Source organism: Mesorhizobium sp. WSM4845 (assembly GCF_055811455.1).
Genome location: NZ_JBVVQA010000027.1, coordinates 1 through 57,283 on the forward strand (window position 1 = coordinate 1; position 57,283 = coordinate 57,283).

Consider the following 57,283-nt stretch of genomic DNA (forward strand, 5'->3'; position numbering starts at 1 on the left):
CGGTCCTCCCGGCGAAGGAGAAAACTGTCACCCATGCAATCAGTCCATTCTGTTACCTATCTATCCGGTTCGGACACCGGGCACTTCTCCCCGTATAGTGACGGGGAGAAGGGGCTGGCCGCACGCTCGGCGCTTTTTTTGCAGCGCTGGATATTGGCGAAATCCTTTGCGAAGGCGTCCTTCTCCCCGTCACTATACGGGGAGAAGATGGCGGCAGCCAGATGAGGGGCGGCGCCAACCTGCGCGATTGCCTCGACCCTATTCGGCCGCCAGGGGCAGTTCCGGCTGGTCATCGTTTTCCGCCAGTTTCGGCTCGGCGGCCGGCTCGGCGGCCGGCTCGGCGGCCGGCGCCGCGTCCTCGACCTTCTTGCGCTCCCGGCCGAAGAACAAGGCATAGCCTGCCGGAAGGACGAGGATGGTCAGCACCGTGGCAACGAGGATGCCGCCCATCATGGCATAGGCGAGCGGCCCCCAGAAGACGCCGCGCGAGATCGGGATCAGCGCCAGGACCGCCGTCAGCGCCGTCAGCATGATCGGCCGGAAACGGCGGACTGCCGAGCCGATGATGGCCTCCGAGCGTTCCATGCCGGCTGCGATGTCCTGGTCGATCTGGTCGACCAGGATGATCGAGTTGCGCATGATGATGCCAAGCAGCGCGATGACGCCGAGAATGGCGACGAAGCCGAACGGCGCGCCACTGATCAAAAGTGCCGCCGCAGCACCGATGATGCCGAGCGGACCGGTCGCCAGCACCAGCATCGCCTTGCCGAAGTGCTGCAGCTGGATCATCAGCAGCACGACGATGACGGCCAGCATGATTGGAGCTTTCGCTGCAATCGAGGCCTGGCTTTCGGCCGAATCCTCGGCGCCGCCCTGGATCTCGATGTTGTAGCCGGGCGCCAGACCGTCGCGCAGGCCCTGCATCTCGCTGTACATCTTCATGACGACATCGTTCGACTGCACGCCGTCCGGCAGCGTGGCGCGCACGCTGATGGTCGGCAGGCGGTCGCGCCGCCATTCGACGCCTTGCTCCAGCACCGGGACGACCTTGGCGACCTGCGACAGCGGCACGAAGCCACCGAAATCCGTCGGGACAGAGATCGAGTCGACCGCCGACAGCAGGTGGCGACTTGCCTCCGGCTCGCGGGCGACGATCGAAACCGTCTCCTCGCCGTCGCGGAAATCATCGAGCGGCGCTCCCGACATGGTCGCCTGCAGCATCTGGCGGATGCGCTGCGAGGTGACGCCGAGCGCACGGGCGCGATCCTGGTCGATCACCAGCTTCATCTCCGGCACCGGCTCCAGCCAGTCGTCGTGGACGGCGCCGAGCAGCGGATTTGCCTGGAACTTCGCCTTCACATCGTCGGCGATGCGGCGCACCTCCTGGCGATCCGGGCCCATGACGCGCATCTGCACTGGCCAGCCGGTGGGCGGCCCAAGGAACAGGCGGTCGACCTTGGCACGGACCGACGGGAAATCCTCGGCCAGAATGGTGCGCAGCTTGACGATCAGCCGCTCGCGGGCCGGTTCGTCATTGGCCATCACCAGAAGCTGGGCAAAGTTCGGATTGCGAAGCTGCTGGTCGAGCGGCAGGAAGAAGCGCGGCGCGCCCTCGCCGATATAGGTGGCTATGAAGCGCTTGTCCTTGTCGTCCATCATCCTGTTTTCGAGCGCCTTGGCCTGCGTCTCGACTTCCTTGATGCTGATGCCTTCTGGCAGCCAGAGGTCGACAAGGATTTCCGGACGCGACGACTGCGGGAAGAAATTCTGCGGGATGAACTGGAACGCCCACAGGCTGGTGACGAAGGTCACCAGCGTCATGACCAGCACGATGATGCGGTGGCGCACGGACCAGCTGACGGTGGCGCGAAGCCGGCGATAAAAGCGCGTGTCGAAGACATCGTGATGGCTGCCGGCGTGTTTTCGCTGCTTGAGAATCATATGACCAAGCCACGGCGTGAAGTAGACCGCCACGAACCAGGAGACGACCAGCGCGATGCCGACGACGTAGAACAGCGTGCGCACATATTCACCGGCTGTCGAGGCTGCGAAGCCGACCGGGATGAAGCCGGCGGTGGTGATCAGCGTGCCGGTCAGCATCGGGAAGGCCGTCGAGGTGTAAGCGAAGCTCGCCGCCTCGATCTTGACCATCCCTTCCTCGAGCTTGCGTTCCATCATTTCGACGACGATCATCGCATCGTCGACAAGCAGGCCGAGCGCGATGATCAGCGCGCCAAGCGAAATGCGCTGCAGATCGATGCCGATCTCGTACATGATGGCGAAGGTCGCGGCCAGAACGAGCGGAATGGTGACCGCGATCACCAGGCCCGAACGCCAGCCGATCGTCAGGAACGAAACGACAAGCACGATCAGCAGCGCCTCGCCGAGCGCCGTCATGAACTCGCCCACCGCGTCCCGCACGACTTCCGGCTGGTCGGCGATCTGATCGACCGAAACCCCGTAAGGCAAGGCCTCTTCGAAGCGGTGATAGGTAGCCTCGACCTCCTTGCCGACATCGGTGACGTTAAAACCCTTGGCCATGACGACGCCGACCTGGACGCTGTCGTGGCCGTTGAAGCGGTATTTGCGCTGATAGGGATCCTCGAGACCTTGGCTCACGGTTGCGATGTCGCCGAGGCGCGTCACCTGATTGCCGGCGCGCAGGCGAAGCTCGCGGATGTCGGCCGCCTCGGTCACGCTGCCCTCGACCGAGATGCGCACCGAGCGCTGGCCGGTATCGACCGAGCCTGCCGGATCGACATTGTTCTGGCCCTTGATCGCGTTCTGCAGATCGGTGAATGTCAGGCCGCGCTCGGCAAGCACCTTGGACGAAACGTCGATATAGAGCTTTTCCGGCTGGTCGCCGATGATCACCGCCTTCTCGACGCCGGGCGTCGTCAGCAGCATGTCACGCGCCTGGATGGCCAGTTTCTTCAGTTCGGGATAGCTGTAGCCATCGCCGCTGATCGAATGCAGAGTGATGAAAGTGTCGCCGAATTCGTCGTTGAAGTAAGGCCCAAGCAGCCCCTGGGGCAGCTCATTGGCGATATCGCCGACCTTCTTGCGCACCTGGTAAAAGGCATCCGCGACCTCAGTCGGATTGGTGTCGCCTTCCACCTGCAGGGTGATGATGGCGCTGCCGGCGCGCGTGTAGGAGCGGACGAAATCGAGATGCGGCGTTTCCTGCAGCTTGCGCTCGATCTTGTTGACGACCTGGTCCTCCATCTCCTGGATCGAGGCACCGGGCCAGACCGCCTGGACAACCATGACGCGGAAGGTGAAATCCGGGTCTTCCTTCTGGCCCATGCGCATCAGGCCGAGCGCGCCGGCAACGATGATCAGGCCGAACAGGAACCGCGCAATGCTCGGGTGCCCGATCGCCCAGCGCGAAAGATTGAAGGGCCTTTTTTCCTGGGTGTCGGTGGTGTCGGTGGTCATAGCGCCAGTCCATCTGTCTGATCGTCAGCGCACGCACATGGCATGCCCACGGAGCTTCTAATGCTGGCTTCCGGGCGGCGAGGCTTCCCGAGCGGAGAGACACTCATCGCGGTGGGGCGCCAGGACCGATGTCGGGGGGGTACATCGACCTGACGTCTCGACAATCAGGCACCTGCCGCCCGGAAACCGTGAATCGCTTGACCTCGCGGCTTGCGCCGATGCGAGGAAAAGCCGTTTTATGCCTGGCCGTCAGCGCACGCGCTTCATGGCCCCGCCATCATCGTCCGCCGATGCGGACTGCTGCACCGCATCGCCGGCCAGCTTGACCTTCAGATTTTCGGTCATGAATTGCGTGCCCGCCGCAACGACGACATCGCCGGGTTTTAACCCTTCGGCAACATGCACGCCGTCGGCGGTGAACTCGGCGACCTTGATCGGACGCGCATGGACGGTCTCGCCGCTGCGGTCCACGGTCCAGACGATCTGCTGGCCGTGCTTTTGCGCCAGCGCGCTCAACGGGATCGATACGCTTTGCAGGCTGTTGTTGGCGGCCGAAGCCTCGATATTCGCGGTCATGCCGAGAAGCACGCGCGGATCGTTGGGCAGGCTGACGCGAACGGCAAAGGTACGCGACTGCTGATCGGCGCTGCCGGCGACTTCACGGACCTTGCCGTCGAGCGTCAGCGCTTCGTCGGCCCAGAAGCTTGCCTTGACGTCCTTGCCCGGCTTGAACTGGGCGATATCGGTTTCGGGCACGGCGATCAGCACTTCCTTTTCGCCGTCGACGGCAACGGTCACAACCGGCGTGCCTGAGCCGACCACCTGACCGACATCGGCGGTGACTGAGGTGACGATGCCGCTCCTGTCCGCCTTGAGGTCGGTGTAGCGGACCTGGTTCTTCGCCTGGTCAAGCGCTGAGCGGGCGGAATTGCGGGTGGCGACCGCCTGATCATGGCTGAGCGTCGCCTGTTCGAGCTGCGATTTCGAGGCGAACTTCTTGGCAAACAGCTGTTCGGCACGACGGCGGGCAAGGCCCGTCGTCTCGACCTGCCGCTCGGCGGCCTCGAGGCTGGCCTCGGCGCTCTTGACCGAAAGGTCGTAGTCGGCGGGATCGATGCGGGCCAGAACGTCGCCCGGCTTGACGCGCTGGCCGATGTCGACCAGGCGCTCGGTGATCTTGCCGTTGATGCGGAACCCGAGATTCATCTCGGTGCGGGCGCGCACCGATCCGGAGTAGGAGAGCTCACGGGTATCGTTCGCCTTGGCGATCTCGACGACCTTGACCGGCCGGACGATGTCCTTGACTTCCACTTTTTCTTGCGAGCAACCGGCGAGCCCAAGTGCAGCGACGACGACCAGAGCCGGACCAATGGCCGGCAGCCTGTTCATGATGGATTTGGACAAAGACACTTGCGTACTCCCGAAATGGAGATGGATTGTCGACGCCCGGCGGACGCCGCCGGTCATTTCTTCAAAGCCCTGAGGGCAAACTCGATAAGCTCGTCCGGCATCGCCCGGTTGTTCTTGGCAAGGCACTGGGCGACCATCTGAGGGTGACAAAGGGTGATGATAGCGGCGCCGAAACACCGCGAAGCGACTTCCGCGTCCTGGTCGGCAAACTCGCCGGCGGCAATTCCCTCGCGGATCACCTCCTCGACCAAGCCGCGGATCCTGTCGATATGCTTCTCGATGACATGCCAATCGCGCTCGATGGCGACGACGACCATTTCGTGCACCTTCTCCTGGTCGAGCATGGTGTCGCGGGTCCACTGATAATGCGTTTGCACGTAGCGGCGCAGCCTTTCGCTGGCCGTTCCGGAACTATGGCAGGCGTCGTAGGTCAGTTGATAGCAGGTAGCGAGCATGCGGCCGCAAACGGCCTGGTGGATTTCGACCTTGGAGGCGAAGAAACGGTAGATGTTGGCCGTCGACATGCCGAGTTCACGGGCTATGTCGGCGACATTGGTCTTGCCGTAGCCGTAGTGGCGGAACAGTCGCTCTGCGCAATCGAGGACGCGCGCGACATTCTCCTGCCGGACCAGGTCAGCCGTCGTGTCGAGGTTGTCATGCATCATGTATCATTAGCTCATTACGAGTGACGAATTTTGAATTTCGTCACTCGTAATTCGAAATCGCCCGCCTGTCAACAGGTGATGTTACCTTTCTGGAGGACCGGTGACATCCGTTGATACAACCTGGGCGTGAACATCGTTAACGAAGCCTGCTGCCGGTCCCCGCAGCGCAGCAATGCGTTATCATCGAAGCTATGGAGATACGCCAAGCTGTGAAGGAGACATGGAATGACCGTGCTGCGCATCGTCTCGAATATCGCAACAGACAGCATTCCGGATGTTCGGAAGTTCTATACCGACTTGTTCGGGCTCGATGCCGTCATGGATCACGGCTGGCTCGTCACGCTGGCCTCCAGCGAAACCACTTTCCCCCAGATCAGCATCGCCAGCGAGGGCGGCTCAGGCACCCCGGTGCCAGATCTGTCGATCGAGGTCGACAATGTCGACGCGGTTTATCTTCGCGCAAACGAGATCGGTTGCAGAGTGGTCTATGATTTGACCGACGAACCGTGGGGCGTAAGACGCTTCTTCATTGCCGACCCGACCGGCAAGCTGGTCAACGTGCTCTCGCATCTTCGGTAGAGATTGTTCTGCAAACTGAACGGGCCCAATTGCGGTTCTCGGAGGAAAAACCATGAGCAGAACAATTCCATTTCATTTCGTCGATGTCTTCGCGGTAGAGCCGCTGGCCGGCAATTCCCTTGCGGTGGTCGATTGCGATGCCGAGTTGGCGCTCGAGCTGATGCAGAACATTGCCCGTGAGTTCAACCAGTCCGAGACCACTTTTGTCCTACCGGCGACCCGGGCGGACGCCGATTGGAAATTGCGCTCATTCACGCCGAAAGGCGTGGAGGTTTTCGGCGCAGGCGGCCACAACACCTTAGGGGCCTGGTGGTGGCTCGCTGCAGCGGGGCGGCTCGAGTTGGGCGATGGCCCGACATGGTTTCACCAACAGATCGGCGACTTGGTATATCCATTGGCCATCTGGCAAAGCCAGGGAAAACTCGAAAAGATCATTATTCAACAGGAAGCCCCAGTGGCCGGCGGGCAGATCTCAATCCTGGCGCTCTTGCCGCGGCGCTTGGCCTAAATACTGAAGAAATAACGGACGTCGTGCCTTGCCAGGTGGTCTCGACCGGCGCTGCCCATCTCCTGGTGCCAATCCGCGATCGCCAAGCCGTCGACCGGATTTCGCCTGACGCCAAACAGCTTTTCGACCTGCTCAACGAGGTCGGCGGGGAAGGCTGCTACGTCTTCTCACTTGATCCGCTACAGCGGGGAACCACAGCGTATGCACGTTTTTTCAACCCGACCGTCGGCATTGCCGAGGATCCGGCGACCGGTACGGCGGCTGGTCCGCTCGCCGCACATCTGGTTGCACACGGTGTTGCGCAGCGCGGCGTAATCAAGGTCGAACAAGGCACGGCGCTCGGACGTACCAGCATCATCGAGGTCGATGTCGATGCCGGCTCGGTGAGCGTGTGTGGACGTGGCATCGTGGTGGCGAGCGGGGCGTTTTCGATATAGTCGAAGGTGAGTCAGATGGCGCGCAGGCACCGAACTTATGCCCGTCCCACAAGTTCGCAGCAGGTGGAGCCCCGCCTTTGGCGCGGATAGGCGGGATGACGTGGTTCTGCCACTCGCTTCGACTTGGATCCGCTTAGGTAGCCGATTTGTTTAATCTGTTCAGGCTTTCGCCCAGTATGACAAGCGCGATGCCGAGCAGCGCAATCTCCTTGATCAGGAACTGGCCGGCGGGACCGAGCGCGGGAAAGCCCAGCGTTGGCTCCCAGATCGGCAGGGCAACCATGATCGAACAGGTGACCAGGAAAATCAGGGCGGCCAAGCCCCGCCGGCGACACCGGCCCGCGCCGACCAAGGGCAGGCAATCAGGAGAAGCCCGGTCGCGATCTCGACGACACCAGCGCATAAGAGGCACCGGCTTCACCAAATACCGGATACATCCAGGCGAGCCAAGGCGTGCCGCCGATCAGCGGCCTCAACGCCTCGATCTCAACTGCCGTGAATTTCATCCCGCCGATCATGAGAAGCGGCAGTATGACCCCAGTCAGGGCGACGATCGACCCGGCTTTGCCGACCGCGGCGGCCTTTCGCGCCCATGGCCGAGAAAGGGTCTCGTCTTGACCTCCAGGCGATAGTCCGAAAATCGGCATGTGTCTCCTCCTCATGTTCCGTGTCGTGCTTATCCCTCAGGGGTCGGTTGGTGTCGCAGCTTTTGCTGGCTGCTGCCCAGCCTCAGACCTGTCCCCGTACTTTTTGCAACAGGACCCCCGCAAGGATGGCCGCAGCCAGCGCCACCAACTCGCAGATACCGGCCGTCATCTGGAACGCCTGAGTGAACGCCTCCCGCGCTTTGCCGAGTAGATCGGAACCGAGCGTCTCCGGTAAGGCGATTGCAACTGCGACGGCGCCTCCAAGCGTGTCCTTGGCAACTCTGATTTCTTGTGCGGACACCCCATCCGCGACCATCCCGGTCACGCCGCTGCGATAGATGGCGGTGACGATGCTGCCAAGGATCGCGATGCCGAGCGCGCCGCCCAACTCACTGCTGGTTTCCGCGAGGCCCGAGGCCGCACCGGCTTGCCCGGGTTCAACGGTGCCCACGATGAGGTCGGTGGCCAAAGTGAACACCGGTGCAAGGCCCAGGGAGAAGACGCTGTAGCCTGTGACGATCACCGCGAGATCGGCTCGGCCGCCACTGCGGGTGAGAATAAGGAATCCCACTGCCGCGAGCGCAAGGCCGGCAGCCATCACATAGCCCGGGCGAGCCTTACCGACCGCGATCGGCGTCAGCATCGAACCGGCGATGAAAGCGATGGCGGAAGGCACCGTCCACAGGCCCGCTACAAAGGGTCCCATCCCGAGCACCAGCTGCAGATATTGCGCGATGAAGAGAAACGAGCCGAACGCGACGAAGAAGCCGAGAACGTTGACCGCCAATGAAGCGCTGAAGGCGCGCGAGCGAAAGAGCCGCAGATCGACCAAGGGATTTTTCAGCCGTGGTTGACGCAAGACGAAAACCGCGCCGACAGCCGCGCCGAAGACAATGGCGAAGGCCGGCTCCAGGCCGAATCCATGTTCGGCGATTTCCTTGATGCCGTAAATCACCGAAAGCACCGCGACAAGTGACAGCGCGGCGCTCAAGATGTCGAGCCGACCCGCTTCGGGATCGCGATATTCGGGCAGGACCATTGGACCGAACACCAGCAACGCGACCATGACCGGTACGGCCACGAGGAACACGGAACCCCACCAGAAATAGCTCAGCAGGATGCCCCCGACCAACGGGCCGATGGCAGCGCCCGCTGAGAAGCTGGCGATCCAGACTCCGATGGCAACCGTGCGCTCCCTCGGGTCGAGGAACATGTTGCGGATCAACGAGAGGGTGGACGGCGCAAGCGTGGCCGCGGCAATCCCGAGCAGCGCACGCGAAACAATCAACATTTCGGCGCCTGTGGAGAACGCCGCGAAGACCGAAGCGATTGCAAATGTTACCGCGCCGATCAAAAGCAGTCTGCGGCGGCCGATGCGGTCGCCCAGCGTGCCCATCGTGATCAGGCATCCGGCAAGCAGAAAGCCATAAATGTCCACGATCCACAGAAGTTGCGAACTCGAAGGCCTCAAGTCTGCGCTCAACCGCGGCACAGCCAAATTCAAGACCGTCAGGTCCATGGAATAGAGCAGGCAAGGCAGCGCGATAACCGAGAGCCCCATCCATTCGCGCCGTGTAGCCCTGGGGCTCGGCTCCGCGTTCTCCATTAGAATGCTCCTCCTGCTAGATCTTCTTTCGTCGAGTCGGTTCTTTATCGAGGACGATCGCGAGGCGCTCGATCCGACACAGAGCGATCTTTTTGCTCCGTTCAGCCGATCCAGCTGCTGCAAGGCACGTTGTTGAGTGCGGCTCAGGCACCCCGGTGGCTGATCTGTCGATCGAGGTCGACAATGTCGACGCGGTTTATCTGCGCGCGAACGAGATCGGTTGCAGAGTGGTCTATGATTTGACCGACGAACCGTGGGGGTAAGACGCTTCTTCATTGCCGACCCGACCGGCAAGCTGCTCAACGTGCTCTCGCATCTTCGATAAAAAAAATTGTTCGCAATACTGAACGGGCCCAATTGCCGGTTCCCGGCATGAGCGGCGGCTCAGGCTAAATTCTGATCTGTCGTGATCCTTCGCGCCCCCCTCTGTCCTGCCGGACATCTCCCCCACGAGGGGGGAGATTGGCGGTTTTAGCGCCCAGCTAGTCCTGCAATGTTGAAAGTTGGCGAAAGCGGCGATGACAGCCAATCTCCCCCCAAGTGGGGGAGATGTCCGGCAGGACAGAGGGGGGCTGTCCCGCTGCCATCAAACGCTCTGCACCGTCGTGACGCCGACGGTCCTGATCCACCTACCCCTTGGCCATCTCCCTGAGCCGGAACTTCTGGATCTTGCCGGTCGAGGTCTTCGGGATTTCGGCGAAGATCACCGCTTTCGGCATTTTGAAGCGGGCGAGCAGCGCGCGGCAGTGATCGATGATCTCGGCCTCGGTCGCCGTCCTGCCCGGCTTCAGCTCGACATAGGCGATCGGCACCTCGCCCCATTTGTCGTCGGGCCTCGCGACGACGCCGCAGGAGGCGACGGCGGTATGCTTGTAGAGCGCCTCCTCGACTTCGATCGAGGAGATGTTCTCGCCGCCGGAAATGATGATGTCCTTGGAGCGGTCCTTGAGCTGGATGTAGCCGTCGGGATGCATGACGCCGAGGTCGCCCGAGTGGAACCAGCCGCCGGCGAAGGCCTCGTCGCTCGCCTTGCGGTTCTTCAGATAGCCCTTCATGACGATGTTGCCGCGGAACATGACCTCGCCGATCGTCTCGCCGTCGGCCGGCGTCTCCTCCATCGTCTCGGGGTCCATCACCGTCAGATCCTCGAGCGCGGCATAGCGCACACCTTGCCTGGCCTTCCTCGCCGCCTTCTGTCCCTTCTCCAGCCCATCCCACTCGCCCTGCCATTCGTTGACGACCGCCGGGCCATAGGTCTCGGTCAGGCCATAGAGGTGGGTGACGGCAAAACCCGCATCGGCCATGCCCGACAGCACCGCTTCCGGCGGCGGTGCCGCGGCGGTGTTGAAGGTGACCGTCTGCGGAAATTGCCGCTTGTCCTCGTCGCTGGCGTTGATCAGCACCGACATCACCACCGGCGCACCGCACAAATGGGTGACGCCGTGGTCGGCGATGGCGTCGTAGATCGGCTTCGGCCGCACCCAGCGCAGGCAGACATGGGTGCCGGCCTGCACGGCCAGCGTCCACGGAAAGCACCAGCCGTTGCAGTGGAACATCGGCAGCGTCCACAGATAGACCGCATGCTTGCCCATGCCAGCATGGATGGTGTTGGCATAGGCCATCAGCGCTGCACCGCGATGGTGATAGACGACGCCCTTGGGATTGCCTGTCGTGCCGGAGGTGTAGTTGAGCGAGATCGCATCCCATTCATCGTCCGGCATCGACCAGGCGAAATCCTCGTCGCCGCTCGCGACGAAGGTCTCGTAGTCGAGCGAGCCGATCCGCTCGCCCTTGGGATAAGGGGCATCAGTGGCGTATTCGGGATCGTCATAGTCGATGACCAGCGGTTTTACCCTGGCCAGCGCCAGCGCCTCGCTGACGACATTTGCAAACTCGCGATCGACGACCAGCACCTTGGTTTCGGCATGGTCGAGCTGGAAGGCGATGACGCCGGCATCGAGACGGGTGTTGAGCGAATGCAGCACCGCCTTGGTCATCGGCACCCCGAAATGCGCTTCCAGCATCGGCGGGGTGTTGGACAGCATGACGGTTACGGTGTCGCCCTTGCCGATGCCGCGCCTCTGCAGCGCCGAGGCAAGTTTTAGCGACCGCCGCCAGAAATCGCGATAGGTCGTGCGCTGGCGACCATGGATGATGGCGACATGGTCGGGAAAGGTCCTTGCCGCCCGCTCCAGATAGCTGAGCGGCGTCAGCGGCTGGTGGTTGGCTGGATTCCTGCCGAGATCCTGTTCGTAGGGATTGCCCATCCCGTCCTCCGCTAATGTCTGATCGAAACCTTCTACCCACAGGCTTCCGGCCCGTCACCATGCCACGATAGAGCGCATTTGGCACAAGGTATGATGTAGATTCAGCGGGCGAAAGGCATCCTTGCCTTTGCCCAGTTTGACTTTTGTCGACAGCCGTGAATAATGTCAGCAAGGAGATGGCATGGCGATCCGACCGGCAGAACAGCTTATCCATAAGGCCGCCTGGCTCTACTATGCCCACGGCTTGCGCCAGGACCAGGTCGCCAGCCAGCTCAAGATTTCCCGAGCCTCGGTCGCCATGTATCTGCGCAAAGCGCGCGAGACCGGCATCGTCAACATCTCGACCTCGACCCAGCTTTTCACCGACGACGTCATGGCGCGCAAACTCGAAGACGCATTGAAGCTCGATGCCGTCTGGATAGCGCCGGAAAACGGCCATGTCGCCGATCCGTCGACCGACATCGCGGTGCTGGCGGCCAGCGTCTTTCTCGAGCTGATCAAGAAGGGCGATCGCATCGGCGTCGCCTGGGGAAGGACCATCTATACGATCGCCGACATCATGTCCTATGCCGATCTGCAGGATGTCACGGTGGTGCAGCTCTGCGGCAATCTGGGAGCCCCCTATTCCTACCGCCCCGACCAATGCACCATGGAAATCGCCCGCCGGCTCAATGCCAAGGGACTCAATTTCTATGCGCCGCTGGTGCTGACGACAGAGGAACTGGCGCGCGGCCTGCGCGACGAGCCGGTGATCCGCGAGCAGTTGTCGGGCATCAGTGCGTGCAATCTGGCGCTTTACTCAGTCGGCACCGTCGACGCCGACAGCCATGTCGTCAAATGCGGCGCGCTGACTGCCAGCGAAATGGAGGTGCTGCGTCGTGCCGGGGCTGCCGGCGTCATCGCCGGTCAGATCATCGATGCGCAAGGCAAGGCGCTCGACTGCAGCTACAACAGGCGGATCATTTCGGCGGAGCTGTCATCGCTGCGCAAGATCGAGAAGCGCCTCGTGGTGGTGCAGGAGGACAGCAAGTTCGGACCGCTGGTGGCGGCGATCGCGGGTGGGCTATGCACGCATCTGGTGGTCGGCGCCCGGATGGCGCGACGGCTGCTCGACCATGCCGGACCGGCAGTAGAAAAGGTCGCCTAGAGAACACAAGCCGCGGACGCATTGTCATCAAGGCGTCGCGGCATTCCTGTTTCACAACAAAACAACCGGACGAAGCGAACATGAAGAACCTGTGGAATGACGGCGACGCGGAGAAGCTGGTTGCCGACTATGCAACAAAGGGTGTGGCCCGCGACCTGGCGCTGCGCGTCTACACGACCAGGCTTCTGGGCGGCGAACCGCGGCTTGTCCTGCATGGCGGCGGCAACACATCGTGCAAGACAAAGGCCATCGATCTCGTCGGCGACGAATGGGACGTGCTCTGCGTCAAGGGCAGCGGCTGGGACATGGGCATCATCGAGCCGCAGGGCCTGCCGGCGGTCAAGCTCGGCGCGCTGCTCAAGGCGCGGTCGCTCAAAAAACTCTCCGACGAAGACATGGTGGCGCTGCAGCGGGTGAACCTGATCGATCCGTCTTCGCCCAACCCTTCAGTCGAGACACTGCTGCACGCCTTCCTGCCGCATAAATTCGTCGACCATACGCACTCGACCGCCATCCTCGCCATTGTCGACCAGGACGATAGCGAGGCGCTGAGCAAGAAGGTCTTCGGCAACAAGATGGGGTTCGTGCCCTACATCATGCCGGGCTTCGACCTGGCGAAGGCGGCTGCCGATGTCTTTGACGCCGACCCGACGGTCGAAGGCCTAATCCTCGACAAGCATGGCATTTTCACCTTCGGCGACGATGCCAAGCAGGCTTACGACCGGATGATCCATTATGTGAACCTCGCCGAGGATTTCATCGCCAGTCACGGCAAGCCGCGCAGCGAAAAAACCGCCTTGCCGGCCAGGCTGGCGAAGCCTGCGGAGATTGCGCCGATGCTGCGCGGCGCGGTGGCGGTGGCGCGCGGCGAAGGCCGCTTCGACCGTATGATCAGCGATTTCCGCACCTCGGACGCGATCGTCGATTTCATCAATTCGGCTGACATTGCCGACTATGCCGGGCGCGGTGTGTCGACGCCCGACCTGTCGATTCGCATCAAGACCGGACCGATGGCGTTGCCGGCGCCCGACGCGGACAAGATCGGCGACTACAAATCCGTCATTCGCCAGCATGTCGAAAAATTCGCGAGGGACTATCGCGCCTACTTCGAGACCAACGACGCGCTCGACGATGTGAAGCGCACTATGCTCGACCAGATGCCGCGCCTGACGCTGGTGCCGGGGCTCGGCATGTTCGGCCATGGCCGCACGCTGAAGGATGCGAAGATTGCATCCGACGTCGGTGAAATGTGGATCGAGGCGGTGCGCGGCGCCGAAGCAATCGGCGATTTCCATCCACTGTCCAAGGCCGACCTTTTTCCGCTCGAATACTGGTCGCTGGAACAGGCCAAGCTCGCCGCCAACAAGCCGAAGCCGCTGACCGGCCAAATTGTGCTGGTCACCGGCGGTGCCGGCGCGATCGGTGCCGCCACGGCAAAGCTGTTCGCCGACAATGGCGCTCATGCGGTCGTCGTCGATCTCGACGCGGCGAGGGCGACGGAGGCGGCAAAAAAAGCTGGCAACGGTTCGATCGGCGTCGGCGCCGACATCACCGACCCGGCGCAGATGCGCGCTGCCTTCGACAAGGCCATTGCCGTCTACGGTGGCCTCGACATCCTCGTCTCGAATGCCGGTGCGGCTTGGGAAGGCAGGATCGGCGAACTCGACGACGCCACTTTGCGCAAGAGCTTCGAACTCAATTTCTTCGCCCACCAGTCGGCGGCGCAGAACGCAGTGCGCATCATGCTCGAGCAGGGCACCGGCGGCGTGCTTTTGTTCAACACCTCCAAGCAGGCGATCAATCCGGGTCCGAAGTTCGGCGCCTATGGCATGCCAAAGGCGGCGACGCTTTTCCTGTCCAGGCAATATGCTGTCGACTACGGCGCCCACGGCATCCGCTCCAATGCCGTCAACGCCGACCGCATCCGTTCCGGGCTGTTGACCGACGCGATGATCGCCAGCCGTTCGAGCGCCCGCGGGGTCTCGGAAAAGGAATATATGGCGGGCAATCTGCTCGGGCAGGAAGTGACGGCCGAAGACGTCGCCCAGGCCTTCCTGCATCAGGCGCTGGCAGAGCGCACCACCGCCAATGTGACGACGGTGGACGGCGGCAACATCGCGGCGGCGCTGCGGTAATGCATGTCGCTCAAACGCCGCACATTTTCGAACGGTACGAACTGGACCGGACGGCTTGCGAATTCGGCCTTTCGTAGCTACATTGTAGCTCTCTTCAAGGAGCAGTAATATGGCAACGGAAACTGTGGTCCGCGCTCGGATCGATGCGGCGACAAAGGCACAGGCGACGGAAGCCTTGGCGGTAATGGGATTGTCCGTTTCCGACGCCATTCGCCTGCTGCTGGTCCGCGTCGCCGCCGACAAGGAGTTCCCCTTTCCGGTGAAGGTGCCGAACGCAACCACTCGAAAGGCCATGTCCGAATTGGAGCAGGGCAAGGGCAAGCGTTTCGCCTCGGCCGACGAGTTGTTCAAGGACTTGGAAATCTGATGTGCTGGCGCCTGTTCGATCCGGACAATTCCGCCGTGATGTGAAACGTGCCGAGAAGCGTGGCAAAGATCTTGGCAAGCTGCGCGAGCTGTTGGGCCTCCTGCTCGCCGGCGATGAACTCCCAGCGAGTTATAAGGATCATCCACTGAAGGGCGACTGGAAAGGCTATCGTGACGCTCACATCGAACCGGACTGGCTCTTGATCTATCGTGTCGCCGGCGATGAGCTACAGCTTGCTCGCACCGGGTCCCATTCCGATCTGTTCAATGAGTAGCCGAGGCGGGCACGCAACTTAGGATTTTTTGCGCTGCGGGCTGGAAACTTGCCATCCTCACCGCGGGACTATTGGACTGCAGGCTAAGCATGAAAACCCAACCCATGCGCACCCTTACCATATCCCTCACCCCGCAGCAGGCTGCCCGCCTGCAAAGCGCTGTCGAAGGCGGGGGATATGCCTCTAACAGCGAGATTGTCCGCGACGCCCTGCGCCTGTGGGAACAGCGCGAGGAATTGCGCGCATTGGAGTTGGAACATTTGAAACGAGCCTATGCCGACGGCATGACCAGCGGCAAGCCGGTGAACGTCGAACCCGCCGAGTTCATACGCGGTTTGAAGGCAGAATGCCGCGCCCGTGGCTAGATATCGGCTCACGCCGACGAAGCAGGCATTCAGACCTGGAAAAGAGCGGCCCGAAAGCCGCTCGTCCCTTACGCCTGCGGAACGCTATTTCGCGTTGGGGTTCGGCATCCAGGCCGGCATCGCGACATCGGCATGGGCGAACTGCGGCAGCTTGGCCGAGAGGTCTTCCATGTTCTTGATGTCCTTGTCGATCAGGTCCTTCTGGGTGATCAGCGTCGGCGGCACGATGACGTTTTGGCCGGGGTCTTCGCCGGCCAAAAGCTGAGCCAGCGCGCGCACCGAAACCTGGCCGACGACGGCCGGGTTGGTGGCAGCGGTTGCCGCCCAGGCGCTGTCGGGCTCGCGCATCGCGGCGATGTCGGAGGTCGAGATGTCGGCCGAATAGATCTTGATGTCCTGCGACAGGCCGGCCTCGTCGACGGCGATCTTCACGCCCTTGGCGAATTCGTCATAGGGCGCGAACATCACCTTGATGTCGGGATTGGCCGACAGCACCGAACGGGCCTGGTTGGCGACGGAATTGGCGATCGGATTGTCGAGCGTGCCGAACATCGCCGCCTCGTTGATGCCCGGATATTTCTTCTTGAACTCGACCCAGGTCTCGTTGCGGCGGTCGAGCGGCGCAATGCCGGCGACATAGACGTAGCCGGCCTTCCAGCTCTCGCCATTGTCCTTGATTGCCTGCTCGAGCGCGAGGCGTGCAAGGTCGCGGTCGGACTGCTCGATCTGCGGTATCTTGGGGTTTCCGACATTGACATCGAAGGCGACGACCTTGATGCCGGCGTCGACCGCGCGCTGGGCGGCGTCCTTCATCGATTCCGTCAAGCCATGCTGGATGATGATGCCCTGGACGCCAAGCGCGATGGCCTGGTCGACCATGTCCGCCTGAAGGGCGGCGTCCTGGCGGCTGTCGAGGACGCGCAGATCAACGCCAAGCGCCTTGGCCTGCGCTTCGACGCCGGACAGATAGGCCTGGAAGAAGTCGCCGGTCGAGAGATAGCGGACCAGCGCGATCTTGACCGCGCCGGGCTTGTCGAACGGCGCCGGCCTGTCCTGCGCCATTGCCGGGACCTGCATCAGCAGCGCAGCACCGGCAAGCCCGAGTGCTGCTTTCGCCAAAAGTCTTCTTGTGATCTTCATGGTGTTTCCTCCACTTGTTGAATTCAAATTTCAGCCGGTCGAAAATCCTATCCGTCGAAATCCTACCTGTTGCCCCTGCCGGAAAGGGCGAAGGTGAAGACCAGGGCAACCACGAGAACCACGCCCTTGATGAAATCCTGCGTGTAATAGGGCGCGTTCATCATCGTCAGGCCCTGCAGCAGCACGCCGACAAACACCGCGCCGACAGCCGTGCCGAAGGCGTTCGGCTTGGCGGCGCCAAGGACCGCGTAGCCGATGAGCGCCGCAGCCACTGCGTCGAGCAGGAGATTATTACCCGAGGCGATATCGCCACGTCCAAGCCGGGCAGCGAGCAAAATGCCGCCGATCGAGGCAAAAACCCCCGAAATAACGTAGGCCCAGATCTTGTATGCCTTGACAGGCGCGCCGGCGAGCTCGGCAGCCCGTTGGTTGCTGCCGACCGCATACATCATGCGGCCGAAACGGGTGTATTCGAGAAAGAACCAGATCAGCACCGCAAGCACGAGCAGGACGACGACCGAAACCGGGATGAGGTTGGGGATGAAGAAATCGAAGCGGTGGCGGCCGAGCGCCAGGAAGGCGCGGCCGAACGTGCCGTTGGCGACCGAGCCGTCGGGCATCGTCATGCCGGTGGCGATCGAGCGGCCCTCGGTCGGGATGCGCTGCAAGCCGACGAGCAGGAACATCATGCCGAGCGTCGCCAGCAGATCCGGCACGCGCATATAGACGATCAGCCAGCCATTGATGAGGCCGACGACGACGCCGATCAGGAGACAGGCGACGACCGCAACGATGGCGTTCTGCTCCAGCACCACCATGACATAGGCGGCTGCCATCATGGCGCTGGTAGCGACCGAGCCGATCGACAGGTCGAAGCCGCCGACGACCAGGGTGGCGGTGACGCCGAGCGCCAGCACGCCGGTGATGGCGACGGACTGAAAGATGAAGACGGCGCTCTGCGGCGAGACGAAGCCATCGGCGGCGACGGCGAAATAGGCGATCAACCCGAACAGCAGAGCGATGAAGCCATAGCGAATGGCATGGTCGCGCGCGGCTGCCATCCTTGCCCAACCCGAACTCATGCCCTCTCCATTCCACGTCCCATTATCTGCCCGCCTCACGCTGCGCTGTGCAGCGGCCCGCCCGCCACTTCGGCCAGCAGACGCTCAAGATCGATGCCGGCATTGCGATGTTCGCCAACGATCGTCTGCTCCGACATCACCAGGATGCGGTCGGCGGTCTCCAGCGCCTCGTCGAGTTCGGTGACGAACAGCAGCGTCGCACGGCCGTTCGCGCTCGCCCGCAGCTTGGCCGCGATATCGCGCCTGGCGGAAATGTCGACGCCCTGAAACGGCTCGTCCAGGATGAACAGTTTTGCCGCCTGCGACATCCAGCGGGCGACCATCACCTTCTGCTGGTTGCCGCCGGAAAGCGCCGACATTTCGTCCTTCTCCGAGCGGCAGACGATGCCCAGTTCCTGGATCTGCCGGCGGGCGGTGGCGCGCTCGGTGCGACGCTTGAGGACGCCGCCGAGGCGCGACATTCGCTTGTGGAACGGCAGGCTGATATTTTCCTGGATGTTGAAGTCGCCGACGATCCCGTTTTCGCCCCGGTCCTTGGCGACGAGAAAGACGCCGGCGGCGATCGCCTCGCCTGTCGACCCCGGTGCATAGGCTTTGCCGTTCAGCACCATGGTGCCGGACAGCGGCTTGCGGACGCCAAACAGCGTCTCGGCGAGCGCTGTCTTGCCGACGCCGACGAGGCCGGTGATGGCAACGACCTCGCCGTCGCCGAGCGTCAGCGAGATCGGCCTGGAACCTTCGGCAATCCGCAACCCGTCGATTGTCAGGACAGGCCTGGCCGAATTCCTGGCGACGATCCGGTCGAGCTGGATCTTGCGGCCGAGCATGGCGTTGACCGCGCCTTCATAATCGAGCGGCTTGCGGTCGAAGACGCCTGAGACGACGCCGTCGCGCATCGAGACGATCCGGTCGGCAAGCCGCCTGATATCGGACATGCGGTGCGAGATGTAGAGGATGGCGACGCCGTGCTCGCGCAGCCTGTCGAGCAGCGCGAAAAGCCGATCTGCCTCGGCGCTGGACAAGGACGAGGTCGGCTCGTCGAGGATCAGCACCTTCGGCTGATGCGCCATGGCGCGGGCAATCGCCACCATCTGGCGATCGGCCAGCGACAGATCGCTGATCCGGGCTTTCAGGTCGATCGCCAGCCCCATGCGGTCGGCAACCGCCTTTGCCTCGCGGCGCACCCGGCCCGGATTGAACAGGGTCGGCGCGCCGCTGCCGCTCAGCCTGTCGAGCGTCAAATTGGTGGCGACGTCGAGGTCGGCGACAACACCGTCATTGATGTTCTGATGAACGGTGACGACGCCGGCGCGGATCGCCTCCGCCGGCGTTTTCGGCGCGAAGTTTTGGTCGGCGAGGCTCATCGTGCCGCTGCCGCGCTCATAAACGCCGCTGATGATCTTGACCAGGGTGGATTTGCCGGCGCCGTTGGCGCCCATCAGCACGGTCACTTCACCGGCATGCAAATCGAGCGAGACGCCGCCAAGCACCTCGATAGGGCCGAAGGATTTCCTCAGGCCGTCGACGCGGAACACGGCATCATTGCCCATTCGTTCCTCCCTGGCGACGACGCTATGGGCTGTTCCGGCAATTGTCAACACGATTGACAATTGCCAGAGGGCTTCCTAGCTTGGACCAACCGTGATGGCTCCACTAAGATGAGAGCACGTAAACGGGAGGTGAGGATGACTGGGAAATTGCCGTTCGAAGCACTGTCGGTCGAAACAATGGCGGCACGCCTCGGCGCCAACGCGGCGCTGTGCTCGCATATCGGCAAGGACACGAGCCGCTGGAAGGTTCGCGAGGTCGGCGACGGCAATCTGAACCTGGTGTTCATCGTCGAGGGTGCGCAGGGTGCGGCCGTCGTCAAGCAGGCCCTGCCCTATGTCCGCCTGGTCGGCGACAGCTGGCCGCTGCCGCTAAAACGCTCCTTCTTCGAATATCACGCGCTGACGCGGCAAGACGCGAGAGCACCCGGCTCGGTGCCGGCAATCCATCACTTCGACGAAGGCCAGGCGCTGATCATCATGGAATATCTGTCGCCGCACATCATCCTGCGGCGGGCGCTGATCGAGGGCCGGCAACTGCCCAACATCGCCAGGGACATCGGCCTGTTCATGGCCCGCACCCTGTTTCGCGGCTCCGACCTGCATATGGCGACCAGGGATCGCAAGGCCGATCTGGCGCTGTTCGCCGACAATGTCGAGCTTTGCGACATCACCGAGAACCTGGTGTTCTCGGACCCGTATTTCGATGCCAAGATGAACCGGCATACGAGCCCGCAGCTCGACAGCATCGTTGCAGAATTGCGCGCCGACCGCGACCTCAAGGTCGAGGCGCAGCGGCTGAAGCACATTTTTGCGGCAAATGCAGAGACGCTGCTGCACGGCGACCTGCATTCCGGCTCGATCATGGTCACCGAGACAGAAACGCGGATGATCGATCCCGAATTCGCCTTCTACGGCCCGATCGCCTTCGACGTCGGCATGCTGCTCGCCAATTTCTGGATGGCGTTCTTCTCGCAGCGTGGCCACGAGCAGAACGGGAAGCGCGACACCATGCGCGCCTATCTGCTCGACGTCACGGTCGAGACATGGTCGGTGTTCCGCAGCGAGTTCTCGCATCTGTGGCGAACCGAGCGCACCGGCATGCTCTACCAGAAGAGCCTGTTCGAGGATCAGGGCGACAGGCTTGGCGCCGAACAGGCGCTTGACCACATGCTGCACCAGGTGTGGACCGACATGCTGGGCTTTGCCGGCGTCGAGGTGCACAGGCGCATTCTGGGCCTCGCGCACAACGCCGATTTCGAGACCATTGCCGACGCCGATCTGCGCGCCACATGTGAGGCAAAGGCGCTGAAATTCGGCCGTCACATCGCCGTCAACCGGCGCCAGATCCACAGCATCGACGAGGTCAACAAATTGGCCGCACTGATCGAACAGGAGAACAGGATTTGAACGTCGGCGACCGCCACTACCGCACCATCTGGCTGAGCGACGACGGGCGTTCGGTGGAGATCATCGACCAGCGCTGGCTGCCGCATGATTTCCGCGTCGAAAAAGTCGACACCGTTGCCGGCATCGCCACGGCGATCCGCGACATGTGGGTGCGCGGCGCGCCGCTGATCGGCGTCACCGCCGCCTATGGCGTCGCCATGCAGATGGCCGACGACCCTTCGGATGCGGCACTCGACGGCGTCTGGGAGGTCTTGCACGAAACCCGCCCGACCGCGATCAATCTGCGCTGGGCGCTCGATGAGATGCGCAATTTGCTGCGGCCGCTTCCATCAGGACAGCGCGCCGAGGCGGCTTACCGGCGCGCCGGCGAAATCGCCGACGAGGATGTCGGCCTCAACCGCGCCATCGGCGTCAACGGGCTTGAAATCATCAGGGAAATCGCAGCACGCAAGCAACCGGGAGAGCCGGTCAACATCCTGACCCATTGCAATGCCGGCTGGCTGGCCACCGTCGACTACGGCACCGCCACGGCGCCGATCTATCTGGCAACGGAAGCCGGCATTCCCGTTCATGTCTATGTCGATGAAACCCGCCCGCGCAACCAGGGCGCCCAGTTGACCGCATGGGAGATGGCCGGCCACGGCGTGCCGCATACGCTGATCGTCGACAATGCCGGCGGCCATCTGATGCAGCGCGGCCAGATCGACATGGTCATCGTCGGCACCGACCGCACCACCGCCGACGGCGATGTCTGCAACAAGATCGGCACCTATCTGAAGGCGCTGGCCGCCGCCGACAACGACGTGCCGTTCTATGTCGCGCTGCCGTCGCCAACCATCGACTGGACGGTGGGTGACGGGCTGGCCGAAATCCCGATCGAACAGCGTTCCAGCGACGAGGTCTCACTGGTCTGGGGCAAGACCGCGAGTGGCGAGATTGCGCAGGTCCGCATCTCGCCGGAGACGACGCCCGCGGCAAACCCGGCCTTCGACGTGACGCCGGCGCGGCTGGTCACCGGATTGATCACCGAACGCGGCGTCGCCAGGGCTTCGCGGGAGGGCTTGAAGGCGATGTTTCCCGGACGGGGATAATCCTGCTCCCGAATACTGCTGAAACGGTTGGCAGCGGACCCTAAACATCAAGACTGACGGCTCGCCGGGCCGCCACCAGCTAGCGCAGCCGACGGCGCGGGACTACGGAATTGGCTCTCGTGAACGCGTTCGTCCCAAACGGGTTGCCAATCCATGGTAGTGTGATTATACCAGTTACTAAGGTGACGATCGGCGGGGCCATCGTTGGAGATCAGGAGCACGGCTGGATGACAACGATTGCGCTGTTTGGTGCCGGCGGCAAAATGGGTTACCGCCTGTCGACCAATTTTCGCGGCTCTCCTTACATCCTACGCCATGTCGAGGTCAGCGACGCCGGCCGCGAGCGGCTAAAGACCGGGCTGGGCATCGACGCGGTCAGCGCCGATGAAGCCCTGAACGGCGCCGAGGTGGTTATCCTGGCGGTTCCCGACACCCATATCGGCAAGGTCGCGGCCAGCATCGAGGGCAAGCTTGCGTCCGGCACCATGGTGGTCGTGCTCGACGCCGCAGCGCCTTTCGCCGGTCATTTGCCGAAGCGGCCGGACCTGACCTATTTCGTCACCCATCCCTGCCATCCGCCTATCTTCAACGACGAGACCGACATGGCGGCCAAGAAGGACTATTTCGGCGGCGTCAAGGCCAAGCAGCATATGGTCAGCGCGCTGATGCAGGGACCGGAGGCGGATTTCGCCAAGGGCGAAGCGATCGCCAAGATCATCTGGGCACCGGTGATGCGGTCGCATCGCGTCACGGTCGACCAGATGGCGCTGCTCGAGCCGGGCCTTTCGGAGACCGTCTGCGCTTCGCTGCTGGTGGTCATGAAGGAAGCGGTCGACGAGGTCGTCGCGCGCGGAGTCGACCAGCAGGCCGCGCTCGACTTCCTGCTTGGCCACATGAATGTGCTCGGCGCCGTCATCTTCGGCGAGACCAAGGGCGTGTTCTCCGACGCCTGCAACAAGGCCATCGAGTTCGGCAAGCCGGTGCTGATGCGCGAGGACTGGAAGCGGGTCTTCGAGCCGGAAGAGATTGCAGCGAGCATCCAGCGCATCACCTGAAGGCGGAAGCCGCCTTTCCTTCTCCTCTCGTAGAAGAAGGTACAGGCGCGTCCTATGTCACCGCGGTGACTCTACCCGCCGCATCGAGGCGACAGCCGACTCGCGCCTGCCGAACCTCGACGCTGCCTTGTCTTGCATAGTGTATGCGCACCTCGATCGGCGCCGTGAGCGCGCCCCGACGTTGCTGCAACGGGCCCGCGCTTACCGCGTGAACAAGCACGGCGCCAAGCGGCGTGGCGGCCGACCCGATCGCCGTGCGGCAGGCGCGCACCACAGCTGGTGGTATACCGGGTTTGGCTTTCAGTGGCGCCATAAACGGATAGCCATAGGTGATCCGCGCCGACGTGTTGCGATCAGTTCCGGAAGGCCTGAGCTTGCGCGGCAGGATGGCGAATTGACTCGCAGCCTTGGCCTTGGTGGTGGCTGGCGTGATGCCGGCATTGCTGCTTGCGGCTTGCCCAGCGCCCAGCGCCGGGTTGCCTGGCTTACCTCCTGGAGCGGTGCCCGATGCGGACGAACGGTCGCCCACCCCGACACCTGTCGACAGGCCGCCGCTTGCGCCGCCGAGGTTGCCGCTGACGCCAAGTCCGGCACCGAGCGACCCCTTGCCCGCGCCGAGCGATCCGCCAAGGCTTGCTCCCCCTACTCCGTCGACGCTCGAGCCGCCCGCCACCGAGGCGCCTTTCGGGCCGGCGCTAAGGCCAGCACCGACCCCGACACCGCCAAGTTTGCCGCCAAGCCCCGCCTCAAGAGCCGAGGCAGGGCAAATTGCGATCGCGACGGTCAATGCGGCTGCGACGTATTTGTTCATCACCATATTCCTCCTGCGGCATGGATTCGGCCCACGGAAATGCCCTTCACGATCACGCCTCGCTAGGGAGCGCCGAGCTTCGGCGGTCGCGTCGGGAGCAACGCGTCGGGAAGCGCGATGGTCGCCACCAGAACAGGTCGCGATGGTTTTTTGGCCTTCACTTTGTGGTTTTCACGCAACCCCGATTGACGGGCTGGTCGCGAGCGCACGGACACATCTGCACGCGAAGCTGCGACGGCACGCGCTTTCGGAACGCGGTTGATACGCTCGCTGCGACGCTCATCCCGGGCCTTTTCAACGTCAATCGCCTTTCGAGCGGCGCTGAGCTCGCGGGCCAGGCCGACGGCCTTGTTGCGCTCCTGCTCCAACGCCACGCTCAGCTCCATCGAGACGCGGCTCGCTTCCTGCCTTGCCGCGTCGCGTTCCCGCCGGGCGCTGTCGCGATCACGAGCAGCTGAATCTGCCCGTTCGCGCTCCAGTTCGAGTGCGTCGCCAGCTCGCTTCAAAGCCGCCTCGGCCACCTGTCGTTCCCTGATGGCGTCGGTGCGCGCAGCCGCAGCCAGATCCGCGCTTGTCTTAAGCGCGTCGATGCTCTGGCGCGCCGCGGTGAGTTCGCGTTCGAAGCGCTCAGCCTTGTGCCGCTCCTCATCCAGCGCTCGCTGCGCCTCTGCCACAGAGACCGCCATGGAGTGACGCGCTTCAAGCATGGCGGCCTTCTCGTGATCGGCGAGAGTGGCTTTGGCCTTCAAGCCTTTCACTTGGCTTTGCGCCACTTCCAGATCGAGCGTGAGCTCTTCGGCCCATCCCCGCTGCTGTTTTAGCGCCTGTGCTTGTTCAGCCATCATGTCGGCTACCGCACGCGCCTGCGCACTGGCATCGCGGGCGCCGCGCTGCATCACGGCCAGTTCGGCTCGCGCCGCCGCCAAATCGCGGCCGTCATGGTCAGCGCGAGCCGGGTCACCGCGAGCCGGCTGCACGCTCTTCCTGAGCGCGTCGACTTCCCTTAGCGCCGCAAAGAGCTTTTGTTCCAGCGTACCGCGGTCAGTCCGCATCGCATCGAGTTCCCGCACCAAGGCGTCAGCCCGTTGACGCGCCGTCGCAAGGTTCTGATTGTGTCGCGCGGCATCGTTGCGAGCAGTCTGGCGAGCCGCAAGTGCTTCCGCGCGCGCTGCCGCAATTTCCATGCGAGCGGCGGCTAGCTCATTCAGCAATGCCCCTTGCAGAGTTTGCTGCTGCTCCGCAGCAGGCTGCCGAGGTGTGTGGGAACCGCGCACGCCCGGTTGCGCCTCGGCCTGGCCGTTCTCGACACTGGCGCGTTGCGAAGCCACGGCCGAAGAGCCGTCGCTGGCTGCGTCAGCCGGCGGTTCGGGCGCTTCTTGTTTGACCTCCACCGAAGCTGTGAGGTCCGAAGGCGAACTTTGTATCAGTTTGACGGTTATGTCAGCCCGTTCCTGACGGCCGCTCCTGGCTTGCAAGCGGTCGGAAATCAGCTTTGCCAGCTCTTCCTCACGCAGACCTGCGGCGGCAATGCTCCCGATCAATGGAAGGTCAAGCGTGCCAGTCGAGTCGATGGTGAAACTATGGTTGAGCTGCAACGCTTCCAGAACGCCGTCGCGCAAGGCAGTCCATTGCCAAACGTGCAGTTCGATCGTGTCTCGCTGAGCAAGTCTGTCGTCAGCCTTCGGCCGACCGTGTGCCGCAGATCCCAGCAGCATGATGCAGAACGAAATGAGGCACAGCATGGCGCTGCAGCTCCTGCCGCACATGCCACGCAATGAAGCCGAATGCCGTCGGTGAGCAGAGCTTGGCGCGGGGCTGCAGGATGGCGGCCTGAAACTCTGCACAAAATTCATAGCTGAACCTCACCGGCAACGCGACCCTTGCCGCGAACGGATTTCATTAGAAAAACCGCGCGCAGGCTGGGTCGGGGAGAAATTCCACAACCACGACGCGACACTAGCAAAGCCTGCGCGTACCGCTGAGCACCGAATAAGGCTTAGGAGTATCTACTCCTTGCTTAATTACTGCGCCCTCACCCGTGTATCGTACCCCTTAAGGTGGTGGTCCACAGACCTGGCCAACTGCAGGCGTGTCGCAGGGAACGAGGCGTCGCTCTTGGTGGGATGACTCCCCGGTGGCGCTTTCTGCTCATCAGATACATATCATCTGAATTTGTGGTTGACTCATTATACCAGTTGGCTTAGCTGTTGGAATGGCTTTGGCCAGCCGAGGCCGGGCTGAAAATTGGGCAGGCGGCAGGTGGAGGGGCAGGCTGAAGACGGAACCGAGCCGGATGATCCGGCCGGGTGAGCCGGCAAATGACCCGATCCGCGACACCGGACGCGATCCGCCTGACAAACTGGAATGCATTTCAGCCTGGGCCGCGGAAGCACAGGCTTTTTCAAATGGGAGGAAATCATGAAACTCACTCGCAGAATGACATTTGCGGCTTTTGCCGGCATGCTGGCGCTGGGCACCGCGGCACCCGCCTATGCGGCGGATCTCATTGCCATCATCACGCCCTCGCACGACAACCCATTCTTCAAGGCGGAAGCCGTCGGCGCGGAAGCCAAGGCCAAGGAACTCGGCTATGAAACGCTGGTTCTGGTCCATGACGACGACGCCAACAAGCAGTCCGAGCTGATCGACACGGCGATCGGCCGCGGCGCCAAGGCGATCATCCTCGACAATGCCGGCGCCGACGCCTCGGTCGCCGCCGTGCAGAAGGCCAAGGACGCGGGCGTTCCGTCGTTCCTGATCGATCGCGAGATCAACGCCACCGGCGTCGCCGTCGCGCAGATCGTCTCCAACAACTACCAGGGCGCCCAGCTTGGCGCACAGGAGTTCGTCAAGCTGATGGGCGAGAAAGGCAATTACGTCGAGCTGGTCGGCAAGGAATCCGACACCAATGCCGGCATCCGCTCCAAGGGCTATCACGACGTCATCGACGACTATCCGGACCTGAAGATGGTGGCGCAGCAATCGGCCAACTGGAGCCAGACCGAGGCCTATGCCAAGATGGAATCGATCCTCCAGGCCAACCCGGACATCAAGGGCGTGATCTCCGGCAACGATACGATGGCGATGGGCGCCCATGCCGCCCTTGCCGCCGCCGGCCGCAAGGACGTCATCGTCGTCGGCTTCGACGGATCGAACGACGTGCGCGACTCGATCGCCTCTGGCGGCATCAAGGCCACGGTCCTGCAGCCGGCCTATGCGCAGGCTCAGATGGCAGTCGAGCAGGCCAACGACTTCATCAAGAACAAGAAGTCTCCGGCCGAGGAAAAGCAGCTGATGGACTGCGTCCTGATCAATGGCGACAATGCCGCCAAGCTGGAAACCTTCGCGCTGACCAACTGAGCCGGCGTGACATCGATCGCAAGGGACGAGCTTCCGGCTCGTCCCTTGCTTCCATTTCCCGGGTGCCCTGACCGCCATGCCGAACAAGCCGACATGTTGAACAAGCTGAGTTGGCCGACCGTTGCCTGGCCGACCCTCGCTTGGCCGACCCTGGCCGTGATATTTGGCATCAGCCTGACTGCCTGCAAGATCCTGCCGACACCGTCCGCGGAAGATGGCGGCAATGCACCGGCCTTCAATGCGGACAAGATGGTCGGCGATATCTGGGCTGCCAAAATGGTGCCCTATCTCCAGCAGAAGGCCGGATCGTTTCCCGAGGTTCACGCCCTGGCGAAAGCCGATCCTGCGGCTGCCGGCGCCAAGTATGGCAATCCGAAGAAGCAGGCGAATTCGCCGTGGACCTTCGCGGTTCGCCTCGAAGGCAAGATTGTTGCGGCGAACACACAATCCCGCGCGGCAACCATGGATGTCGATGCCGACGGTGACGGCAAGGCGGATGCACGGGTGCAGATCGGACCGGCGATGCGTGGCACCGCGCTGCGCGACAGCCTCGACTTCATCCAGTTCAACGATTTTACCAACCAGATCGACTTCGCCCAGTTCGGCAAGGCGTTCAACATCCATGCCGACAAGGCGGTGCTCTCCAAGCTGCCGCGCGAAGCGCTGGAGGGCCGCAGCGTCAGGGTTGTCGGCGCTTATGTCATGGGCAGCGGCCAGGACCTGCCGCTGGTGACCCCGGCGGAGGCAGAGATCGGGCCAAAGCCATGACTGCTGCCGGCGATCACGATATCATCCTGAAGCTGGAAGACGTCTCCAAGGTCTATTCGGGCACAGTCGCGGTCAAGCGCGCGAATTTCGAAGTGCGCAAGGGCGCGGTCAACGTGCTGGTCGGCGAAAACGGCGCCGGCAAATCGACGCTGATGAAGATCATCGCCGGCGTCGAACAGCCGACGCTCGGCCGCATTCTCCTGGAGGGCGAAGCGGTTTCCTTCTCCTCATCCGGCGACGCGGTGAACCGCGGCATCGGCATGGTGTTCCAGGAGCTGAACCTGTTCGGCAACCTGACGGTCGCCGAGAATATTTTCGCCACCCGCGAGATCACCAACCGGTTCCGCAAGATCGACAGCCGGGAACAGGAGCGCCGCGCGGCGGAATTTCTCGAGCGGCTGCAAGCCGGCATCCGGCCCGACATGCTGGTCGAGGATTTGCGCATCGGCCAGCAGCAGCTGGTCGAGATCGCCAAGGCGGTTTCGCTCGATGCGCGCATCCTGATCATGGACGAACCGACCTCGGCGCTGAGTGCGGCGGAAGTCGAGATCCTGTTCAAGGTGATCGCCGACCTCAAGGCGCGCGGCGTGGCGATCGTCTACATCTCGCACCGGCTCGAGGAACTGGTCCGCATCGGCGACTACATCACCGTGCTGCGCGACGGCCGCATCACCGGCCAGGAGAAGATGAAAAACGTCGACACGCAATGGATCGTGCGGCAGATGATCGGCTCCGACGCCAAGGACTTCGCCAAGGCCGACGGCCATGTTCCGGGCGATGAGATCTTCCGCGCCGAGGACATCTGCCTGCCGCGCGTGACCGGCGGGCTTGCGGTCGATCATGTCTCGCTGTCGCTGCGTGCCGGCGAGATCCTCGGCATATACGGCCTGATGGGCGCCGGTCGCAGCGAGCTGTTCGACTGCATCATGGGGCGCCACGGCCATGCCACCGGGGCGATCTTCATTGCCGGCAAGGAGGTCAGGGAACGCGACACCACGCGGCGCATCCGGCGCGGGCTGGCACTGATCCCCGAGGACCGCCAGCGCGAAGGGCTGGTGTCGATCCTCTCGGTCGCCAGCAATCTGACGCTGGCCAGCCTGTCGCGGTTTGTGCGCCTGTTCCATATCAGCGGCGCCAAGGAAAACCAGGCGGTGACGCAGATGGTGCGGGAACTGGCGATCAAGGTCGCCGATCCGGCGCAGGAGGTCTCGTCGCTGTCGGGCGGCAACCAGCAGAAGGTGGTGATCGGCAAGGCGCTGCTCACCGGACCGAAGGTGCTGCTGATGGACGAACCAAGCCGCGGCATCGATGTCGGCGCCAAGGCCGACGTCTTTCGCACCATGCGCAAACTGTCCCGCGACGGGCTGGGCATTCTGTTCGCCACCTCCGATCTCGACGAGGTGATGGCGCTGTCCGACCGGATCGCGGTGATGAGCAACGGAAAACTGACCGGGATGTTCGATCGCGCCGAGGCGACGGAGGCGGCACTTGTCGCCGCATCGGCGCTTGGCCACGGGCCGGTCCCGCACATGGAGAGCCACGCCCATGACTGACATCCCGGCCAAGGCTTCGGTTGCCTCCGCCTCGAGCGGCTCCGTGCTGCTGACGCTGATGAAGGCGAGGACGTTCATTGCGTTGATCGCCGTCCTGATCTTCTTCTCGATCGCGGCGCCGAATTTCCTGTCGGCCGCCAACCTGATCCTGATGTCGAAGCACGTCGCGCTGAACGCCTTCCTCGCCATGGGCATGACCTTCGTCATCATCACCGGCGGCATCGACCTCTCGGTCGGCTCGATTGTCGGCCTGTGCGGCATGGTCGCCGGCTATCTCGTGCTCAACGGCATCGACCTGCAGGTCGGCTACACGATCTATTTCAACGTCTTCGAGATCGCACTGATCACGCTGGCGGTCGGCATATTGATCGGCGCCGTCAACGGATTGCTGATCACCAGGCTGAATGTCGCGCCGTTCATCGCCACGCTCGGCGTGCTCTATGTCGCGCGCGGCCTGGCGCTGCTGTCGTCGGATGGCCGCACCTTTCCGAACCTCGTCGGCAAGCCCGATCTGGGCACGACCGGGTTCGGCTTCCTCGGCGCCGGCCGGCTGCTCGGCCTGCCGGTCTCGATATGGATTCTTGTCGTCGTAGCAGTTGGGGCGGCCTATCTGGCCAAATACACCCCGCTCGGCCGCCACATCTTCGCCGTCGGCGGCAACGAACGGGCGGCGCGGATTTCGGGCGTCAGGGTCAATATGGTGAAGATGTTCGTCTACATGTTCTCCGGCTTCTGCGCGGCGGTCGTCGGGCTGATCATCTCCTCCGAACTGATGGCCTCGCATCCGGCGACCGGCGAAAGCTTCGAGCTCAACGCCATCGCCGCGGCGGTGCTCGGCGGCACCTCGATGTCGGGTGGCCGCGGCACGATCGGCGGCACCATCGTCGGCGCCTTCGTCATCGGCATCCTTTCCGACGGGCTGGTGATGATGGGGGTGAGCTCGTTCTGGCAGATGGTGATCAAGGGCCTCGTCATCATCGTCGCCGTCGTCGTCGACCAGGCGCAGCGCCGGCTGCAGAGCCGGGTGACGCTGATGCAGATGGCAAAGGCGGGCTGACCCGTGGCGGAACTGCGAGGAGCGCTGATCGGCTGCGGCTTCTTCGCCGTCAACCAGATGCATGCCTGGCGCGACATCGAAGGCGCCTCGATCGTCGCGATCTGCGACCGCGACCCGGAACGGCTTAGGGTGGTCGGCGACCAGTTCGGCATCGTGCGGCGCTACGTCGACGCGGCGGCACTGTTTGCCGGCGAAAGCCTGGATTTCGTCGATATCGCCACCACCGCGCCGAGCCATCGTTCGCTTGTCGAGATGACGGCACAGAACCGCGTTCCGGCGATCTGCCAAAAACCATTCGCGCCGTCGCTTGCCGACGCCAAGGCCATGGTCAGGGCATGCGCCGATGCCGGCGTGGCGTTGATGGTGCATGAAAATTTTCGCTGGCAGTCGCCGATCCAGGCGGTGCGCGCCGTTCTCGACAGCGGCGACATCGGCACGCCCTTCTTCGGCCGGATCTCGTTCCGCTCGGCCTATGACGTGTTTTCCGGGCAGCCCTATCTGGCGACGGGAAAGCGCTTCATCATCGAAGACCTCGGCATCCACAGTCTCGACATAGCCCGCTTCCTGCTGGGCGACGTTTCGACGATCACGACCCGAACCGCTCGCATCAACCCCAACATTGCCGGCGAGGACGTCGCTACCATGCTGATGGACCACAAGAGCGGCGCAACGTCCGTGGTCGACTGCAGCTATGCGACCAAGCTCGCGACCGAGCCGTTTCCGCAGACGCTGGTCGAGATCGACGGCAGCGACGGCACGATCCGGCTCGAGCAGGATTACCGGCTCACCGTCACCGGCAGGACCGGAACGGCGGTCAGCGACGTCTCGCCGCCGCTGCTGCCCTGGGCATCGCGGCCGTGGCACAACATCCAGGAAAGCGTCGTCGCCATCCAAAAGCACTGGGTCGCCTGCTTGGCGAGCAAAACCGAGCCGGCAACCTCGGGCGCCGACAATCTCAAGACCTTGGCGCTGGTCGAGGCCGCCTATGCGAGTGCTGCGAGCCGTGAGCCGGTGCAGATCGACACGCTGCTGAGATGACCGCCGACGCCTTCCTCCTCTATGGCACGCGCGCGGTCCAGGCCGAGCCGGTCAGGCTGCGCGCCGGCGCACTCAGCGCCGACTTCGTCAACGGCAATCTGCGCACCATCCGCCATGGCGGCATCGAAGTGCTGCGCGCCATAGCCTATATCGTCAGGGATCGCGACTGGGGCACTTACGAGCCGACGCTTGCGGACCTGACTATCGACCAAGATGCCGACACTTTCTTCGTCAGCTATTCGGCAAGCTGTGTCGGGCCGGGAGGAAGCCGGCTCAACTTTCGCGCGACGATCAAAGGTTCCGCCGACGGCCAGCTGGTTTTCGACGTGAGCGCGCTTCCCGAAAACGCTTTCGAGACCAATCGCTGCGGCTTCTGCATCCTGCATCCAATCGCCGGCCTGGCCGGCAGCCCGGTCACTGTCGAGCACACCGACGGCAGCGTGGTGGAAACAAAGCTTCCGCATCTGATCGACCCCTGGCAGCCTTTCAAGGATCTGCGGGCGATCACGCATGAGGTCCGGCCCGGCGTCACCGCGGAATGCCGGATGGAAGGCGATGCGTTCGAGATGGAGGACCAGCGCAATTGGTCGGACGCGTCCTACAAGACCTATGTCCGGCCGCTGGCGCTGCCATGGCCCTATATGCTGCCCGCCGGCGAGGCTGTGCGCCAGACGATCAGTCTGCGTGTGACCGGCGACGGCAGGGTGCCGGCTGCCGCAGCAACCGCCGAGCCGGTCCGCGTCGAGCTCGGCCAAGCCGGACCGGCGCTGCCGGATATCGGCGTCATCATCTACCCGGACGAGGTCGAGACGGCGGTGGCAAACCTGCCGACACTGTCCGCGCTCGGCCCGCAGCAGCTGATGTTCCACTACGATCCAACGCGCGGCCATGGCCTCGACGCCTTGCAGTCCTATGCCCGGCTCGCCGCCGCCTACCCGGTCGGGACGACGCTCGAATGCGTTGTTTCCTGCGTTGGCGACCTCGACGATGAGCTTTCAGGCGTCGCCAACGCGGTGCGACAGGCCGGGCTGAAACTCTCGGCCATCGCCGTCTCGCCGTCGGTCGACCGGCAGTCGACGCCGCCGGGCAGCGCGTGGCCTGAATGTCCGCCACTTGAAGATGTCTATGCCGCGGCGCGCCGCGCCTTTCCCGACATCCGCCTCGGCGGCGGCATGTTCAGCTATTTCACCGAACTCAACCGCAAGCGCGTTCCCGCCGATCTGCTCGATTTCGTCAGCCACTGCACTTGCCCGATCGTGCACGCCGCCGACGATCTCAGTGTCATGCAGTCGCTGGAGGCGCTGCCGTTCATCACCCAATCGGCGCGGGCGATCTTCGGAGCAAAACCCTACCGGATCGGCCCGTCGACCATCGCCATGCGGCAGAACCCCTATGGCGGCGCGACCAAGGCCAATCCGCACAATCAGCGCATCGCCATGGCCGATCGGGATCCGCGCCATGCCGGCCTGTTCGCGGCAGCATGGACGATCGGCTATGCCGCGCGGGTCGCGCCGGCCGGACTGGAGATGCTCACGCTGTCCAGCTTCACTGGACCGTTCGGCGTGCTGGCGGAATCCGGGGAACCCGTCGGCGAAGGTGAACCCCGGCCGATCTTCCAGGCCGTGCAGGGGCTTTGCGAACTGGCCGGCTTCAGGCACGTGGCGGCGAGGACGAGCGATGAGACGCGGCTGCTCACGCTGGCCGGCCGTTCTGCCGCGGGCCAGACCGTCATGTGGCTGGCGAACCTGACGGCGAGCGAAGTGACGGTTGAGATTTCCCGGTTCAAACGACGCCGCCTTGTGATGACGCCTTACGCGATCACCCGGATCGGGTGAATCAGCTGCCGGAATTCGTCACCCGGGAGTTCATCACCCGGAATTCATCACATAGAGCGCGCGTGAACGCTCAAGGTGCTTGATCATCGCCTTCTCGGCGCCGTCCGCATCCTTATGCTCGATGCGGCCGATGATCTCTTCGTGCTCGGTCAGCGTAAAATTTTCCTTGCCGGTCCAGATCAGCATCTCGGTGTGATATTCCTTCAGCCAGCCAAGCATCGCTTCGCTGACCGCGACATAGATCGGGTTGCCGGATATCGCCGCGATCTGGGTATGAAACTTCATATCGGCGGATATGAAGGCTTCGGAATCGCCGCGAAAGCTCCGCTGTTCGGCAACGGTTGCCCGCAACCGCTGCACGTCCTCGGCGGTGGCCTTTTCGGCGGCTTCCCTGACCATGCCGCGTTCGAAGAAGATGCGCGCATTCTTGAGGTGCTCCAGCGTGTCCTTCGACGACGACAGGATGATCTTGGCGGCGCCGTCGACCTGCCTGATGATCGACTTGGCGGTCAGCTGAAGCACCTTGGCCCGCTCGCCATGCGAGATCGCGACAAGGCCCATATTGCTCAACGCCTGCATCGCCTCGCGGATCGCCGGCCTGCCGACCGCGAAGCGCTCCATCAGCTCGCGCTCCGACGGCATGTCGTCGCCCGGCTGCAATTCGCCGCTGGTGATCAAGCGCTTCAGTCGCAAAAACACTTCGTCGGAAAGTTTGCGCCGGACGATCGGCTCCGAACGGTTCATCGTCGCGAATCACTCCCTTGACCGGTGTCTGTTTAGCATTGCCATGACGATTCCCGGAATGCTCGGCCGAGCAGGATATCGCTTGCAATACTTATGTACTCATTATACCAGATTTCGAGGATCAGGGAACTTTTTTCGGACTATGATCACCCTCACCTATCGCATCGAAACCCCAGGCAGCATCGACGCGCTGGCGGCCAAGATCGCCAGCGACCAGTCGACCGGAACCTTCGTCGCGCTGGCCGGCGAGACCGAGGAGCTCAAGGCCCGGGTGGCGGCGCGCGTACTGGCGATACGGCCTCTTCCGGACGCCGAACGCCCGTCCCTTCCGGAAGCCGGCGTCGGGCCCTTCAAGCGCGCGGATGTCGACATCGCATTTCCGTTTGATGCCATCGGCACCGATCTTTCGGCATTGATGACCATCGCCATTGGCGGCGCCTTCTCGATCAAGGGCCTGTCCGGCATCCGCATCGTCGACATGAAGCTGCCTGTGGAATACCGGGGCGCGCACCCGGGTCCGCAATTCGGTGTCGCCGGCAGCCGCCGGCTGACCGCCGTCAGGGATCGCCCGATCATCGGAACGATCGTCAAGCCGGCGCTTGGGCTGCGCCCGCACGAGACGGCCGAAATGGTCGGTGAGCTGATCGACGCCGGCGTCGATTTCATCAAGGACGACGAGAAGTTGATGAGCCCCGCCTATTCGCCGCTGTCGGAACGGGTGAAGGCGATCATGCCGCTCGTCCTCGACCATGAGCAGAAGACCGGCAAAAAGGTGATGTATGCCTTTGGCATCTCGCACGCCGACCCGGACGAGATGATGCGCAACCATGATCTGGTGGCGAAGGCCGGCGGCAATTGCGCCGTGGTCAACATCAATTCCGTCGGCTTCGGCGGCATGGCTTACCTGAGAAAGCGCTCCAGACTGGTGCTCCATGCCCACCGCAACGGCTGGGACATCCTCACCCGCCACCCCGGCCTCGGCATGGATTTCAAGGTCTGGCAGCAGTTCTGGCGGCTGCTCGGCGTCGACCAGTTCCAGATCAACGGCATCGCCTCGAAATACTGGGAGCCGGACTGGTCCTTCATCAGTTCCTTCGAGGCGGTGACCACGCCGATCTTTTCGCCGGAGGATTGCGCGCTGCCGGTCGCCGGCTCCGGTCAATGGGGTGGACAAGCCCCCGAAACCTACCGGCGAACCGGCCGAACGGTCGATCTTCTCTATCTCTGCGGCGGCGGCATCGTCAGCCATCCTGACGGACCGGGCGCCGGCGTACGCGCCGTGCAGCAAGCCTGGCAGGCGGCGGTCGATGGCATACCGTTGGCGGACTTCGCCCTGAGCCACCCGGAACTGGCGCGGTCGATCGAGAAATTCGGCGACGGCAAAGCGGCCTGACGCCATGCAAAGCCTTCTTCTGAGCTATTATGGCGATGACCTCACCGGCTCGACCGACGTCATGGAGGCGCTCGAGCTCGGCGGCGTGCCGACGGTGCTGTTCGTGCGTCAGCCGGACGAGGCCATGCTTTCGCAGTTCGGGCATTGCCGTGCCATCGGCCTGGCCGGCACCAGCCGAAGCGAGACGCCGCAGTGGATGAACATGCACCTCAAGCGCGCCTTCGCCTGGCTGAAGACCCTGAACGCCGAGATTTGCCACTACAAGGTCTGCTCGACCTTCGATTCCAGCCCGACGATCGGCAGCATCGGCCGCGCTATCGAGATCGGCCGCTCGGTTTTTAGCCAGGACAGCGTGCCGCTGGTGGTCGGCGCGCCACAGCTCAAGCGCTACACCGCCTTCGGCCATCTGTTCGCGGCCTACCGCGAAAAATATTTCCGTATCGATCGCCACCCGGTGATGAGCCGACACCCGACCACGCCGATGGATGAATCCGACCTGCTGATCCATCTGTCGCGCCAGACGGACCTCACCTCGGGGCTGGTGGATCTGGCGACGCTGCAGTCAGCGTCCAGGTCGGAAGCGTTCGATCGCTTGCTCGCCGATGGCACCAATATCGTGCTTTTGGATGTCGACAGCCTGGAAAGTCAGGCGCTTGCCGGCAAGGAGATATGGCGCGTTCGCGGGCCGGGCGCATTCGTCGTCGGCTCTTCGGGCATCGAATATGCGCTGCTAGCCGAATGGGCCGCCAACCGGACCGTCCGTGCCGAGCCCAGCTTTTCGCCGCCGGGTGCGGCCGACCGGATCGCGGTGGTCTCGGGCAGCTGCTCGCCGACGACGGAACGACAGATCCGGCATGCTTTGACGGACGGTTTCGACGCGGTCGCGGTGGACCCTGTCGAACTGGTTTCCGAGGCCTCCAGCGATGCGATTGCGCGCGCGGCAGCAAGCGGGCGTGCCAGCCTCGAAGCCGGTCGCAGCGTCGTCCTCTACACCGCCCTCGGTCCCGCAGCCGACCGAGGCGCCGAAATCGATCGGCAGGAAGGCGCCCGCCACAAGCTTGGCCGCGGCCTCGGCGAACTTCTTCGCGAGCTGACGATCGAACAGAAATTGCAGCGCGTGGTCATTGCCGGCGGCGATACGTCGAGCCATGCGCTCGGCCAGATGGGCGTCGATGCGCTGACGGTCAGGATGCCGCTGCCCGCCTCGCCGGGCTCGCCGCTTTGCGTCGCCCACTCGCGCGTCAAGGCGATCGACGGACTGGAGATTGCGCTCAAGGGCGGGCAAGTCGGTACCGATCGCTATTTCTGCGCCATCCGCGATGGGCTCGGCGGCTGACAGCAGGCGCGCTGGATTTGGCTGATCTCACGACTTCTTGAACACGGCGCGGTTACCAACGCCAGATGCCTGCCCCACATAAGGCGCCGTACGCGCAGCGGCGGGGCGGCGTAAACGCTCAAGCGGGGCTGGATCACGGCTCCGCGAATGAACCAGCGGGATGCCGCGATGTCATTCAGACCATTGCTTGGTGACGGACGGGTTCGCAGCCAGGGGGAGAAGTCGGAGCCCCTGCAAACCGCGTCATGGGGAAGCTCCTCGATCGTTTTCGACAACCGGCGGTGGGCGTGCCGCGAGGCGGAGCTGCGCTGGACAGCCCCTCATCATCTGATCGTGCTGACCGAAGAAGGCGGAACTTCCCATACATCTATCCGGCACGAGGCAAAATCGCTGTACGACGGAATGGACCGTCCCGGAGCCCTCACCTTCGTCCCCGCAGGCGCCGAGCGGCAGGGCTTCTATCGCGATGTAGACCTCTCCTACTCAGCCCTGTGGATCGATCCCGATATCAGGCTTCCCGGCTGCGCACGCCTGAGAGACCTGCCGATCCTGGTGAACAGGAAAGACGTGGTGATCGCCACGCTGCTGAGTTTGCTTCGCGACGAGATGGCACTCGGCCACAAGCCGGACACTGCCTATATCGAGCATCTGGTCGCCCTGGTCAGCCTCCGCGTGGCCACCCTGAACCGGGAGCAACACCCGTCAGTGCGTCACGGCTGTCTCAGCCGTCGCGCGTTTGGTCGAGTTCGGGCTTACATCGATGCGCATATGAATGCCGACGTTTCGCTAAGCGAGTTGGCAGCCGTCGCGGGCATGGCCGTAGACAGTTTTGCACGCCGATTCAAGGCGACGACCGGGCTTGCACCCTATGCCTATGTGATCGAGGAACGCGTGCGGCGAGCCGAGATACTGCTGCGCGAAACGGGTTTGTCGATCGGCAGCATTGCCTTTCGGCTCGGCTTTTCAAGCCAGAGCCACTTCACCACGACATTCCGGCGTCTCAGGGGCATGACGCCTCGGGCCTATCGGGTGAATTCTTCTCCGGAATCCTGATATTGCCGCCGGTTTCTTGAAAGAAAACCGCCGCGCGCCTCCCCACCTCCAAGGTCGATGAGTGACAGAACTGCGACTGGGAGATCATGCATGGCCAAAACAGACACAAGGAGCGGCCCGACGCGTCGAACGGTGCTGGAGGGCGGGGTGGCGACCGGCGTGCTCCTGGCTACCGGTATACCGGTTTACGCGGAGCCGGCCGGCGCTGTTGCGGCGGCCGCATCGCCGACGCCGGCGCCGACGATGCCGATATCGCTGCGGATCAACGCGAAGGATTTTGCCGTCGAGCTCGACCCGCGGACGACGCTGCTCGACGCGCTGCGCAACCATCTCGGCCTCACCGGCTCGAAGAAGGGCTGCGACCACGGCCAGTGCGGCGCATGCACGGTGCTGGTTGATGGGCGCCGGATCAATTCCTGCCTGACGCTTGCCGCAATGCATGAAGGCGACGAGATCACCACGGTCGAGGGCCTGGCCGAGGGCGACCGGCTGCATCCGGTGCAGGCCGCCTTCGTTGCCCGCGACGGGCTTCCAGTGCGGCTACTGCACGCCGGGCCAGATCTGCTCGGCGGTCGCGATGCTAGGCGAGGCCAGGGCCGGCTGGCCGAGCCATGCGAGCGCCGACGTGGCAGCGGTTTCCGTCGCCCTCACCGATGCCGAGATCCGCGAGCGGATGAGCGGCAACATCTGCCGTTGTGCCGCTTATCCGAACATTGTCGCTGCAATCCGCGACGCGGCAGAGGGGGCGTGAGCAATGCAGTCCTTCACTTATGAACGTGCGGCAAGTGCCGAGCAGGCAGCCGCCGCGGTCGCGGCCCGGCCGGACGCCAAGTTCATCAGCGGCGGCACCAACCTGCTCGACCTGATGAAGCTCGAGATCGAGCGCCCTGCGCATCTCGTCGACATCAGCCGGCTGCCGCTCGATCGGATCGAGGAGACGGCGGCAGGCGGGCTTCGGGTCGGCGCCCAGGTCCGCAACTGCGATCTTGCCGCCGATCCGCGGGTGAGATCGCGCTATCCGATGCTCACGCAAGCGCTGCTGGCGGGAGCTTCCGGCCAGATACGCAACAAGGCCTCGACCAGCGGCAATCTCCTGCAGCGCACGCGCTGCCCCTATTTCTACGACCGCAGCATGCCTTGCAACAAGCGCGAGCCGGGTTCGGGCTGCGCGGCGCTGCAGGGTTTCAATCGCATGCACGCCGTGCTCGGCGCCAGCCAAGCCTGCATCGCTGTCCATCCCTCCGACATGGCGGTCGCCATGGCCGGGCTCGACGCCACGATCGAGACCATATCGCCCGGCGGCGGGACCCGCACGATCCCGATCGGCGATCTCCATCGATTGCCCGAGGCGACGCCGCATGTCGAGACCGTGCTCGGCCACGGCGAGATGATCGCCGCCGTCACCCTGCCCGCCGCCGCCGCCCGGCCGGCAGGTTTACCGCAAGGTGCGCGACCGTGCCTCCTACGCCTTCGCGCTGGTATCGGTGGCGGCAGTCGTCGAGAAAAGCGGCGATCGTATCCAAAGCGCTCGGATCGCCATGGGCGGCGTGGCCGCCAAGCCCTGGCGCGCGACGGAGGCAGAGCGCACCCTCGCTGGAGCGGCGGCGTCCGACGGCGCCTTTACCGACGCGGCCGAAGCCGCGCTCGCCGGAGCCGTCGGATATGGCGGCAATGATTTCAAGATCCCGCTGGCGAAACGGACGATGCGGCACACGCTCGCTGCTGCCGCCGAGAGTGCATGAGGTGACATGATGACAGAGACGAAGACCTCAAACCGTCCTCGCGAAACACGCAGCGGCATCATCGGGCGTCCATTCGATCGCATCGATGGTCCGCTCAAGGTGAGAGGCGATGCCACCTACGCCTACGAGAATACGCTGGAGGGTACAGCCTTTGGCTATATTCTCGGCGCTGCCGTCGCCAAGGGGCGCATTGCCGAGATCGACACGGCCGAAGCCGAACGGGCGCCGGCAGTGCTGCTCGTCATGACGCACCGGAATGCGCCGGCCCAGCCGGATTTCGGCCCGGCGGTCACGCCGACGGTGCCGGAGGTCTTCACGCGCGCCCGCCCCGCGCTCAACAGCGAGCGGGTGCGCTATTACGACGAGCCCGTCGCGCTGGTCGTTGCGGAGACGTTCGAGGCGGCACGTGCTGCCGCCGGCCTCATCAAAGTGCGCTACGACGAGGAGCCGGGCCTCTACGATCTGTCGGGACATGTGGCCGACGCCTACGCACCAAAGCGGACCAATGCCGGCTTCGAGACCGACAGCGTGATCGGCGACTTCGAGAGCGCCTTAGCCGCGGCTCCGGTCAAGGTCGACGCCACTTACCGGACGCCCTTCGAAGATCACAATCCGATGGAGCCCCATGCGACGCTCGCCGCCTGGTCAGGCAACGAGCTGACGATCCATACATCGGCGCAGACCCTGGCGAATTTCCGGGCAGGGGTCGCCAGCACGCTTCGCATCCCGCCCGAGCGTGTGCGCATCATCAGCCCGTTCATCGGCGGCGGCTTCGGCTCCAAGCTGATTGCCCATGCCGATACGATCCTGGCCGCGCTTGCTGCAAAGGTCCTGCAGCGTCCCGTCAAAATCGCGCTGACGCGACAACAGATGTTCGCCAATGCCGGTCATCGTGCAGAGATGATCCAACAGGTACGTCTCAGCACGGACACCGACGGGCGGCTCACCGGGATCGCGCACGACGTCTGGTCGGCAACGTCCAGCTTCGAGGAGTACTGCGAGCAAACGGCAGTTTTTGCCCGCTCGCTCTATGCGGCGCCGAATCGTGTCACCCGCCATCGCCTGGTCCCGCTGGATATCAACCGCGGCGAATGGATGCGCTCTCCCGGCGAAGCCCCCGGCATGCTGGCCTTCGAATGCGCCATGGATGAACTCGCCGAGCGGCTCGGACTGGACCCGATCGAACTCAGGATCCGTAATGAACCGGCCCAGGATCCCGAGCGCGGCGTGCCGTTCTCCACCCGCAATCTCGTCGCCTGCATGGAGGAAGGCGCCCGCCGTTTCGGTTGGGAGCGAAGAAACCCGACGCCGGGCCGCGCCCGAGAGGGCCGCAAGCTCATCGGCTACGGCATGGCGGCGGCGATCCGTCCGAACTACATCGGCGCGGCGACGGCGCGGGTTGCGATCGACGGCGACGGTCGGGTGACGGCGCGGCTCGACATGACCGATATCGGGACCGGCACCTATACGATCCTGACCCAGATCGCCGCTGACAGTCTCGGCGTGCCGATCTCGTCCGTCAAAGTGGAGCTTGGCGACAGCCGCTTCCCGCGTACCGCCGGCTCCGGCGGGTCCTGGGGCGCGGCAAGCGCAGGGTCGGCGCTGCACGACGCCTGCAACGCCCTCAAGGAACGGATATTGGAGGCGGCGCAGTCGAGTGAAGCCTCGCCATTGCGAGGCGCTGGTGCCACCGACGCAAGCTTTGCCGACGGCGAGGTCAGGGTCGGCCAGCGTTCGGCAAGCCTGGCCGAGCTCGTCCGACGGATCGCTCCCGACGGGTTTGAAGCCGAGGGTTCCGTGGCCGCCGGCGCTGCCACCCAGTCATACAAGGCTTACTCGCAGCATTCCTATGGCGCGCATTTCGCCGAGGTCGCCGTCGATTGCGATACCGGTGAGATCCGCATGCGCCGGATGCTGGCGGTGATGGGCGCCGGCCGTATCCTCAACCCCAAGACCGCGCGCTCGCAAATCATCGGCGGCATGACCTGGGGGATCGGTGCGGCGCTGATGGAGCAAACGGTGCTCGACCGGCGCTACGGCCACTTCGTCAATCACGATCTTGCCGAATATCACGTCCCGATCAACGGCGACGTCCCTGAGATGGAGGTCGTCTTCCTCGAGGAACATGACGACAAGGCCAATCCATTCGGCGCGAAGGGGATCGGCGAGCTCGGCGTCTGCGGTGCGGGGGCAGCTGTCGCCAACGCCATCTATAACGCGACCGGCGTGCGGGTGCGTGAATTTCCCATCACCCTGGACAAGCTGCTGCCTGCCTTGCCGGTGATCGCCATTTGACGCGGCAAGTTATCAGCTCCTGCCATCGCATCTTCTTCGAGCATTCCAAGCTCACGGACAAATAGGCTGCCAATCCCTGCGTGTCCTGGCCGCGCCGGAACATATTGCCGCGTGAAATCTCCGTCCCCGGGTGGAAATTCCGGTAACACGCTGTACTATCTGCGAAATTACCGAAATCGGGAGGCTGCCGGTGCAGACCAAGAAGATCATCAACGACGGCAACCGCACCGTCGACGAGATGCTGGAAGGCATTCTGGCCGCGCATCCCCGCCATCTCAAAAGCACGGAGGGCAGCCCGCGCTCGATTATCGCTCGCGATGGACCTCGACAGGGCAAAGTCGGCCTCGTCATCGGCGGCGGCTCCGGCCACGAGCCGACCTTCCTCGGTTTCGTCGGCAAGGGGCTGGCCGACGCGGCGGCAATCGGCAATGTCTTTGCCTCGCCGCCGCCGGATCCGATCCTCGAATGCGCCAAGGCCGCCAGCGGCGGCGCCGGCGTGCTGTTCATGTACGGCAACTATGCCGGCGACGTGATGAACTTCGACATGGCCGCAGAGATGGCGGCGATGGATGACATCGAAGTGCGCACCGTGCTGACCACCGATGATGTGGCATCGGCGCCGCGAGACCAGAGGCAAAAGCGCCGTGGTGTCGCCGGCAATTTCTTCATCTTCAAGGCCGCCGGTGCCGCCTGCGACCGGATGCTGTCTTTCGACGAATGCGAGCGCATTGCCAGGAAGGCCAACGATCACACCTTCACCATGGGGGTCGCTCTTTCGCCCTGTTCGCTGCCGCAGACCCGCCGGCCGAATTTCGAGATCGGACCGGATGAGATGGAGATCGGCATGGGCATCCATGGCGAGCCGGGCATTGCCCGCGGAAAATTGAAAACCGCCGACGAGATCACCGACGAGATGCTGGACAAGATCCTCGACGAGATGGCGCCGGCACGCGGCGACAAGGTCGCCGTGCTCGTCAATTCGCTCGGCTCGACGCCGCTGATGGAGCTCTACATCGTGAACCGGCGCGTCAAGCAGCGGCTCGATGACATCGGCGTGGCAGTTCACGCGACCTGGGTCGGCAACTATTGCACCTCGCTCGAAATGGCCGGCGCCTCGGTGACGCTGATGCATCTCGACGCCGAATTGCAGACGATGCTCGACCATCCTTGCGACTGCGCCATGTTCCGCGCCGGCTGAAAGGGTGCATCCATGACATCCATCGATGCAGCCGATCTGAAAAGAATGTTCGATGCGATCGCGCTGGCGATCGAAGCCGACAAGGACAGGCTCTGTCAGCTCGACGGGGTCATCGGCGACGCCGATCATGGCATCGCCATGGCGCTCGGCTTTGGGGCGGTGCGCGATGCGCTGGCGCCGCTGGAGCTCACGGCAACCGAGCCGACTGTTCTCCTCAACACTGCGGCGAAGTCGTTCCTCAACGCCGTCGGCGCCTCGTCGGGCCCGCTCTACGCGACGGCCTTCATGCGTGGTGCGGCTGCCGTCAAGGGCAAGGCGACCTTGGCGGGCGCCGATGTCGTCGCCCTGTTCCAGGCGATGGCGCAAGGCATCCAGGATCGCGGCAAGGCGGAGATCGGCGAGAAGACGATGGTCGACGCCTGGCTGCCGGCGGCGCAAGCCGCGGCCGCTGCCCATGCCGCCGGCAAGACCCTGTCCGAAAGCCTGGCAGCCGCCCTCGAAGCAGCCGAACGGGGCGCCGAGGCGACCAAGGATATGATCGCCGCGAAGGGCCGCTCGTCGCGGCTCGGCGAGCGGTCGCTCGGACACATCGACCCCGGCGCGGCGTCGGCGGTCACCGTTATCGGCGCGATGCGAAAAAGCCTGGCTTAAGCGCATCGCATCAATGCGACGCGCTTAAGCTCCTGTTTTATACATGTCGTTATCCCAAAACCGCTGCGCACCCTCGGGTTCACGCCCGAGGGCATGCTTTTGGGCGACATGCATTAGCCCAGCTTCGCCGCGTCGAGCCTGTCGATCGCCTGGACATTGCCGGCCGATGGCCCGTTTTCGTCGAACTCCGATGCGAGCCAGGCATCGACGATCGACTTGGCCAGTTCCGGGCCGATGACGCGGGCGCCCATGGTGATGATCTGGGCATTGTTGGATTTCGCCGCGCGCTCCGCCGAATAGGTGTCATGGGTGAGTGCGGCGCGAATGCCGGGCACCTTGTTGGCCGAGATGGAAACGCCGATGCCGGTGCCGCAAAACAAGATGCCGCGATCGTTTTCGCCGTCGAGGATGGTCTGGGCGAGCTTCTGCGACAGGTCGGCATAGTAGCCGGCCTGGCTGACGTCGCTGACGGAGAGGCCGGGCTTGGTGGCCAGGTGAGCGGCAATGACGTCGAGCAGCGGCTTGCCGGCGCTGTCGGCCCCAATGGCTATTTTCATTTTTTCTGTCCTTTCCTGTTCGATTGCTCTGGAGCCTGTTCCATCCCGATGGCATCGGGATGGGGCTCTAACTTTTGTTGGGCATGATCTATTCCGAAAACCGGATTCCACTTTTCGGGATCATGCTCTCTTTTGTTTGAGCATGATCTTTTCCGAAAAACCGGATTCCACTTTTCGGGATCATGCTATCTTTTGTTTGAGCATGATCTTTTCCGAAAAACCGGATTCCACTTTTCGGGATCATGCTCTAGATCGCCGCCGAGGCGCGTTCGAGGATGTCGATATAGCCTTCCGCCTGCCAGGCGGATCGGCCGATGAACAGCCCGTCGATATGAGGCTGGCCGATCAGCTCGGCGGCATTTTGCGGATTGACGCTGCCGCCATAAAGCACCGGCGGCATGGCCGGCAGAAGATCGCCGGCGATCTTCTTGATCAGCGCCTGCTGCCTGTCGGCGTAGTCGGCACTTGCCGGAATGCCCTTGTCGCCGATCGCCCAGACCGGTTCGTAAGCAAACAGGATCGTCGCCGCCTTGGCCTGGCCTTCGAGGTATTGCAGCGCGCCGTGCACCTGCAAGGCCAGCACCGCATCGGCCTGGCCGCTGTTGCGTTGCGCCAATGTCTCGCCGACGCAAATGAGCGGCACCAACCCGTGCTTCACCGCCGCTGCGGTCTTGAGACCAACCGTATTGTCGGTCTCGCCGAAATGCTCGCGCCGTTCGCTATGGCCGAGCTCGACGAGATCGAGCCCGCAGTCCGTCAGCATCACCGGCGAGATCTCGCCGGTCCAGGCGCCGGCGTCGGCCCAGTGCATGTTCTGGGCACCGACCTTGATCCGCGTCGATGCCAGCGCTTTCTTGACCTCGCGGACCGCCGTGAAGGGCGGGATGACGAAGGGCTGGATACGGTCGTCAAAACCGGGGACGAACCCCGCCAGCGCCCTGGCAAAGTCAGTCGCTTCTGCAAGCGTCTTGTTCATTTTCCAGCTTGTGCCGACCCAGTAAGCCACGCGTCCTCCTTCTGGAGCCTGTTCCATCCCGCGAGGCGGGATGGGGCTCTATCTTCGTCTTTGACCATGATCTTTTCCGAAAACCGGTTCCCACTTTTCGAGATCATGGTCTAGTCCTTCTCGACCAGTGTTAGCGAAACGCCGGCGCCATCCAGCGCCTCGCGCATCTGGGGTCCCAGTTCTCGACCGGTGAAGACGGCGTCGAACGCCTTGAGATCGGTCAGGAAATGCAGGGCCGTGCGGCCGAACTTGCCGTGATCGACCAGCAGATATTTGCGGGCGGCCGCGGCCATCATCAACCGCTTGGTATGGACCACTTCCTGGTCCTGGTGGAAGGCGGAAACGCCGTGGATGGCGGACGACGACAGGAAGGCGACATCGGCGCGCAACGATCTCAGCGTGTCCTCGGCAAGCAGGCCGAAGAAACCGTGGAATTTCTTGCTGTACTGGCCGCCGAGCGCGATCAGGGTGATACCGGCAACGCCGGCCAGATCCTGTATCACGGCCAGATTGTTGGAGATCACCGTCAGCGGGCGCAGATCCGCAAGGTGGCGCGCAATGCCGCCCGCCGTCGAGCCGTCGTCGATGATCACCGTTTGGCCCGGTTCGATGACAGCCACGGCGGCAACCGCCAGGCGCTGCTTCTCCTCGGCGGCCTGCTTCTGACGGTAGCGGAAATCACTCTCGAAAAGGCCGCTCGGCTGGATCGAGGCGCCGCCGCGTATCTTGCGCAGGAAGCCGCTTTCCTCGAGCTCGTCGAGGTCGCGATGGACGGTCATCTTCGACACGCCGAAGCGCGAGGCAAGGTCATCGACACTGGCCGTGCCGGTGTCCATCAGAAAATCCATGATGCCTTGCCGCCGGCCGTCGCTCTTCATCGTCCAGCCTGTTTCCTTTAATCCGCGTCGCCGCGTCCGCCGTAGCAGAACGGCGGGTTAGAGCTATTATAACAGATAAAATCGCATGCATGCCAAATTTTTTGTGATGGTGTTATGTTTCTTTGGGATATTCCTTGCTTCTGATCGCTGCCTTGTAACAAGAATTGCTCTCGGCGGCATGGCCAAAGGTTGCGGTTCTCCGGAAATCCGGCCAGAAGCATCAATGGGCTGAACGACGAACGGACAGCTCGCAAACCATAGGCTTGAAACCAAATACGGGAGACCATTGGGTGGCTCGCATCACATTGAGACAATTGCTCGACCATGCCGCCGAACACGGCTATGGCGTGCCTGCCTTCAACATGAACAATATGGAACAGGGCCTTGCCATCATGGAGGCGGCCGAGGAGACCAAATCGCCTGTCATCCTGCAGGCGAGCCGCGGCGCCCGCGCCTATGCGAACGACGTCGTGCTGGCCAAGCTGATCGACGCGCTGGTCGAGATCCATCCCGATATCCCGGTTTGCATGCATCTCGACCATGGCAACAACGAAGCCACCTGCGTGACCGCGATCCAGCACGGCTTCACCTCGGTGATGATGGACGGATCGCTGAAGGAGGACGGCAAGACGCCGGCCGATTACGACCATAATTCCGGCATCACGCGGCGCGTCGTCGACATGGCGCATTGGGGCGGCGTGTCGGTGGAAGGCGAGATCGGCGTTCTCGGATCCCTGGAGATGGGCGGCGGCGAACAGGAAGACGGCCACGGCGTCGAGGGCGCCGTCAGCCATGACCAGTTGCTGACCGATCCGGAGCAGGCGGTGCAGTTCGTCAAGGACACGCATGTCGATGCGCTGGCCGTTGCCATGGGCACCAGCCACGGCGCCTACAAGTTCTCGCGCAAGCCGGACGGCGCGGTGCTCGCCATGAACGTGATCGAGGAGATCCACCGCCGCCTGCCGAACATGCACCTGGTCATGCACGGCTCGTCCTCGGTGCCGGAAGAGCTGCAGGAGATCATCAACAAATATGGCGGCCAGATGAAGCCGACATGGGGCGTGCCGGTCGATGAGATCCAGCGCGGCATCAAGCATGGCGTGCGCAAGATCAACATCGACACCGACAACCGCATGGCGCTGACCGGCGCGATCCGCAAGGTGCTGACCGAGAACCCGAGCGAGTTCGATCCGCGCAAATATCTGACGCCGGCAATGGCCGCGATGAGGAAGCTGTGCAAGGAGCGGTTCGAGCAGTTCGGCACCGCCGGCAACGCCCCCAAGATCAAGCCGCTGCCGGTCTCGGAAATGGCCAAGCGCTACAAGTCGGGCAGTCTCGACCCGAAATTCGGCTGACGTACTCTGGTTCTGAACAGGAGCCGCATCGGCTCCTGTTCACCTATCCTGCTCGCCGCAGGAGTGCCGTCCTGCCGGTCTCGATGAACGGCGCCCAGTAGTCGACCGACTCGCGGATCATGGCGACGACCTGGTGGTCGACCGGCTCGCGTTCGCGGAACGACAGTTCGAGGCAGATCTCGTTGTCGACGCCGCCGCCGCGCCGAACCGTCTCCAAAAGCTTTTCCGGCGTGATGCGGCCGTCCTTGTTGTAGGCGGCGATGAACGGCCAATGGCCGCCCTTGTTCATCGACGACTGCTTGATGTGGATGATCGGCGATACCGTGGGAAAGGCTTCGGCCCAGGCATAGGGGTCGATGTCGTCCGGATTGCTCGAGGTGACGTCGCCATGGTCGATATCGACCATCATCTTCAGCGGGATGGCCATGCCGGCCGCTTCGATCTCGTTGTGCAGGGACCGGCAGCACTCGATCGTATGGCCGAATTCGCGGCCGACCGACATCGGCTCCCAGAACAGATAGGTCAAACCGGCCGCCCTGGCGTGCTCGGCGACGTCGCGCCAGCATTCCAGCGCGATGTCGAAAAGCCGCGCGCGACGCTCGGGATCGTCAAAATCCCGGTGCGTGAAGATCGCGAACTGCGTGCCCATGCCGCTGGCGCCGAGCTCGGCCGAAATGTCGGCAAAGGTCTTGAACCAATCGACGTAGTAGCGGCGCACGTCGGCGTCGGGATGGCCGAAATGGTTGAGCCGCCCGTAAGGGCCGGTCATCCCGGACGTCACGCGCACGCCGGTGCGGTCGAGCGCCGTGCGGAACAGGCGGACGAATTTCGAGATCGTCGCCGCCGGCCAGCCGGGATTGACGAATTCATGCGTGAGCTGCACGTCCCGGATGCCGATGTCGTAGGCGATCGCGTCGATCAGATCGTCCGGTTCGGCAAAACGGTTGACCAGCGGATTGGTGTTGAGGGAAAGCGTAAAAGTCATCAGCCTGCCCTCACCAGTCGGCCAACGCACCAGTCCTCGAAGGCGGCTCTTTCTGCGGCGGACAGATGCAGGCCGTGCTTGGTGCGCCGTTCGAGAATATCGGCAGCGGTCAGCGCCCATTCATGCTCGAACAAATAACTGGCTTCGCGTTCGAAAAAATCCTTGCCGAAGCACCGGCCCAGTTCGGTAAGCGACCTGGACGCACCGACCACAACGCGCGTCCTAGTGCCGTAGAGCCGGCCATAGTGTTTGACCAGCGATGCCGGCATCCAGGGAAATTCACGGCCGAGATCGCCGAGGAACTGCTCGAAATCGGCGTTGGCGATATCACCACCCGGCAGGTAGCCTTTCGACGTCCACGGCTTGCCCATTTTCGGAAAGAAAGGTGCGATCCGGTCCAGCGCATGCTCGGCCAGCTTGCGGAAGGTGGTGATCTTGCCGCCGAAGACGGAGAGCAGCGGCGCCTGCCCGGATGAGGCGTCGAGTTCGAAAATATAGTCGCGCGTCACCGCGCTCGGATTGTCGGAGTTGTCGTCATAGAGCGGCCTGACGCCCGAGAACGAGTAGATGACATCGTCGCGGGCAAGTTCGCGCTTGAAGTAGCGGTTGACCACCTTGATCAGGTAGTCGACCTCGCTGGCATCCGCCGCCACGTCTTCCGGCCGCCCCTCATAGGGAATATCGGTGGTGCCGATCAGGGCCAGATCGTTCTGGTAGGGATTGATGAAGATCACGCGCTTGTCGCTGTTCTGGACCAGATAGGCCTGCCGCCCTTCCCAGAATTTCGGCACGACGATGTGGCTGCCCTTGACCAGCCGGACATTCCGCTTGGAGTTCTGGCCAGCCACGCGGTTGATGATGTCGTTGACCCAGGGACCGGCGGCGTTGATCAGCGCACGCGCCCGAACCGTGGTCCTGACGCCGGTTCGGCTGTCGCGCATCTCGACCGACCACAGGCCGTTTTCACGGCGGGCGGCGGTGCAGGCGGTCCGGGTGAAGATCCTGGCTCCCCGTTCCGCAGCGTCGAGCGCATTGATGACGACGAGACGGGCGTCGTCGACCCAGCAATCGGAATATTCGAAACCGCGCTTGAACGCATCCTTGATCGGTGCGCCTTCGGGCGCGGTGCGCAGGTTGAGCGTGCGGGTGCCCGGCAGCCGCTTGCGGCCGCCAAGATGATCGTAGAGGAACAGACCGAGCCGGACCAGCCAGGCCGGCCGGTCGTCCGGGCTGTGCGGCAGCACGAAGCGCATCGGCCAGATGATATGCGGCGCCGATTCAAGCAGCACTTCGCGTTCGATCAGCGCCTCGCGCACCAGCCGGAATTCGTAGTATTCGAGATAGCGCAGGCCGCCATGGACGAGCTTTCCCGATCGCGAACTGGTGCCTTCGGCGAGATCGTCTTTTTCGCACAGGATGACGGAAAGCCCGCGGCCGACTGCGTCGCGCGCGATGCCGGCGCCATTGACGCCACCGCCGATGACGAACAGATCGACGATTTCAGTGGCGCCGCTCATCTCGCCGGATCCTCTATGCCTGGATTGCGTTTCATGGCTGCCGCGACCTTCAGCACGGGTTGACCGGCGGGAGCCTGACGATGAAGCGGCGCACCTCTTCGGCCGCTTGCTCGGCCGCATAGGTCACCGTGCGCACGGAAGCGCCGGCGATATGCGGCGTCAAGGTGACATTCGGAAGCTGCAGCAGCGGCCAGTCGGCAGGCACCGGCTCGACCGCGAACGTCTCCAGCATGGCGCTGCCGATATGGCCTGAGACCAGCGCATCGTAAAGCGCGTCGTAATCGACCAGCGGCCCGCGCGCGGTGTTGACGAAGATCACCCCCGGCTTCATCCGAGCGATGATGTCCTTGTTGATGAGGCCGCGGGTTTCCTCGGTCACCCGGGGATGAAGCGTGACCACATCGGAGCGGGACAGGAGATCGTCGAGCGCGACCAGTTCGACGCCGTCATTGCGGTCTTCGGCGCTCAGTTGCACATAGGGATCGGTGACCAGGATGCGGCAGCCGAAGGCGCGCAGCAGGCGGACAACCTTGGTGCCGATATTGCCGTAGCCGATGACGCCGACGGTCATTTCGTTGAGCTCGCGGCCGGTACGGTCGGCCCGGTAGAGATCGCCGCGCCATTCCCCTTTGCGCAAGGCCTCGTGCCCGACCCGGATCAGCCGCGTCTCGGCAAGGATCGCGCCGATGGTGAATTCGGCCACAGCACTTGCATTGCGGCCGGGCACATTGACGACGGTGATGCCGTGGGCCTTGGCGGCAACCATGTCGATGTTGATCGGGCCGCCGCGCGAGACCGCAACCAGCTTCAGCGCAGGCAGACGCTGCATCATGGTTTCGGACAGCGGCGCAAGCTGGGTGACGAAGATCTCGGCGTCGCCAATGAAATCGACCACCTCGTCCGGATCGCCAAAATACTCCTTCACCTTGTCGAGGCCGAGCGCCGCATTGCCGAATTCCATCGGCTCGTCGGGCCAGGCCGCCTCAAGGGTGCGGATGTCGAGATTGTCGCCGCAGGCCGTCTCGATTTTCTCGCGAAAGATCTCGGGAAGCATGAAGCGGTCGCCAATGATTGCAATCTTCTTACGCATGCTCGACTTCTCAGTTTGCCCTGGACGCGGCCATCGACCGCCAGACCGGCCGCAGCGCCTCATGCGCCAATGTGTAGGACGGAACCGCCCGCTCATAGATCGCGGCAAGTTTTCGGTCGCTCGGTTCCGCCGCGCCCAGCAGCGGCGTGACCCATTCGCCGACGCATTCGTCCATCGAACTGTATTGGCCGACGCAGACCGCAGCGATCATCGCGGCGCCCGCGGCACCGGCTTCCTCGCGTTGGCTGGTGCGAATGTCGGCGCCGACGACAGCGCCGAGGATCTTGCGCAGTGCCGGGCTTCTGGCGGCGCCGCCGGTCAGCCGGATTTCGCTCGGCAGCGGCCCCATGGCGGCGTAGCAATCGCGCGACGCGAATGCCAGCCCCTCAAAAACAGCGCGCACCATATCGGCATAACCGTGCCGCGACGAAATGCCGACGAAACCGGCCCTGGCATTGGCATCGACGAACGGCCCGCGCTCGCCGGCCTCCGACACATAGGGCTGATAGAGCAGCGAGGCCGGCTCCGATGACGATATCCATTCGTCGACCAGCGCGATCATCTCGCCATTGCTGCGGGTGATGCCTTGCGAGGCGAGTATGCCGGAGGCGAGGCTAAGGATCCAATCGATGTTGAGCGTCGCTGCCATGTTCGACTGCATCTGCGCAAAGACGCCGGGCGCCGGCATCGTCATCGTGTAGCCGGTCCTGGCCTCGTTGAGCAGCACCTCGTCCGGCGTCTGAGCAAGCCGCATATGCATGCCGGTGGAGCCGATGATCGAGCAGCCAGGCTTGCGCTCGCGGTCGAGCAGGCCGGCGCCGAGCGCGGTGCAGGCCACGTCGACATAGGCCAGTACCACCGGCGTACCGGAAAGCAGCCCGGTCGCGTTGGCAGCCGCCGCCGACAGGCCGGCGCTATGCCTGGTGCCGTCGACGATCGGCGGCAGCAGATGCCTGAGGTCGGCGACGCCGAGCACCTCAAGCACCTCGTCGCAATAGCCGCGGGTACGAAAGTCGCCAAAGGTGAAGGTGCCCTCGGAAGGATCGGTGGCGCGTTCGCCGGTCAGGTTGAAATAGAGCCAGTCCTTGCAATGGAAAGCTGTCGCGGCGCCGGCAAGCCTGTCAGGCGCGTTGCGCTTCATGAAGGCAAGCTGCGGCCCCTGCTGGCAGGCGGCGAGCCCGCTGCCGGTCTTTTCGAAACGGAGCCGGTCATCGGGGCGCGCGCGGATCTCCTCGACGATGGCGGCAGCGCGCGCGTCGAGCCACAGCCAGCCCTTGGCGACCGGCTCACCGTCCTTGTCGATCAGCCAGGTGCCGTCGCCCTGCCCGGTCACCGCGATCGCAATGATGCGGCTTGCGAGGTCCGGCACCTTGTCGGCAAGCTGTCGCAATGTGGTCGCCGTATCGGTCCAGGTGCGTGCCAGATCCTGCTCGGCGCCGCCGCCCGGCAAGGTCTCGTACCGGTTCGGTACCGCCGCGGCCGCGAGCTGCCGGCCCGCCGTGTCGAAGGCGACGGATTTGATGACAGACGTGCCGGCGTCGATGCCGATCAGCACATCCCGCATCAGGCAAGCTCCATGCCGTGCGAAATGGCCATGCCGCTGGACTGATCGAAGACGTGCAGATTTTTCGGATCGATGCTGATGTTGATCGGCGCGCCAAGCTCCAGCCGGGTCCGGTCATGTTCGACCAGGACCAGCGAGCCGCCGGCGAAATCCGCCGCGATATGGGTCTGGTCGCCGAGCCATTGGTTGGCCGAAACCGTCGCCGGCACGCCGTCCTTCGAGCGGCGAACCGCATAGGGCCTGACACCGATGACGACCCGCTGCCGTTTGAGCAATTCGTCGCGAACCGAGCCGCTGAACGCGTCCTTGTCATAGTCGAGTGAAAGCCCGTCGGGCAGCCGCAGATTGATCTTGTCGGCGGCCGTGCCGACATAGGCCTCGAAGACATTCATCGGCGGCTCGCCGACGAACGTGCCGGTGAACAGGTTGGCCGGCCGCTGCTTGAGCATATTGGGCGTATCGAACTGCTGCAGCACGCCGCCTTCCATCACCGCGATCCGGTCGGCCAATGCATTGGCCTCGGTCTGGTCGTGAGTGACCAGGATCGCGGTCAAGCCGCGCTCCTTGATGAAGTGCTTGATGCGGCCGCGCAGCACCGCGCGAAGCTGCGGCTCGAGCTGGCCCATCGGTTCGTCCAGCAGATGCAGGTCGGCCTCGCGGATCAGTGCCCGGCCGAGGCTGGCGCGCTGCTGCTGGCCGCCGGAGATGGAACTCGGATAGCGCTCAAGAATGTCCTCGATCTCGAGCAGCTTGGCGATGCTGGCAACTTTCGCGTCGACCTGACTTTTCGGCAGCCTGGCCGCCTTCAGCGCAAACGCCATGTTCTCGCGCACGGTCAGCGGCGGATACAGCGAATAGCCCTCGAACGCCATCGCCACATTGCGCTTGACCGGCGGCAGCGTGTGCACCTTGCGGCCGGCAACCGAAATGCTGCCGCGCGAGACCTCTTCGAAGCCGGCGATCATGCGCAATGTCGAAGTCTTGCCGCAGCCGGACGAGCCGAGCAGTGCGACGATCTCGCCCTTGTCGATTTCCATCGTCAGATTCTGAACGGCGTGCACACCTCGGTCGATCGGGCCGTAGAATTTGTCGACGCCCGAAATGGTGAGTGCGCTCTGGCTCATGCCGCTTCTCCGCTGCGCAAATTGACGACGTTTTTCGAGCCGATACGGTCGCCACTGGCACGATCGAACAGCAGGGCGCTTTTGCCGTCGACGGCGATATGGGCCCTGCCCTCGGTTTGACCCGCTGTTCCGGCCGGCCGGGAGACCAGGATTTCGCGACCGCGCACGGTGCGCACCAGCGTGACGATCTTTTCGTTGAGCGGCGTCTCCGCCTCGACGGTCACCGGAATGGCCGCGGGTGTTCCTTCGTCGACGAAGCGCAGCGCTTCGGGCCGCAAGCCGATCACGCAATCGCGGCCGACCATGGCGTCATAGGCGCCGGTCAGATGGACCTGGACATTCGACAGACCGACATAGATGCCCTTGGCATCGCGCGACGGCTTGACGTCGAGCAGGTTGATTGTCGGATCGCCGAACAGCCGCGCGATCTCGATGTTGGCCGGCTCGCGATAGATCTGTTCGGGCGTGCCGAGCTGCTTGATGACACCTTGCGACATCACCGCGATGCGATCGCCGAGCGCCATGGCCTCCTTGTAGTCCTGGGTGACGTAGACGACGGTCGCACCGCGATCTGCCAGCAGCCTTGGCAGTTCGAGCCGCATTTCGAAGCGCAGTTTGGCATCGACGTTGCGCAGCGGGTCGTCGAGCAGCAGCACCGGCGGCGAGCCGACCAGAGCGCGGGCGAGCGCGGTGCGCTGCTTCTGGCCGTTGGACAGCGCCCGTGGCTTGTGGCTGAGCACGTGGCCGATCTTCAGCAGCTTGGCGACGCTCTCGACACCAGCCTTCATCGCGCTTTGCGACGATCGCTTGGCCTGAAGCGGCGTGGCGATGTTGTCGAAGGCGGTCATGTGCGGAAACAGCGCGAAATTCTGGAATGCCATGCCGACGCCGCGGAACTCGGCGTCAAGATCGGTCATGTCCTCGCCGCCGATGAAGATTTTTCCCTCATCAGGGTCGATGACGCCGGCGACGAGCCGCAGCAGCACCGTCTTGCCGGCGCCGGACGGTCCGAACAGGACTAGGGTTTCGCCGTCGGCGACGCTCAACGAGAGATTATCGAGCACAGTCTGGCTCTTGTAGCGCTTGACGACATTTCGCAGTTCGAGGCTGGCCATGAGAACTATCCCTTTACCGCGCCGAGCGACAGGCCTTCGACGAGATAGCGCTGCGCGTAAAGGGCGAGCGCCAGCGTCGGCGTGATCGACAGCACGATCGCCGCCGAGATCTGGCCGTACTGGATGCCGGAGGAGGTGATGAAGGCGAGCGCGCCGACCGTCACCGGCTGTTTGTCGGCCGAGGCGAGCACGAGCGCGAAGATGAAATTGTTCCAGGCGAAGATGAAGGCGAGCAGGCCGGCAGCCGCAATGCCGGGGCCGGCGAGCGGCAGCGCGATCTTGCGGAAGGTGGCGAACCAGGAATGGCCGGCGATGCGATAGGCATATTCGATATCGGCCGGGATGTCCTCGAAATAGCCGCGCACGATCCACAGGATCAGCGGCAGGCAGATCAGCTGGTACACCCAGATCAGCCCGATATAGGTGTTGGCCAGTCCAAGCTTCTGGAAATAGAGGGTGAGCGGCAGCAGCACCAGCAGCGCCGGCGCGAACCGGAACGACAGCAGCGTGAAGGCGATGTCCTCCGAGCCGCGGAATTTGTGCCGGGCAAAGGCATAGGCGGCGGGAACGCCGAGCAGCAGCGCGACGGCGACCGAGGTGACCGACAGGAACACCGAATTCCACAGGTTGCGCATGAAGGCGATGTCGAGCGTGCCGGCCGCCGTGGTCAGCTTGCCGGTGATCAGCGCGGTGTAGTTGGCCAGCGTCGGCTTGAAGACAAGCTGCGGCGGAATCCGCAGGATGGTCTCGTTGGTCTGGAACGACATCATGAGGATCCAGACGATCGGGAACATGAAGAAGATCACGACCAGCGTCAGCGCTATGCCACGCAGGATGCGTTCGAGAAGCGAGGTGTGTTCCATCCCGGCCTCCTATGCCTGGCCGCGGGCGCGTTCGCGCAGCCGCAGCCAGTTCTTGATGAAAATATTCGAGAGGAAATAGGTGATCGCCCACAGGATGATCATCAGCGCCGCCGAGCGACCGACATTGGTCGACTGGAAGAAGTTGAGGTAGGCCTCAACCTGGAAAACGGTCAGCGTGTCGCCCGGACCGCCCTGGGTCATGGCATAGATGATGTCGAACTGCTGGATGGAATCCAGCAGGCGAAACAGCGTCGCCGTCAGGATGTAGGGCGTCAGCATCGGCAAGGTGATGCGGAAGAACACGAAACTCCGCGGCACGCCGTCAAGTGCCGCCGCCTCGAAGGGCTGCGTCGGCAGGCTGCGCAGGCCGGCAAGCAGCAGGATCATGATGAAGGGCGTGTAGACCCAGATATCGACAAGCACCACCGTGAAAAGCGCGGTCGACGGCGACGAGGCCCAGCGGAAATCCTGCAATCCGATCAGGCTGGCGAGATAGCTCAGCACGCCAAAGCCGGGATTGGTCATCAGCTTCCACATCAGCGCGGCAAGCGCCGGCGCCGTCATCAGCGGCATCAACAGCATGATCGAGATGAAATTGTTCAGCGTCGAGCGCTTCTGCAGCAGCATGGCGATGCCGAGACCGAGAAGCAGTTCGAGCAGCACTGTGATACCGGCATAGAGCAGCGATATCTCCAGCGTGTTCCAGAACCTCGGGTCGGTGAAAAACGAGATGTAGTTGTCGCCCCAGTTGAACTGCCGCGCCCAGGGCTGGCTCAGCCGGTAGCGCTGGAACGAATAGACGACCGATGTGAAGAACGGGATCAGGATACCGATGCAGACGAGCAGGGCTGGCAGGCTGAGCACATAGGGCAGCACTTTCTTGCTGATCCTGAAGCCGGAAGGCCTGTTTTTTTGCATTGTCGCCGCAGTCATCGTGGCTCACCCGTCATCTTTGTTGCTTCGCCCTGCCGGCCGCCCAGGGAGCTAGGCGGCCGGTTGGGCGAGTGGCGGCACCGCCGTTGTTTAAGCATCGGATTTTCCCAAAACCGGTTTGGGTCCGATGCTCCAGGCGCCGCTTCGCAGTGGAATGGCCGGGGGGGCCCCCCCCCCCCCCCCCCCGGCCCCCCCGCCCCCCCCCCCCCCCGGGGGCGGGGGGGGGGGGGCGGCCCCCGGGGGGCCCCTGGAGCGGGCCGCGTCCGTGGGGGCGAACCTGGGCCCCCACAAA

At 63.5% G+C, this 57,283-nt stretch carries 47 protein-coding genes and 4 pseudogenes; 26 read left to right on the forward strand and 25 right to left on the reverse strand.

Features of this window, described 5'->3' with window-relative positions; all coding sequences use genetic code 11:
* Nucleotides 1–258: 258 nt before the first annotated feature.
* The 3 genes from AC0L2C_RS25445 to AC0L2C_RS25455 form a co-directional block, all read right to left on the reverse strand.
* Complete coding sequence (locus AC0L2C_RS25445) at nucleotides 259–3,438, reverse strand: efflux RND transporter permease subunit (protein WP_473524701.1); 3,180 nt, start codon at nucleotides 3,436–3,438, stop codon at nucleotides 259–261.
* A gap of 249 nt (nucleotides 3,439–3,687) precedes the next feature.
* Nucleotides 3,688–4,827 carry an efflux RND transporter periplasmic adaptor subunit gene (locus tag AC0L2C_RS25450; RefSeq protein ID WP_473524727.1) on the reverse strand — a complete coding sequence of 380 codons (1,140 nt, stop codon included), beginning with the start codon at nucleotides 4,825–4,827 and terminating at the stop codon, nucleotides 3,688–3,690.
* Between the two features lie 74 nt (nucleotides 4,828–4,901).
* Nucleotides 4,902–5,510, reverse strand: a complete 609-nt coding sequence (locus tag AC0L2C_RS25455; RefSeq protein ID WP_473524728.1) for a TetR/AcrR family transcriptional regulator — start codon at nucleotides 5,508–5,510, stop codon at nucleotides 4,902–4,904.
* Nucleotides 5,511–5,738: 228 nt separating this feature from the next.
* On the opposite strand from AC0L2C_RS25455, the gene AC0L2C_RS25460 reads away from it, so the two are divergent.
* On the forward strand, nucleotides 5,739–6,092 hold the full coding sequence (locus tag AC0L2C_RS25460; protein ID WP_128245529.1) for a VOC family protein: 354 nt from the start codon (nucleotides 5,739–5,741) through the stop codon (nucleotides 6,090–6,092).
* 52 nt (nucleotides 6,093–6,144) lie between these two features.
* A pseudogene (locus AC0L2C_RS25465) lies at nucleotides 6,145–7,037 on the forward strand (PhzF family phenazine biosynthesis protein).
* 133 nt (nucleotides 7,038–7,170) lie between these two features.
* On the opposite strand, the gene AC0L2C_RS25470 reads toward AC0L2C_RS25465, so the two are convergent.
* The 3 genes from AC0L2C_RS25470 to AC0L2C_RS25480 form a co-directional block, all read right to left on the reverse strand.
* Nucleotides 7,171–7,356: a DUF417 family protein gene (locus tag AC0L2C_RS25470; RefSeq protein WP_287061603.1), complete on the reverse strand. Its 186-nt coding sequence runs from the start codon at nucleotides 7,354–7,356 to the stop codon at nucleotides 7,171–7,173.
* 43 nt (nucleotides 7,357–7,399) lie between these two features.
* On the reverse strand, nucleotides 7,400–7,684 hold the full coding sequence (locus AC0L2C_RS25475; protein ID WP_473524702.1) for a DUF417 family protein: 285 nt from the start codon (nucleotides 7,682–7,684) through the stop codon (nucleotides 7,400–7,402).
* Nucleotides 7,685–7,766: 82 nt separating this feature from the next.
* Nucleotides 7,767–9,290: an MFS transporter gene (locus tag AC0L2C_RS25480; RefSeq protein WP_473524703.1), complete on the reverse strand. Its 1,524-nt coding sequence runs from the start codon at nucleotides 9,288–9,290 to the stop codon at nucleotides 7,767–7,769.
* A 134-nt stretch (nucleotides 9,291–9,424) separates the two neighbouring features.
* Here AC0L2C_RS25480 and AC0L2C_RS25485 point away from each other — a divergent pair.
* Nucleotides 9,425–9,615: pseudogene (locus tag AC0L2C_RS25485) on the forward strand (VOC family protein); the annotation flags it as partial.
* Between the two features lie 304 nt (nucleotides 9,616–9,919).
* On the opposite strand, the gene AC0L2C_RS25490 reads toward AC0L2C_RS25485, so the two are convergent.
* A complete protein-coding gene (locus AC0L2C_RS25490; protein ID WP_473524704.1) occupies nucleotides 9,920–11,557 on the reverse strand; it encodes an acyl-CoA synthetase in 1,638 nt (545 codons plus the stop codon).
* Nucleotides 11,558–11,738: 181 nt separating this feature from the next.
* Between AC0L2C_RS25490 and AC0L2C_RS25495 the strand changes: the two genes are divergently transcribed.
* The 5 genes from AC0L2C_RS25495 to AC0L2C_RS25515 all read left to right on the forward strand — a co-directional run bounded on the left by AC0L2C_RS25495 (nucleotide 11,739) and on the right by AC0L2C_RS25515 (nucleotide 15,845).
* Nucleotides 11,739–12,704 (forward strand): sugar-binding transcriptional regulator, encoded by a 966-nt coding sequence (locus tag AC0L2C_RS25495; protein WP_128171948.1) that lies wholly within the window; start codon nucleotides 11,739–11,741, stop codon nucleotides 12,702–12,704.
* Nucleotides 12,705–12,784: 80 nt separating this feature from the next.
* Complete coding sequence (locus AC0L2C_RS25500; protein ID WP_128245525.1) at nucleotides 12,785–14,839, forward strand: bifunctional aldolase/short-chain dehydrogenase; 2,055 nt, start codon at nucleotides 12,785–12,787, stop codon at nucleotides 14,837–14,839.
* 109 nt (nucleotides 14,840–14,948) lie between these two features.
* Nucleotides 14,949–15,206, forward strand: coding sequence for a type II toxin-antitoxin system RelB/DinJ family antitoxin (locus AC0L2C_RS25505; RefSeq protein WP_128245524.1), 258 nt, complete (start codon nucleotides 14,949–14,951; stop codon nucleotides 15,204–15,206).
* 1 nt (nucleotide 15,207) lies between these two features.
* Nucleotides 15,208–15,480: a type II toxin-antitoxin system RelE/ParE family toxin gene (locus AC0L2C_RS25510; protein ID WP_023800221.1), complete on the forward strand. Its 273-nt coding sequence runs from the start codon at nucleotides 15,208–15,210 to the stop codon at nucleotides 15,478–15,480.
* 104 nt (nucleotides 15,481–15,584) lie between these two features.
* Nucleotides 15,585–15,845, forward strand: coding sequence for a type II toxin-antitoxin system ParD family antitoxin (locus AC0L2C_RS25515; protein ID WP_473524729.1), 261 nt, complete (start codon nucleotides 15,585–15,587; stop codon nucleotides 15,843–15,845).
* Nucleotides 15,846–15,929: 84 nt separating this feature from the next.
* Here AC0L2C_RS25515 and AC0L2C_RS25520 read toward each other — a convergent pair whose 3' ends face one another.
* The 3 genes from AC0L2C_RS25520 to AC0L2C_RS25530 all read right to left on the reverse strand — a co-directional run bounded on the left by AC0L2C_RS25520 (nucleotide 15,930) and on the right by AC0L2C_RS25530 (nucleotide 19,617).
* A complete protein-coding gene (locus AC0L2C_RS25520) occupies nucleotides 15,930–16,985 on the reverse strand; it encodes a substrate-binding domain-containing protein (RefSeq protein WP_128171944.1) in 1,056 nt (351 codons plus the stop codon).
* 62 nt (nucleotides 16,986–17,047) lie between these two features.
* A complete protein-coding gene (locus AC0L2C_RS25525) occupies nucleotides 17,048–18,067 on the reverse strand; it encodes an ABC transporter permease (protein ID WP_287236887.1) in 1,020 nt (339 codons plus the stop codon).
* Between the two features lie 35 nt (nucleotides 18,068–18,102).
* The gene (locus AC0L2C_RS25530) at nucleotides 18,103–19,617 is read right to left on the reverse strand and encodes a sugar ABC transporter ATP-binding protein (protein WP_473524705.1); all 1,515 of its coding nucleotides are present in this window, start codon (nucleotides 19,615–19,617) and stop codon (nucleotides 18,103–18,105) included.
* 135 nt (nucleotides 19,618–19,752) lie between these two features.
* Here AC0L2C_RS25530 and mtnK point away from each other — a divergent pair, with 135 nt between their 5' ends.
* The 3 genes from mtnK to AC0L2C_RS25545 all read left to right on the forward strand — a co-directional run bounded on the left by mtnK (nucleotide 19,753) and on the right by AC0L2C_RS25545 (nucleotide 23,170).
* A complete protein-coding gene (mtnK, locus tag AC0L2C_RS25535; RefSeq protein ID WP_287236885.1) occupies nucleotides 19,753–21,024 on the forward strand; it encodes an S-methyl-5-thioribose kinase in 1,272 nt (423 codons plus the stop codon).
* Nucleotides 21,021–22,115: an S-methyl-5-thioribose-1-phosphate isomerase gene (gene mtnA, locus AC0L2C_RS25540; protein ID WP_287236884.1), complete on the forward strand. Its 1,095-nt coding sequence runs from the start codon at nucleotides 21,021–21,023 to the stop codon at nucleotides 22,113–22,115. The genes mtnK and mtnA overlap by 4 nt, the downstream gene beginning before the upstream one ends.
* Before the next feature lie 227 nt (nucleotides 22,116–22,342).
* Complete coding sequence (locus AC0L2C_RS25545; RefSeq protein ID WP_023800214.1) at nucleotides 22,343–23,170, forward strand: phosphogluconate dehydrogenase C-terminal domain-containing protein; 828 nt, start codon at nucleotides 22,343–22,345, stop codon at nucleotides 23,168–23,170.
* Between the two features lie 52 nt (nucleotides 23,171–23,222).
* Here the strand turns inward: AC0L2C_RS25545 and AC0L2C_RS25550 are convergent, their stop codons facing one another.
* On the reverse strand, nucleotides 23,223–23,981 hold the full coding sequence (locus AC0L2C_RS25550; RefSeq protein ID WP_287236883.1) for a hypothetical protein: 759 nt from the start codon (nucleotides 23,979–23,981) through the stop codon (nucleotides 23,223–23,225).
* 62 nt (nucleotides 23,982–24,043) lie between these two features.
* Entirely contained in the window at nucleotides 24,044–25,834 is a 1,791-nt protein-coding gene (locus AC0L2C_RS25555) for a polysaccharide biosynthesis/export family protein (RefSeq protein WP_473524706.1), read from the reverse strand.
* Nucleotides 25,835–26,399: 565 nt separating this feature from the next.
* On the opposite strand from AC0L2C_RS25555, the gene AC0L2C_RS25560 reads away from it, so the two are divergent.
* The 6 genes from AC0L2C_RS25560 (at nucleotide 26,400) to apnL (ending at nucleotide 33,592) form a co-directional block, all read left to right on the forward strand.
* Nucleotides 26,400–27,341, forward strand: coding sequence for a D-ribose ABC transporter substrate-binding protein (locus AC0L2C_RS25560; RefSeq protein WP_031255363.1), 942 nt, complete (start codon nucleotides 26,400–26,402; stop codon nucleotides 27,339–27,341).
* A 93-nt stretch (nucleotides 27,342–27,434) separates the two neighbouring features.
* Entirely contained in the window at nucleotides 27,435–28,109 is a 675-nt protein-coding gene (locus tag AC0L2C_RS25565) for a DUF2291 family protein (RefSeq protein ID WP_128245516.1), read from the forward strand.
* Nucleotides 28,106–29,662, forward strand: coding sequence for a sugar ABC transporter ATP-binding protein (locus tag AC0L2C_RS25570; protein ID WP_287236881.1), 1,557 nt, complete (start codon nucleotides 28,106–28,108; stop codon nucleotides 29,660–29,662). Before AC0L2C_RS25565 ends, AC0L2C_RS25570 begins: the two co-directional genes overlap by 4 nt.
* On the forward strand, nucleotides 29,655–30,719 hold the full coding sequence (locus tag AC0L2C_RS25575; RefSeq protein ID WP_023800208.1) for an ABC transporter permease: 1,065 nt from the start codon (nucleotides 29,655–29,657) through the stop codon (nucleotides 30,717–30,719). Before AC0L2C_RS25570 ends, AC0L2C_RS25575 begins: the two co-directional genes overlap by 8 nt.
* A gap of 3 nt (nucleotides 30,720–30,722) precedes the next feature.
* Nucleotides 30,723–31,757 (forward strand): Gfo/Idh/MocA family protein, encoded by a 1,035-nt coding sequence (locus AC0L2C_RS25580; protein ID WP_473524707.1) that lies wholly within the window; start codon nucleotides 30,723–30,725, stop codon nucleotides 31,755–31,757.
* Complete coding sequence (gene apnL, locus AC0L2C_RS25585) at nucleotides 31,754–33,592, forward strand: D-apionate lactonase (RefSeq protein ID WP_473524708.1); 1,839 nt, start codon at nucleotides 31,754–31,756, stop codon at nucleotides 33,590–33,592. The genes AC0L2C_RS25580 and apnL overlap by 4 nt, the downstream gene beginning before the upstream one ends.
* A 33-nt stretch (nucleotides 33,593–33,625) precedes the next feature.
* Here apnL and AC0L2C_RS25590 read toward each other — a convergent pair whose 3' ends face one another.
* Nucleotides 33,626–34,336 (reverse strand): transcriptional regulator NanR, encoded by a 711-nt coding sequence (locus tag AC0L2C_RS25590; protein WP_128167480.1) that lies wholly within the window; start codon nucleotides 34,334–34,336, stop codon nucleotides 33,626–33,628.
* Nucleotides 34,337–34,478: 142 nt separating this feature from the next.
* Between AC0L2C_RS25590 and oiaX the strand changes: the two genes are divergently transcribed.
* The 8 genes and pseudogenes from oiaX to dhaL all read left to right on the forward strand — a co-directional run bounded on the left by oiaX (nucleotide 34,479) and on the right by dhaL (nucleotide 44,004).
* A complete protein-coding gene (gene oiaX, locus AC0L2C_RS25595) occupies nucleotides 34,479–35,729 on the forward strand; it encodes a 3-oxo-isoapionate-4-phosphate decarboxylase OiaX (protein WP_128167481.1) in 1,251 nt (416 codons plus the stop codon).
* 4 nt (nucleotides 35,730–35,733) lie between these two features.
* Nucleotides 35,734–37,065 (forward strand): four-carbon acid sugar kinase family protein, encoded by a 1,332-nt coding sequence (locus tag AC0L2C_RS25600; RefSeq protein WP_287226175.1) that lies wholly within the window; start codon nucleotides 35,734–35,736, stop codon nucleotides 37,063–37,065.
* Between the two features lie 168 nt (nucleotides 37,066–37,233).
* Nucleotides 37,234–38,118 (forward strand): helix-turn-helix domain-containing protein, encoded by an 885-nt coding sequence (locus tag AC0L2C_RS25605; protein WP_287226178.1) that lies wholly within the window; start codon nucleotides 37,234–37,236, stop codon nucleotides 38,116–38,118.
* 90 nt (nucleotides 38,119–38,208) lie between these two features.
* Nucleotides 38,209–38,869: pseudogene (locus AC0L2C_RS25610) on the forward strand (2Fe-2S iron-sulfur cluster-binding protein).
* Between the two features lie 3 nt (nucleotides 38,870–38,872).
* Nucleotides 38,873–39,860: pseudogene (locus AC0L2C_RS25615) on the forward strand (FAD binding domain-containing protein).
* A 9-nt stretch (nucleotides 39,861–39,869) separates the two neighbouring features.
* Nucleotides 39,870–42,155 carry a xanthine dehydrogenase family protein molybdopterin-binding subunit gene (locus tag AC0L2C_RS25620; RefSeq protein ID WP_473524730.1) on the forward strand — a complete coding sequence of 762 codons (2,286 nt, stop codon included), beginning with the start codon at nucleotides 39,870–39,872 and terminating at the stop codon, nucleotides 42,153–42,155.
* Nucleotides 42,156–42,345: 190 nt separating this feature from the next.
* Nucleotides 42,346–43,353, forward strand: a complete 1,008-nt coding sequence (locus tag AC0L2C_RS25625) for a dihydroxyacetone kinase subunit DhaK (protein WP_287226180.1) — start codon at nucleotides 42,346–42,348, stop codon at nucleotides 43,351–43,353.
* Nucleotides 43,354–43,365: 12 nt separating this feature from the next.
* Nucleotides 43,366–44,004: a dihydroxyacetone kinase subunit DhaL gene (dhaL, locus tag AC0L2C_RS25630; protein ID WP_473524709.1), complete on the forward strand. Its 639-nt coding sequence runs from the start codon at nucleotides 43,366–43,368 to the stop codon at nucleotides 44,002–44,004.
* A 113-nt stretch (nucleotides 44,005–44,117) separates the two neighbouring features.
* Here the strand turns inward: dhaL and derI are convergent, their stop codons facing one another.
* The 3 genes from derI to AC0L2C_RS25645 all read right to left on the reverse strand — a co-directional run bounded on the left by derI (nucleotide 44,118) and on the right by AC0L2C_RS25645 (nucleotide 46,445).
* Nucleotides 44,118–44,561, reverse strand: coding sequence for a D-erythrulose-4-phosphate isomerase (gene derI, locus AC0L2C_RS25635; RefSeq protein WP_027152577.1), 444 nt, complete (start codon nucleotides 44,559–44,561; stop codon nucleotides 44,118–44,120).
* A gap of 247 nt (nucleotides 44,562–44,808) precedes the next feature.
* On the reverse strand, nucleotides 44,809–45,594 hold the full coding sequence (locus tag AC0L2C_RS25640) for a triose-phosphate isomerase (protein ID WP_128171928.1): 786 nt from the start codon (nucleotides 45,592–45,594) through the stop codon (nucleotides 44,809–44,811).
* An 83-nt stretch (nucleotides 45,595–45,677) separates the two neighbouring features.
* Nucleotides 45,678–46,445 carry a DeoR/GlpR family DNA-binding transcription regulator gene (locus AC0L2C_RS25645; RefSeq protein ID WP_023800192.1) on the reverse strand — a complete coding sequence of 256 codons (768 nt, stop codon included), beginning with the start codon at nucleotides 46,443–46,445 and terminating at the stop codon, nucleotides 45,678–45,680.
* 290 nt (nucleotides 46,446–46,735) lie between these two features.
* Here AC0L2C_RS25645 and fba point away from each other — a divergent pair, with 290 nt between their 5' ends.
* Nucleotides 46,736–47,800 (forward strand): class II fructose-bisphosphate aldolase, encoded by a 1,065-nt coding sequence (gene fba / locus AC0L2C_RS25650; RefSeq protein ID WP_031255351.1) that lies wholly within the window; start codon nucleotides 46,736–46,738, stop codon nucleotides 47,798–47,800.
* A gap of 43 nt (nucleotides 47,801–47,843) precedes the next feature.
* On the opposite strand, the gene AC0L2C_RS25655 is transcribed toward fba, so the two are convergent.
* The 9 genes from AC0L2C_RS25655 to AC0L2C_RS25695 form a co-directional block, all read right to left on the reverse strand.
* Entirely contained in the window at nucleotides 47,844–48,785 is a 942-nt protein-coding gene (locus AC0L2C_RS25655; RefSeq protein WP_128171926.1) for a sugar phosphate isomerase/epimerase family protein, read from the reverse strand.
* Nucleotides 48,785–50,302: a glycerol-3-phosphate dehydrogenase gene (locus AC0L2C_RS25660; protein ID WP_287171735.1), complete on the reverse strand. Its 1,518-nt coding sequence runs from the start codon at nucleotides 50,300–50,302 to the stop codon at nucleotides 48,785–48,787. The genes AC0L2C_RS25655 and AC0L2C_RS25660 overlap by 1 nt, the downstream gene beginning before the upstream one ends.
* Before the next feature lie 49 nt (nucleotides 50,303–50,351).
* Complete coding sequence (locus AC0L2C_RS25665; protein ID WP_473524710.1) at nucleotides 50,352–51,392, reverse strand: 2-hydroxyacid dehydrogenase; 1,041 nt, start codon at nucleotides 51,390–51,392, stop codon at nucleotides 50,352–50,354.
* 10 nt (nucleotides 51,393–51,402) lie between these two features.
* Complete coding sequence (locus AC0L2C_RS25670) at nucleotides 51,403–52,956, reverse strand: FGGY family carbohydrate kinase (protein WP_473524711.1); 1,554 nt, start codon at nucleotides 52,954–52,956, stop codon at nucleotides 51,403–51,405.
* Nucleotides 52,956–54,080 (reverse strand): ABC transporter ATP-binding protein, encoded by a 1,125-nt coding sequence (locus tag AC0L2C_RS25675; RefSeq protein ID WP_023800186.1) that lies wholly within the window; start codon nucleotides 54,078–54,080, stop codon nucleotides 52,956–52,958. The genes AC0L2C_RS25670 and AC0L2C_RS25675 overlap by 1 nt, the downstream gene beginning before the upstream one ends.
* Nucleotides 54,077–55,195 carry an ABC transporter ATP-binding protein gene (locus tag AC0L2C_RS25680; protein ID WP_023800185.1) on the reverse strand — a complete coding sequence of 373 codons (1,119 nt, stop codon included), beginning with the start codon at nucleotides 55,193–55,195 and terminating at the stop codon, nucleotides 54,077–54,079. The genes AC0L2C_RS25675 and AC0L2C_RS25680 overlap by 4 nt, the downstream gene beginning before the upstream one ends.
* 5 nt (nucleotides 55,196–55,200) lie before the next feature.
* Nucleotides 55,201–56,058, reverse strand: a complete 858-nt coding sequence (locus AC0L2C_RS25685) for a carbohydrate ABC transporter permease (protein WP_023800184.1) — start codon at nucleotides 56,056–56,058, stop codon at nucleotides 55,201–55,203.
* Nucleotides 56,059–56,067: 9 nt separating this feature from the next.
* Nucleotides 56,068–56,991: a carbohydrate ABC transporter permease gene (locus tag AC0L2C_RS25690; RefSeq protein ID WP_287171731.1), complete on the reverse strand. Its 924-nt coding sequence runs from the start codon at nucleotides 56,989–56,991 to the stop codon at nucleotides 56,068–56,070.
* A gap of 90 nt (nucleotides 56,992–57,081) precedes the next feature.
* On the reverse strand, nucleotides 57,082–57,283 hold a 202-nt coding region (locus AC0L2C_RS25695), incomplete at its 5' end, for a hypothetical protein (RefSeq protein ID WP_473524712.1).

Bases quoted from the DNA above. Each gene is read 5' to 3' on its own strand.
- AC0L2C_RS25445 (WP_473524701.1), bottom strand. From the start codon at position 3,438: ATGACCACCGACACCACCGACACCCAGGAAAAAAGGCCCTTCAATCTT.
- AC0L2C_RS25450 (WP_473524727.1), bottom strand. From the start codon at position 4,827: ATGAACAGGCTGCCGGCCATTGGTCCGGCTCTGGTCGTCGTCGCTGCA.
- AC0L2C_RS25455 (WP_473524728.1), bottom strand. From the start codon at position 5,510: ATGCATGACAACCTCGACACGACGGCTGACCTGGTCCGGCAGGAGAAT.
- AC0L2C_RS25460 (WP_128245529.1), top strand. From the start codon at position 5,739: ATGACCGTGCTGCGCATCGTCTCGAATATCGCAACAGACAGCATTCCG.
- AC0L2C_RS25475 (WP_473524702.1), bottom strand. From the start codon at position 7,684: ATGCCGATTTTCGGACTATCGCCTGGAGGTCAAGACGAGACCCTTTCT.
- AC0L2C_RS25480 (WP_473524703.1), bottom strand. From the start codon at position 9,290: ATGGAGAACGCGGAGCCGAGCCCCAGGGCTACACGGCGCGAATGGATG.
- AC0L2C_RS25490 (WP_473524704.1), bottom strand. From the start codon at position 11,557: ATGGGCAATCCCTACGAACAGGATCTCGGCAGGAATCCAGCCAACCAC.
- AC0L2C_RS25495 (WP_128171948.1), top strand. From the start codon at position 11,739: ATGGCGATCCGACCGGCAGAACAGCTTATCCATAAGGCCGCCTGGCTC.
- AC0L2C_RS25500 (WP_128245525.1), top strand. From the start codon at position 12,785: ATGAAGAACCTGTGGAATGACGGCGACGCGGAGAAGCTGGTTGCCGAC.
- AC0L2C_RS25505 (WP_128245524.1), top strand. From the start codon at position 14,949: ATGGCAACGGAAACTGTGGTCCGCGCTCGGATCGATGCGGCGACAAAG.
- AC0L2C_RS25515 (WP_473524729.1), top strand. From the start codon at position 15,585: ATGCGCACCCTTACCATATCCCTCACCCCGCAGCAGGCTGCCCGCCTG.
- AC0L2C_RS25520 (WP_128171944.1), bottom strand. From the start codon at position 16,985: ATGAAGATCACAAGAAGACTTTTGGCGAAAGCAGCACTCGGGCTTGCC.
- AC0L2C_RS25525 (WP_287236887.1), bottom strand. From the start codon at position 18,067: ATGAGTTCGGGTTGGGCAAGGATGGCAGCCGCGCGCGACCATGCCATT.
- AC0L2C_RS25530 (WP_473524705.1), bottom strand. From the start codon at position 19,617: ATGGGCAATGATGCCGTGTTCCGCGTCGACGGCCTGAGGAAATCCTTC.
- mtnK (WP_287236885.1), top strand. From the start codon at position 19,753: ATGACTGGGAAATTGCCGTTCGAAGCACTGTCGGTCGAAACAATGGCG.
- AC0L2C_RS25545 (WP_023800214.1), top strand. From the start codon at position 22,343: ATGACAACGATTGCGCTGTTTGGTGCCGGCGGCAAAATGGGTTACCGC.
- AC0L2C_RS25550 (WP_287236883.1), bottom strand. From the start codon at position 23,981: ATGAACAAATACGTCGCAGCCGCATTGACCGTCGCGATCGCAATTTGC.
- AC0L2C_RS25555 (WP_473524706.1), bottom strand. From the start codon at position 25,834: ATGAATTTTGTGCAGAGTTTCAGGCCGCCATCCTGCAGCCCCGCGCCA.
- AC0L2C_RS25560 (WP_031255363.1), top strand. From the start codon at position 26,400: ATGAAACTCACTCGCAGAATGACATTTGCGGCTTTTGCCGGCATGCTG.
- AC0L2C_RS25565 (WP_128245516.1), top strand. From the start codon at position 27,435: ATGTTGAACAAGCTGAGTTGGCCGACCGTTGCCTGGCCGACCCTCGCT.
- AC0L2C_RS25570 (WP_287236881.1), top strand. From the start codon at position 28,106: ATGACTGCTGCCGGCGATCACGATATCATCCTGAAGCTGGAAGACGTC.
- AC0L2C_RS25575 (WP_023800208.1), top strand. From the start codon at position 29,655: ATGACTGACATCCCGGCCAAGGCTTCGGTTGCCTCCGCCTCGAGCGGC.
- apnL (WP_473524708.1), top strand. From the start codon at position 31,754: ATGACCGCCGACGCCTTCCTCCTCTATGGCACGCGCGCGGTCCAGGCC.
- AC0L2C_RS25590 (WP_128167480.1), bottom strand. From the start codon at position 34,336: ATGAACCGTTCGGAGCCGATCGTCCGGCGCAAACTTTCCGACGAAGTG.
- oiaX (WP_128167481.1), top strand. From the start codon at position 34,479: ATGATCACCCTCACCTATCGCATCGAAACCCCAGGCAGCATCGACGCG.
- AC0L2C_RS25600 (WP_287226175.1), top strand. From the start codon at position 35,734: ATGCAAAGCCTTCTTCTGAGCTATTATGGCGATGACCTCACCGGCTCG.
- AC0L2C_RS25605 (WP_287226178.1), top strand. From the start codon at position 37,234: ATGTCATTCAGACCATTGCTTGGTGACGGACGGGTTCGCAGCCAGGGG.
- AC0L2C_RS25620 (WP_473524730.1), top strand. From the start codon at position 39,870: ATGACAGAGACGAAGACCTCAAACCGTCCTCGCGAAACACGCAGCGGC.
- dhaL (WP_473524709.1), top strand. From the start codon at position 43,366: ATGACATCCATCGATGCAGCCGATCTGAAAAGAATGTTCGATGCGATC.
- derI (WP_027152577.1), bottom strand. From the start codon at position 44,561: ATGAAAATAGCCATTGGGGCCGACAGCGCCGGCAAGCCGCTGCTCGAC.
- AC0L2C_RS25640 (WP_128171928.1), bottom strand. From the start codon at position 45,594: ATGGAACAGGCTCCAGAAGGAGGACGCGTGGCTTACTGGGTCGGCACA.
- AC0L2C_RS25645 (WP_023800192.1), bottom strand. From the start codon at position 46,445: ATGAAGAGCGACGGCCGGCGGCAAGGCATCATGGATTTTCTGATGGAC.
- AC0L2C_RS25655 (WP_128171926.1), bottom strand. From the start codon at position 48,785: ATGACTTTTACGCTTTCCCTCAACACCAATCCGCTGGTCAACCGTTTT.
- AC0L2C_RS25660 (WP_287171735.1), bottom strand. From the start codon at position 50,302: ATGAGCGGCGCCACTGAAATCGTCGATCTGTTCGTCATCGGCGGTGGC.
- AC0L2C_RS25665 (WP_473524710.1), bottom strand. From the start codon at position 51,392: ATGCGTAAGAAGATTGCAATCATTGGCGACCGCTTCATGCTTCCCGAG.
- AC0L2C_RS25670 (WP_473524711.1), bottom strand. From the start codon at position 52,956: ATGCGGGATGTGCTGATCGGCATCGACGCCGGCACGTCTGTCATCAAA.
- AC0L2C_RS25675 (WP_023800186.1), bottom strand. From the start codon at position 54,080: ATGAGCCAGAGCGCACTCACCATTTCGGGCGTCGACAAATTCTACGGC.
- AC0L2C_RS25680 (WP_023800185.1), bottom strand. From the start codon at position 55,195: ATGGCCAGCCTCGAACTGCGAAATGTCGTCAAGCGCTACAAGAGCCAG.
- AC0L2C_RS25685 (WP_023800184.1), bottom strand. From the start codon at position 56,058: ATGGAACACACCTCGCTTCTCGAACGCATCCTGCGTGGCATAGCGCTG.
- AC0L2C_RS25690 (WP_287171731.1), bottom strand. From the start codon at position 56,991: ATGACTGCGGCGACAATGCAAAAAAACAGGCCTTCCGGCTTCAGGATC.